The organism is Haloarcula sp. R1-2, from assembly GCF_011627385.1.
Taxonomy (GTDB): domain Archaea; phylum Halobacteriota; class Halobacteria; order Halobacteriales; family Haloarculaceae; genus Haloarcula; species Haloarcula marismortui.
Map to the genome: position 1 here is coordinate 333,035 of NZ_JAANTG010000002.1, position 54,535 is coordinate 387,569.

Annotated in this window: 60 protein-coding genes (2 of these 60 cut by a window edge); 35 read left to right on the forward strand and 25 right to left on the reverse strand. The window is 64.3% G+C overall.

The features are described 5' to 3' along the window. From G9C82_RS09775 to G9C82_RS09790, 4 genes are all read left to right on the forward strand, one after another. Positions 1-475, forward strand: partial view of a TRAP transporter fused permease subunit gene (locus G9C82_RS09775; protein ID WP_127013992.1) — the final stretch only. The gene continues 2,327 nt to the left of window position 1, outside the view; 475 of the gene's 2,802 nt are visible here — the last part of the coding sequence; its start codon lies beyond the left edge, outside the window; it ends in the stop codon at positions 473-475. Between the two features lie 40 nt (positions 476-515). Beyond that, positions 516-1,193, forward strand: a complete 678-nt coding sequence (gene upp / locus G9C82_RS09780) for a uracil phosphoribosyltransferase (RefSeq protein WP_004517702.1) — start codon at positions 516-518, stop codon at positions 1,191-1,193. Positions 1,194-1,457: 264 nt separating this feature from the next. Beyond that, the gene (locus G9C82_RS09785; protein ID WP_127013993.1) at positions 1,458-1,895 is read left to right on the forward strand and encodes a DUF2391 family protein; all 438 of its coding nucleotides are present in this window, start codon (positions 1,458-1,460) and stop codon (positions 1,893-1,895) included. Between the two features lie 46 nt (positions 1,896-1,941). Beyond that, positions 1,942-2,526 carry a hypothetical protein gene (locus G9C82_RS09790; RefSeq protein WP_007189494.1) on the forward strand — a complete coding sequence of 195 codons (585 nt, stop codon included), beginning with the start codon at positions 1,942-1,944 and terminating at the stop codon, positions 2,524-2,526. A gap of 472 nt (positions 2,527-2,998) precedes the next feature. On the opposite strand, the gene glmM (G9C82_RS09795) is transcribed toward G9C82_RS09790, so the two are convergent. After that, positions 2,999-4,315, reverse strand: coding sequence for a phosphoglucosamine mutase (gene glmM / locus G9C82_RS09795; RefSeq protein WP_127013994.1), 1,317 nt, complete (start codon positions 4,313-4,315; stop codon positions 2,999-3,001). Between the two features lie 118 nt (positions 4,316-4,433). Continuing rightward, positions 4,434-4,610, reverse strand: coding sequence for a hypothetical protein (locus tag G9C82_RS09800; RefSeq protein ID WP_394343576.1), 177 nt, complete (start codon positions 4,608-4,610; stop codon positions 4,434-4,436). A 58-nt stretch (positions 4,611-4,668) separates the two neighbouring features. Here G9C82_RS09800 and rpiA point away from each other — a divergent pair, with 58 nt between their 5' ends. Beyond that, on the forward strand, positions 4,669-5,355 hold the full coding sequence (gene rpiA, locus G9C82_RS09805) for a ribose-5-phosphate isomerase RpiA (protein ID WP_004959615.1): 687 nt from the start codon (positions 4,669-4,671) through the stop codon (positions 5,353-5,355). Positions 5,356-5,403: 48 nt separating this feature from the next. On the opposite strand, the gene G9C82_RS09810 is transcribed toward rpiA, so the two are convergent. After that, positions 5,404-5,571, reverse strand: coding sequence for a hypothetical protein (locus G9C82_RS09810; protein WP_004517708.1), 168 nt, complete (start codon positions 5,569-5,571; stop codon positions 5,404-5,406). 289 nt (positions 5,572-5,860) lie between these two features. On the opposite strand from G9C82_RS09810, the gene larB reads away from it, so the two are divergent. The 4 genes from larB to G9C82_RS09830 all read left to right on the forward strand — a co-directional run bounded on the left by larB (position 5,861) and on the right by G9C82_RS09830 (position 9,156). Then, positions 5,861-6,625, forward strand: coding sequence for a nickel pincer cofactor biosynthesis protein LarB (gene larB, locus G9C82_RS09815; protein ID WP_004959610.1), 765 nt, complete (start codon positions 5,861-5,863; stop codon positions 6,623-6,625). Between the two features lie 279 nt (positions 6,626-6,904). After that, positions 6,905-7,189, forward strand: a complete 285-nt coding sequence (locus G9C82_RS09820) for a GIY-YIG nuclease family protein (protein WP_174789919.1) — start codon at positions 6,905-6,907, stop codon at positions 7,187-7,189. Positions 7,190-7,281: 92 nt separating this feature from the next. Beyond that, the gene (locus G9C82_RS09825; RefSeq protein WP_127013996.1) at positions 7,282-8,679 is read left to right on the forward strand and encodes a phosphoglucomutase/phosphomannomutase family protein; all 1,398 of its coding nucleotides are present in this window, start codon (positions 7,282-7,284) and stop codon (positions 8,677-8,679) included. Between the two features lie 24 nt (positions 8,680-8,703). Further along, entirely contained in the window at positions 8,704-9,156 is a 453-nt protein-coding gene (locus tag G9C82_RS09830; protein WP_007189489.1) for a pyridoxamine 5'-phosphate oxidase family protein, read from the forward strand. Between the two features lie 14 nt (positions 9,157-9,170). On the opposite strand, the gene G9C82_RS09835 is transcribed toward G9C82_RS09830, so the two are convergent. Together G9C82_RS09835 and G9C82_RS09840 are read right to left on the reverse strand one after the other, a co-directional pair. After that, positions 9,171-9,569, reverse strand: a complete 399-nt coding sequence (locus tag G9C82_RS09835) for a GNAT family N-acetyltransferase (protein ID WP_127013997.1) — start codon at positions 9,567-9,569, stop codon at positions 9,171-9,173. Positions 9,570-9,576: 7 nt separating this feature from the next. Continuing rightward, entirely contained in the window at positions 9,577-9,777 is a 201-nt protein-coding gene (locus G9C82_RS09840; RefSeq protein WP_004959591.1) for a ubiquitin-like small modifier protein 2, read from the reverse strand. Positions 9,778-9,856: 79 nt separating this feature from the next. On the opposite strand from G9C82_RS09840, the gene G9C82_RS09845 reads away from it, so the two are divergent. From G9C82_RS09845 to G9C82_RS09855, 3 genes are all read left to right on the forward strand, one after another. Beyond that, complete coding sequence (locus G9C82_RS09845; protein WP_121302232.1) at positions 9,857-10,834, forward strand: replication factor C small subunit; 978 nt, start codon at positions 9,857-9,859, stop codon at positions 10,832-10,834. Between the two features lie 111 nt (positions 10,835-10,945). Then, on the forward strand, positions 10,946-13,729 hold the full coding sequence (alaS, locus tag G9C82_RS09850) for an alanine--tRNA ligase (RefSeq protein WP_127013998.1): 2,784 nt from the start codon (positions 10,946-10,948) through the stop codon (positions 13,727-13,729). 349 nt (positions 13,730-14,078) lie between these two features. Continuing rightward, on the forward strand, positions 14,079-14,270 hold the full coding sequence (locus G9C82_RS09855) for a hypothetical protein (RefSeq protein ID WP_007189487.1): 192 nt from the start codon (positions 14,079-14,081) through the stop codon (positions 14,268-14,270). An 18-nt stretch (positions 14,271-14,288) separates the two neighbouring features. Here the strand turns inward: G9C82_RS09855 and G9C82_RS09860 are convergent, their stop codons facing one another. Further along, entirely contained in the window at positions 14,289-16,151 is a 1,863-nt protein-coding gene (locus G9C82_RS09860; RefSeq protein ID WP_007189486.1) for a cation:proton antiporter, read from the reverse strand. Between the two features lie 82 nt (positions 16,152-16,233). On the opposite strand from G9C82_RS09860, the gene G9C82_RS09865 reads away from it, so the two are divergent. From G9C82_RS09865 to G9C82_RS09885, 5 genes are all read left to right on the forward strand, one after another. Beyond that, entirely contained in the window at positions 16,234-16,995 is a 762-nt protein-coding gene (locus G9C82_RS09865) for an alpha/beta fold hydrolase (RefSeq protein ID WP_127013999.1), read from the forward strand. A 58-nt stretch (positions 16,996-17,053) separates the two neighbouring features. Next, positions 17,054-17,641 carry an imidazoleglycerol-phosphate dehydratase HisB gene (hisB, locus tag G9C82_RS09870; protein ID WP_127014000.1) on the forward strand — a complete coding sequence of 196 codons (588 nt, stop codon included), beginning with the start codon at positions 17,054-17,056 and terminating at the stop codon, positions 17,639-17,641. A gap of 75 nt (positions 17,642-17,716) precedes the next feature. Further along, complete coding sequence (locus G9C82_RS09875) at positions 17,717-18,220, forward strand: ACT domain-containing protein (protein WP_004959564.1); 504 nt, start codon at positions 17,717-17,719, stop codon at positions 18,218-18,220. Further along, on the forward strand, positions 18,220-18,555 hold the full coding sequence (locus G9C82_RS09880) for a 2Fe-2S iron-sulfur cluster binding domain-containing protein (RefSeq protein ID WP_127014001.1): 336 nt from the start codon (positions 18,220-18,222) through the stop codon (positions 18,553-18,555). The genes G9C82_RS09875 and G9C82_RS09880 overlap by 1 nt, the downstream gene beginning before the upstream one ends. A gap of 63 nt (positions 18,556-18,618) precedes the next feature. Next, complete coding sequence (locus G9C82_RS09885) at positions 18,619-19,221, forward strand: YigZ family protein (protein ID WP_004959559.1); 603 nt, start codon at positions 18,619-18,621, stop codon at positions 19,219-19,221. Between the two features lie 6 nt (positions 19,222-19,227). On the opposite strand, the gene G9C82_RS09890 is transcribed toward G9C82_RS09885, so the two are convergent. From G9C82_RS09890 to mutL, 3 genes are all read right to left on the reverse strand, one after another. Continuing rightward, positions 19,228-20,313 (reverse strand): aminomethyltransferase family protein, encoded by a 1,086-nt coding sequence (locus G9C82_RS09890; protein ID WP_127014002.1) that lies wholly within the window; start codon positions 20,311-20,313, stop codon positions 19,228-19,230. 220 nt (positions 20,314-20,533) lie between these two features. Further along, a complete protein-coding gene (locus tag G9C82_RS09895) occupies positions 20,534-21,478 on the reverse strand; it encodes a PfkB family carbohydrate kinase (protein WP_127014003.1) in 945 nt (314 codons plus the stop codon). 80 nt (positions 21,479-21,558) lie between these two features. After that, a complete protein-coding gene (gene mutL / locus G9C82_RS09900; RefSeq protein ID WP_127014004.1) occupies positions 21,559-23,712 on the reverse strand; it encodes a DNA mismatch repair endonuclease MutL in 2,154 nt (717 codons plus the stop codon). Positions 23,713-23,847: 135 nt separating this feature from the next. On the opposite strand from mutL, the gene G9C82_RS09905 reads away from it, so the two are divergent. After that, positions 23,848-23,991 (forward strand): hypothetical protein, encoded by a 144-nt coding sequence (locus tag G9C82_RS09905; protein ID WP_004590504.1) that lies wholly within the window; start codon positions 23,848-23,850, stop codon positions 23,989-23,991. Between the two features lie 107 nt (positions 23,992-24,098). Further along, complete coding sequence (locus G9C82_RS09910; protein WP_127014005.1) at positions 24,099-25,367, forward strand: HAD family hydrolase; 1,269 nt, start codon at positions 24,099-24,101, stop codon at positions 25,365-25,367. 9 nt (positions 25,368-25,376) lie between these two features. Here the strand turns inward: G9C82_RS09910 and G9C82_RS09915 are convergent, their stop codons facing one another. Further along, positions 25,377-26,234, reverse strand: a complete 858-nt coding sequence (locus G9C82_RS09915) for a hypothetical protein (protein WP_127014006.1) — start codon at positions 26,232-26,234, stop codon at positions 25,377-25,379. A 214-nt stretch (positions 26,235-26,448) separates the two neighbouring features. Here G9C82_RS09915 and G9C82_RS09920 point away from each other — a divergent pair, with 214 nt between their 5' ends. Together G9C82_RS09920 and G9C82_RS09925 are read left to right on the forward strand one after the other, a co-directional pair. Next, positions 26,449-26,955, forward strand: a complete 507-nt coding sequence (locus tag G9C82_RS09920; RefSeq protein ID WP_127014007.1) for a hypothetical protein — start codon at positions 26,449-26,451, stop codon at positions 26,953-26,955. Positions 26,956-27,018: 63 nt separating this feature from the next. After that, positions 27,019-27,219, forward strand: coding sequence for a hypothetical protein (locus G9C82_RS09925; protein WP_004959541.1), 201 nt, complete (start codon positions 27,019-27,021; stop codon positions 27,217-27,219). Here G9C82_RS09925 and G9C82_RS09930 read toward each other — a convergent pair whose 3' ends face one another. The 9 genes from G9C82_RS09930 to mutS form a co-directional block, all read right to left on the reverse strand. Then, a complete protein-coding gene (locus tag G9C82_RS09930; RefSeq protein WP_121302246.1) occupies positions 27,220-27,669 on the reverse strand; it encodes a hypothetical protein in 450 nt (149 codons plus the stop codon). 78 nt (positions 27,670-27,747) lie between these two features. Further along, positions 27,748-28,059 carry a hypothetical protein gene (locus G9C82_RS09935; RefSeq protein WP_004959533.1) on the reverse strand — a complete coding sequence of 104 codons (312 nt, stop codon included), beginning with the start codon at positions 28,057-28,059 and terminating at the stop codon, positions 27,748-27,750. Position 28,060: 1 nt separating this feature from the next. Then, positions 28,061-28,432, reverse strand: coding sequence for a winged helix-turn-helix domain-containing protein (locus G9C82_RS09940; RefSeq protein ID WP_049919129.1), 372 nt, complete (start codon positions 28,430-28,432; stop codon positions 28,061-28,063). Positions 28,433-28,794: 362 nt separating this feature from the next. Further along, entirely contained in the window at positions 28,795-29,979 is a 1,185-nt protein-coding gene (locus G9C82_RS09945) for an outer membrane lipoprotein carrier protein LolA (RefSeq protein WP_127014008.1), read from the reverse strand. Positions 29,980-30,040: 61 nt separating this feature from the next. Then, positions 30,041-30,880, reverse strand: a complete 840-nt coding sequence (locus tag G9C82_RS09950) for an outer membrane lipoprotein carrier protein LolA (protein WP_127014009.1) — start codon at positions 30,878-30,880, stop codon at positions 30,041-30,043. A gap of 107 nt (positions 30,881-30,987) precedes the next feature. Further along, positions 30,988-31,833, reverse strand: a complete 846-nt coding sequence (locus tag G9C82_RS09955) for an ABC transporter permease (protein ID WP_127014010.1) — start codon at positions 31,831-31,833, stop codon at positions 30,988-30,990. A 19-nt stretch (positions 31,834-31,852) separates the two neighbouring features. Next, positions 31,853-32,869: an ABC transporter ATP-binding protein gene (locus G9C82_RS09960; RefSeq protein WP_127014011.1), complete on the reverse strand. Its 1,017-nt coding sequence runs from the start codon at positions 32,867-32,869 to the stop codon at positions 31,853-31,855. A gap of 94 nt (positions 32,870-32,963) precedes the next feature. Beyond that, a complete protein-coding gene (locus G9C82_RS09965) occupies positions 32,964-34,904 on the reverse strand; it encodes an ATP-binding protein (protein WP_121302249.1) in 1,941 nt (646 codons plus the stop codon). A 74-nt stretch (positions 34,905-34,978) separates the two neighbouring features. Beyond that, a complete protein-coding gene (gene mutS, locus G9C82_RS09970) occupies positions 34,979-37,744 on the reverse strand; it encodes a DNA mismatch repair protein MutS (RefSeq protein WP_127014012.1) in 2,766 nt (921 codons plus the stop codon). A gap of 105 nt (positions 37,745-37,849) precedes the next feature. On the opposite strand from mutS, the gene G9C82_RS09975 reads away from it, so the two are divergent. Beyond that, positions 37,850-38,242 (forward strand): nuclear transport factor 2 family protein, encoded by a 393-nt coding sequence (locus tag G9C82_RS09975; RefSeq protein ID WP_127014013.1) that lies wholly within the window; start codon positions 37,850-37,852, stop codon positions 38,240-38,242. A gap of 7 nt (positions 38,243-38,249) precedes the next feature. Here the strand turns inward: G9C82_RS09975 and G9C82_RS09980 are convergent, their stop codons facing one another. Together G9C82_RS09980 and hisA are read right to left on the reverse strand one after the other, a co-directional pair. Next, positions 38,250-38,852, reverse strand: a complete 603-nt coding sequence (locus G9C82_RS09980; protein WP_127014014.1) for a class I SAM-dependent methyltransferase — start codon at positions 38,850-38,852, stop codon at positions 38,250-38,252. A gap of 46 nt (positions 38,853-38,898) precedes the next feature. Then, complete coding sequence (gene hisA / locus G9C82_RS09985) at positions 38,899-39,639, reverse strand: 1-(5-phosphoribosyl)-5-[(5-phosphoribosylamino)methylideneamino]imidazole-4-carboxamide isomerase (RefSeq protein ID WP_007189468.1); 741 nt, start codon at positions 39,637-39,639, stop codon at positions 38,899-38,901. A 110-nt stretch (positions 39,640-39,749) separates the two neighbouring features. Between hisA and G9C82_RS09990 the strand changes: the two genes are divergently transcribed. The 7 genes from G9C82_RS09990 (at position 39,750) to G9C82_RS10020 (ending at position 46,512) form a co-directional block, all read left to right on the forward strand. Next, positions 39,750-40,622, forward strand: coding sequence for a hypothetical protein (locus G9C82_RS09990; protein WP_127014015.1), 873 nt, complete (start codon positions 39,750-39,752; stop codon positions 40,620-40,622). A gap of 152 nt (positions 40,623-40,774) precedes the next feature. Continuing rightward, positions 40,775-41,938, forward strand: a complete 1,164-nt coding sequence (locus G9C82_RS09995) for an inorganic phosphate transporter (protein ID WP_007189467.1) — start codon at positions 40,775-40,777, stop codon at positions 41,936-41,938. A gap of 162 nt (positions 41,939-42,100) precedes the next feature. Then, the gene (locus G9C82_RS10000; RefSeq protein WP_004959489.1) at positions 42,101-43,309 is read left to right on the forward strand and encodes an inorganic phosphate transporter; all 1,209 of its coding nucleotides are present in this window, start codon (positions 42,101-42,103) and stop codon (positions 43,307-43,309) included. A gap of 124 nt (positions 43,310-43,433) precedes the next feature. Then, positions 43,434-43,823, forward strand: a complete 390-nt coding sequence (gene fer1 / locus G9C82_RS10005; RefSeq protein WP_004959486.1) for a ferredoxin Fer1 — start codon at positions 43,434-43,436, stop codon at positions 43,821-43,823. Between the two features lie 102 nt (positions 43,824-43,925). Continuing rightward, a complete protein-coding gene (locus tag G9C82_RS10010) occupies positions 43,926-44,951 on the forward strand; it encodes an A24 family peptidase (protein WP_127014016.1) in 1,026 nt (341 codons plus the stop codon). 47 nt (positions 44,952-44,998) lie between these two features. After that, entirely contained in the window at positions 44,999-45,361 is a 363-nt protein-coding gene (gene hisI / locus G9C82_RS10015; protein ID WP_127014017.1) for a phosphoribosyl-AMP cyclohydrolase, read from the forward strand. Further along, positions 45,361-46,512 (forward strand): hypothetical protein, encoded by a 1,152-nt coding sequence (locus tag G9C82_RS10020; RefSeq protein ID WP_007189464.1) that lies wholly within the window; start codon positions 45,361-45,363, stop codon positions 46,510-46,512. Before hisI ends, G9C82_RS10020 begins: the two co-directional genes overlap by 1 nt. Here the strand turns inward: G9C82_RS10020 and glmM (G9C82_RS10025) are convergent. Beyond that, positions 46,497-47,876 carry a phosphoglucosamine mutase gene (gene glmM / locus G9C82_RS10025; protein ID WP_004959474.1) on the reverse strand — a complete coding sequence of 460 codons (1,380 nt, stop codon included), beginning with the start codon at positions 47,874-47,876 and terminating at the stop codon, positions 46,497-46,499. The two genes, G9C82_RS10020 and glmM (G9C82_RS10025), sit on opposite strands and share 16 nt — an antisense overlap. 86 nt (positions 47,877-47,962) lie before the next feature. Between glmM (G9C82_RS10025) and pyrE the strand changes: the two genes are divergently transcribed. Both pyrE and G9C82_RS10035 read left to right on the forward strand, forming a co-directional pair. Further along, on the forward strand, positions 47,963-48,514 hold the full coding sequence (pyrE, locus tag G9C82_RS10030; protein ID WP_127014018.1) for an orotate phosphoribosyltransferase: 552 nt from the start codon (positions 47,963-47,965) through the stop codon (positions 48,512-48,514). An 85-nt stretch (positions 48,515-48,599) separates the two neighbouring features. Continuing rightward, entirely contained in the window at positions 48,600-48,848 is a 249-nt protein-coding gene (locus G9C82_RS10035) for a glutathione S-transferase N-terminal domain-containing protein (RefSeq protein ID WP_127014019.1), read from the forward strand. Positions 48,849-48,905: 57 nt separating this feature from the next. Here the strand turns inward: G9C82_RS10035 and G9C82_RS10040 are convergent, their stop codons facing one another. After that, on the reverse strand, positions 48,906-49,874 hold the full coding sequence (locus G9C82_RS10040) for a transcriptional regulator (RefSeq protein ID WP_005537026.1): 969 nt from the start codon (positions 49,872-49,874) through the stop codon (positions 48,906-48,908). Positions 49,875-50,005: 131 nt separating this feature from the next. On the opposite strand from G9C82_RS10040, the gene G9C82_RS10045 reads away from it, so the two are divergent. The 3 genes from G9C82_RS10045 (at position 50,006) to G9C82_RS10055 (ending at position 51,997) form a co-directional block, all read left to right on the forward strand. Then, a complete protein-coding gene (locus G9C82_RS10045; RefSeq protein ID WP_127014020.1) occupies positions 50,006-51,271 on the forward strand; it encodes a tRNA(Ile)(2)-agmatinylcytidine synthase in 1,266 nt (421 codons plus the stop codon). A 259-nt stretch (positions 51,272-51,530) separates the two neighbouring features. After that, positions 51,531-51,737, forward strand: a complete 207-nt coding sequence (locus G9C82_RS10050) for a hypothetical protein (RefSeq protein WP_004959459.1) — start codon at positions 51,531-51,533, stop codon at positions 51,735-51,737. A gap of 56 nt (positions 51,738-51,793) precedes the next feature. Beyond that, on the forward strand, positions 51,794-51,997 hold the full coding sequence (locus G9C82_RS10055; RefSeq protein WP_004959455.1) for a hypothetical protein: 204 nt from the start codon (positions 51,794-51,796) through the stop codon (positions 51,995-51,997). On the opposite strand, the gene G9C82_RS10060 is transcribed toward G9C82_RS10055, so the two are convergent. After that, a complete protein-coding gene (locus tag G9C82_RS10060) occupies positions 51,994-53,064 on the reverse strand; it encodes a pyridoxal-phosphate dependent enzyme (RefSeq protein ID WP_127014021.1) in 1,071 nt (356 codons plus the stop codon). The two genes, G9C82_RS10055 and G9C82_RS10060, sit on opposite strands and share 4 nt — an antisense overlap. A gap of 253 nt (positions 53,065-53,317) precedes the next feature. Further along, the gene (locus G9C82_RS10065) at positions 53,318-54,274 is read right to left on the reverse strand and encodes a succinylglutamate desuccinylase/aspartoacylase family protein (RefSeq protein WP_004959449.1); all 957 of its coding nucleotides are present in this window, start codon (positions 54,272-54,274) and stop codon (positions 53,318-53,320) included. Positions 54,275-54,409: 135 nt separating this feature from the next. Here G9C82_RS10065 and G9C82_RS10070 point away from each other — a divergent pair, with 135 nt between their 5' ends. After that, a protein-coding gene (locus tag G9C82_RS10070) for a hypothetical protein (protein WP_004959447.1) crosses the window boundary here: on the forward strand, positions 54,410-54,535 show its 5' portion. The gene runs 90 nt beyond the window's last position; 126 of the gene's 216 nt are visible here — the first part of the coding sequence; the start codon lies at positions 54,410-54,412; its stop codon lies beyond the right edge, outside the window.

Genomic DNA, 54,535 nt, shown 5'->3' on the forward strand with positions numbered 1-54,535 from the left:
GCTCAACAAGGCAATTGTGCCGTTCGCGTTCATTGTCACGCCGGGCATCATTCTGCTTCGGCGCAACCCTGACGCTGCCAACCTTGATGTCGGGGACAAATATCGGGTTGTTGAGGCTGCAGACTTGCTGGATGTCGGCTACGCTATCCCTGAGATCCTGATACCTGTGATCGGCGTCTTCCTCGGCGTCGTCGCGCTGGCCGCGACGGTTATCGGGTTCGCGTACGCGCCGGTCTCCCGGGGCGAGCGGGCGGCGTTCGCGTTCAGTTCGCTGCTCCTGATGGCCCCCGGCCTCGCAGTGTCCGGCGTGTACGACATCCTCGGCCTCATCGGCCTCGGCGGCGGCGAGATGACGCTCTTGCTCGACGTTGTGCTCCGCGGCGTCGGTCTCGCGCTGTTCCTCTTCCTCATGGCAAAGAACCGCCAGCGCGGCGGTGACCCTGCGGTACGGTCAGGCACGGCCGAGCCGGCCTGAGTGAGAACCGTTTAAGCCATCGGGTGTCAACGGGCACGATATGCCAATCGAACAGCGCGGCGACGCCTCTGTCGTCACGCACGCGCTGGCGCGAGATGAACTGACTCGGATACGAAACGTCGAGACCGAACAGGTCGCGTTCCGGAAGGGACTGGTCCGCCTCGGCCGTATCTGTGGCTACGAAATCATTGACGGGCGGATGGAAACTGAGTACACGGAAATCCAGACGCCACTAACCACGACGATGGGGGAACGCGTCAAAGGACTCGACGATGTGGTCATCGTCAACGTCCTCCGCGCCGCGACGCCGTTTGTCGAAGGACTGCTCAAAGCGTTCCCCCGCGCCAGACAGGGCGTCATCTCCGCCAGCCGTGATGAGGAAGCCGGAATGAACGACGACGGCGAGTTCCCTATCTCCGTCGAATACGTCAAATTGCCCGAAATCACCGAAGACGACACCGTCATCATCGCGGACCCGATGCTCGCCACCGGGTCGACGATGGCCACGGTGCTCGATTACATCACCTCGGAGAAGACAGAGCCGGAGAACCTGCTTGTTCTGGCCGCAGTCTCCGCGCCAGAGGGTATCGTCCGTGTTTCGGAGGCGCAGCCGGACGCTGACATCATCAGCGTCGCTATCGACGACGAACTCGACGAGGACGGGTTCATCGTTCCGGGGCTCGGCGACGCCGGTGACCGGGCCTTCCGGACGACGTAAGCTGTCCCGGCCCGCTTGACCTGTCGGCTGAGGGACGAAACGCTTTTATTCACGGCCCGAATCAGCCGATGATGTCGCGATTTTCAGTCCCTTCACAGCCGCTGTACCCCCTTTCTTCACTTGGAAACCGAGGGACAGCGGCACATTTTCGGTCCAGTTGAAACGAGAAGGGAAGCTGTGAACCGCTCCGTAGCGACTGGACATTGGTCCTGTCGGACAGTGACAGACCGGGAGACTTTCGTGCTGACGGGACAGCAACCCGGTATGGGTCGACGCCGATACCGGGTCGCGGACACTGCCCAGCAACTCGTTGGGGGGTTCCTGCTCGCGGGGCCGTTCGTCGTGACAGAGGAGGTGTGGGTCCTTGCTGAGAATATGTCCTGGTATCACGCAGTGCTTGTCGTCGGTATCGTGTTCGCTATCGGCTACGGGGCGCTGTACAAAGCTGACGCCGACCGCGACGTGGACACTGAGGCGGAGGTGGCCGGTATTCCGGTCCGATTCGTCTCACTGATGTTCGTGGCGTTTGGCTCAGTCGCCATTCTCGCGATGGCGTTTACGGCCCCGGACACGTTCCTCGTCAACGGGGGGATTCTGCTGGACCCGACGCCGATGGCGGTCACCCTGACGACCCTGAAAGCCATCACTGTCGGTGCAATTTTCAGCGTCGTTGGAGCTGCGACGGCGGACAGCGTGTTCTAACCGGGACCCGCACACTTAATTGGGTTCCACTCTCCTTGATGTGCATATGGAATATACGCTGGCTATCGACAACGCACCGGAAACCGTTCCGGGTGGCACGGGGGTACTACTCCTGCATCCGAGTACCGGCGAGACGGACCGACTGGACACGGATTTCCTTGCGACCGACACCGACTCGATGCTCGTCATCTCGACCCGGACCACCGCCCGGGAGGTCAAACAGAAACTGGAGTACTACGAGGTCGACGAGTCCAAAGCGACCATCCTCGACACGCTGTCGGTCGAGCGCGGCTACACCCGTCGCCAGTCCGAAGGCGTCCGATACGTCTCCGCGCCGGACGACCTCTCCGGGATTGTCTCGGAGGCCGAGACCTTTCTGCAAGAACACGACGGGAAGCTCCGCGTGACCTTCGACTCGCTGACGGAACTCATCTACTACGCCGACGAGGACGGCGCGCTCTCGGCCGTCGAAGACATCCTCGACCTGCTAGACGAGTACGACGCTGTCGGGATGTTCCACCTCGCCGACGAGGTCCACGACGAGGAGACGGTCGCGGCGTTCCGGGAGCTCTTCGACGGTGTCATCGAACTGTCCGAGGACGGAACCATTACCAGTACCTTCGAGGCGTAACCGGACACGCTCCGTCCCGAATCTGGCGCTCCTTCGATGAGTTTGTGGCAACTGACCGACACTCCACTGGCCGGTGTGTCCGTCGGTGGCGTTTCCTTCTTTCGAACGAAATGGCGTTTTCACCCGGTAGCGCCGCCAACACCTCGTATGCGAACACTTACCAGACCAATAACAATTAAGAGGGTATAACCCACATACAGGGTTGTATGCCGGAATGCCAGAACTGCGGTAATTTTGTAACGGCTGACTACGCGCGTGTGTTCACGCCGAACGGGGTCGAAAAGCCCAGGGTCTGTCCGCAGTGCGAGGACAAGATTCGCGACGGGGCAGACGTCCGTGAGGCCCGGTCCACACGTCGCGGATAGAACCGATCAGGAACTGCCGCCCTGTGACCTGACGGTTGCGGGGACGTTTTCCTCGCCGGCTGCACTCGCTACCAACCGTTGTTTTGCCGGGACTCCTGTTTCAGGCTCTAGACTACTGCGTCTGTCAGGCGCGCCCGTGCCTCCTCGAACACCGCGTCAGCACGGTCTGGGTCGCGGGCCTCGGCGGTGATCCGAACGAGCGGCTGGGTTCCGCTGGCCCGCAAGAGGAACCACGCGTCGCCGAGGTCGACGCGGACACCGTCGAGCGTCGTCACGTCGTCGTAGGCGTCGGTCACTGTCTCTCGAACGCGGTCCATCACAGTCTCCTTCTGGTCGGTTTCGACGCTATCCCGGCGAATGGGGTACTCCGGCACGTCGGCGGCCCGGTCGCCCAGCGAGCGCTCGCTGTCCAGTGCCGCGGCGGTACAGGCCGCCAGCGGACCGTCCGGACACAGCGTCCGCTCGGGCCAGATCCACGCACCGCTTGGCTCGCCGCCGAAAGCGACCCCGTCCTCGCTCGCGGCCTCGGCGACATACACGTCCCCGACCGGGGTGTACTCGACGGCCACGTCGATATCGCTGAGGTGGTCCTCGACGGCGAGGCTCGTATCGACCGGGACGGCGACCCGCTCGCCCGGTGACGCCGCAGTACGGGCGAACACGGCCAGCAACACGTCGCCCGAGAGGAAGGTCCCGTCGGCCGAAACCGCCCGCATCCGGTCGGCGTCGCCGTCGTGTGCGATGCCGAGGTCGGCGTCGGATTCGGCCACTAGCGTCGCCAGTGACTCGCAGTTCTCGGCTTTCGGCTCCGAGGGCCGACCCGGGAACGCGCCGTCGGGCTGGCCGTTGAGCGTCTCGACGGAGCAGCCCAGCGCCGAAAGCGCGTCGACACTGACTCGACCCGCGCCGTTGCCCAGATCGACGACGACATGGCTATCGAGGTTTCGCTCACCGATTTCCGTGACCAGCGCGTCGACGTGGCGTTGGCTGGTATCCCGAGACACCAGGCCCCCGCTCTCGTCCCACGCCGCTGGCTGGAACGCATCCTCGTCCAGTCGCTGTTCGATCGTTGCTCGCAGGTCCGCATCGAAGGCCTGGCCGCTGGGTTGCCAGAGCTTGATACCGTTGTCTTCTGGCGGATTGTGACTCGCTGTCACTGCGACGCCGGCGTCGGCATCCTGCCACGCCACCGCCCGTCCGATAGTCGGCGTCGCCGCGCCGCCGAGGTCTATCACGTCGACGCCGCTCTCCCGAAGCCCGGCCACCAGCGCCGTCTGGAGGTACTCGCCGCTCGCTCGCGGGTCCCGGCCCACGACCACCCGCTCGCAGTCGATGCCAAGCGCTCGCCCCACCGAGAGCGCCAACTCGGCTGTGACCGTCTCGCCGACGGGACCCCGAATCCCGCTCGTTCCGAACTGTGTCATTACTGCTCTCTGGGTCGGGCCGCCCCTAAAATCCATCCGGCATCGGACAGGTACTGTGGACCGATGGTGCTGACGCTCGCTCCGTCGCTGTGTCGGTGACCACCCACAGACCGCGCCGCTACTGCGTCGGTGACCACTCACAGGTCGTGCCGGTTGTCAGGTCTGCCTCGTCGATGTGAGCAGACAGGCAGCCGTAGTTGCAAAACTGCGTCGTCGACTTCCCGTCGGGCGCCTCGCTGACGTAGACGGGGTCGTGGTTCTCGACGGGACAGCCACAGTACGTGCAGTCGACCATTCGAACGCTTGCGGCCGGGAGAACAAACGTTTTGTCCACGTCTGTCGACCCACCGCACATGAAACAGGGCGGCTCCGACGCGGCGAAACAGGCAGCGGGGGAATCAGCGGCCGAAGCGGTCGAGGACGGCACAGTTGTTGGCCTCGGCACGGGGTCAACGGCAGCCTACGCTATCCGCGCTATCGGCCAGGCGGTCGACGCCGGCCTCGATGTCGTCGGCGTCCCCACGTCGTTTCAGTCCCGCCAGCTGGCCCGTGACTGTGGCATCCCGCTGGCGGACCTCGACGACGTGTCGGTCGACCTCGCCATCGACGGGGCCGACGAGGTGGCCAGCGGCAACCTGATCAAAGGCGGTGGCGCGGCGCACGCCCGGGAGAAGATAGTCGACGCGAGCGCCGACCGCTTCCTCGTCGTCGCTGATCCGACGAAAGAGGCGGACGTACTCTCACATCCTGTCCCCGTCGAGGTACTCCCGATGGCCCGCTCGACAGTCGTTACGGCAGTCGAAGAATTGGGTGGTGACCCAACACTCCGCCGTGCAGAACGCAAGGACGGCCCCGTCGTCACCGACAACGGAAATCTCGTGCTCGACTGCGACTTCAATTCCATCCACGACCCCGCCGCACTCGCCAGCGACCTCGCCGCGCTGCCCGGTGTTGTCGAGCACGGGCTGTTCGTCGGTATGGCTGACGAGATTCACGTCGGCACTGCTGATGGCGTCACCGTCCGAACGCTTTCGAAATAGCTGTCGCTGGTCGGCTTGCGTCAAAAAAATACGCTGCTTGAAACGACCTTACAGGTCGCGCGGCTGGACCGTCTTCCGGTCGTTCTCGTCGGCTCGTCGGGCTGCGTCCTGAAGCAGCTCCTCGACTTCCTCGTCGAGTGCGTCGTAGAAGTCGGACGCTACGTTCATGTCGTTGAGCTCTTCTTTAACGGCGGCTTTGACGATTAGGTCTGCCATACAGACGAGGTATCGACGGGGGTTACTTATATACTTTCTCCAATTAGTTCGCTCTCGACCCTATTACCGGCAGTTTGAGGCATTATACGACACATAACCCGTTATAAATCCGGGATTGTGTCCGCGAGAATCCATCAGAATCCCGCTTTTTGTCTGCCCCAGACGGCTATTGTCGCGTTACTCCGGCCGAGCGTCGCTCACGCGCGCTCCCACGGATCCGACCCTGATGTGAGCAACACGCCTGTTTCGGACCGACGGATAGGAGTGGCCGTACCACTGAATGGGTTCTATGCGCGATATACTCGATTCGGTTGCGGCGGGTGACCTCTCCCCGACGGAAGCCGAGGCGGCGCTCTCCGGCTACGCGACCAGCGGGGCCGGTCGGTTCGACGCCGCCCGGGAGGACCGTGCCGGCGTTCCTGAAGCCGTCCTCGCGGACGGGAAGACACCGGGAGAAGTGGCGGATCTGGCAGCAACAGCTATTGAGACGACGGACCGGGCTATCGTGACACGACTCGATACGTCCACTGCAACGGCCGTTCGGGAGCGGCTGGACGAAGCCGCCCCCGATGCGACAGTTCGCTGGGACGACCGCTCGAACTGGCTGGTCGCGACGACCCCCGCGTTCGAGCGCCCGTCGCTGGACGCGTCAGTGGGTATCGTCACCGCCGGAACATCCGACGCCGTTCCGGCCGGTGAGGCCGCGCTTATCGCCGAGGAGATGGGTGCCACCGTGACCCGTATCGACGATGTCGGGGTTGCGAGCCTTGCCCGGACGATAGATGCGGTCGACGGCTTCCGGGACCAGGATGTGCTCATCGTCGCGGCGGGCCGCGAAGGTGCGCTCCCGACGGTTGTCGCCGGTCTCGTCGACGTACCGGTCATCGGCCTGCCCGTCTCGACCGGCTACGGCCACGGCGGCGAGGGTGAGGCCGCTCTCTCGGGACTGCTCCAGTCCTGCACTGCACTCTCTGTCGTGAACATCGACGCCGGCTTCACCGCCGGGACACAGGCCGGCCTAATCGCCAGACAGCTCGACAATGCGCGGGAATAACCACCCTCGCCAGCCACGGGTATACCCAAGTATTTGGGTAAAGAGCTATGGGAACAACGCGCGTACGCGTATACGTCGGCGGTGGTGTCGCCGACGAACACGATGCCTGAATGTGATCATTGCGGCGCGCACGTCTCAGACCAGTTCGCCCGAGTGTTCGCGGATGAACGTGGACACATCCGGGCGTGTCCCAACTGCTCGGCAAACGCTGGCATTGCCGAGGTATCGAGAGAGCGCGCCCAACAAGTGTGAGGCCCACTGGGCCACCAGCATCGTGCGATGACTACCGCGCGGAGCCCTTACCACGTGTACGTCCTCCGTTGTAGCGACAACACGTTTTACACCGGTTACACGACCGATGTGGAACGCCGCGTCCGAGAGCACGACGCCGGCGATGGCGCGAAGTACACGCGCGGCAGAACCCCGGTCGAACTGATTCACGTCGAATCATTTGACTCACAGTCCGACGCGATGAGCCGTGAGTACGAGATTAAGCAGTACTCCAGAGCGGAGAAGGAACGACTCGTCGAATCCAGCGACGCCGAAGTAGCGTTCGATATCTGACCCGCCGCTCACTTCTCACTGTCAATAACAGGAAAAGTGACAGCTCACCGATGAGGCGTGACTTTTTGTCTGGGGGCCGAGAACCGCGGGATATGGACAACGACGCGGATGTCGACGCAGGCGCAATCGCTTTCGGGACGGACGGCTGGCGGGCGACGCTGGACGTGTTCACGAAACCGCGAGTCCGGATGGTTGGTCAGGCTGTCGCCACGACGCTCGCCGAGCGCGGGGCGAGCGGGACCGTCGCCATCGGGTACGACGCCCGTGAGACCTCGCCCGGTTTTGCCGACGAGCTCGCACACGTCCTGCGTGCGAACGGCTTCGACGTGCTCTTGCCGGACCGGGACACGCCGACGCCGATCCTCGCCTGGACGGTGAAAGACCGCGGTCTGGCCGGGGCGCTCCAGATCACGGCCAGCCACAATCCGCCGGAGTACAACGGCGTGAAGTTCATCCCTGGCGACGGGTCGCCGGCGCTCCCCGACTGGACGGCCGCCTTCGAGGAAAACCTCGCCGTCCTCGACCCGCTCCCCGAAGACGAGTGGGGCGAGCGAACGGAAGAAGACCTTATTGGCCCGTTCCACGACCACGCGCTGGACTTCGTCGACACTGACCTCGATGACCTGTCAGTCGCCTACGACGCGCTATACGGCAGTGGCCGTGGCGTCACCGACGCCCTGCTCGAAGCGGCCGGGGCCGATGTGACTCGTCTCAACTGCGAACAGGACCCGGAGTTCGGCGGCGGGTCGCCCGAGCCGTCGGCGGAGAACGCTGAGGGACTCGTCGGCGAAGTCAGCGAGGGCGACGCCGCGCTGGGGATTATCAACGACGGCGACGCCGACCGCATCGGCGTCGTTACGCCCGACCGCGGCTATCTGGACCCCAACCTGTTTTTCGCCGCGATGTACGACTTTTTGCTTGAGGACGGGACGGGCGATGTCGTTCGGACAGTCTCGACCTCCAGCATCGTCGACCGCGTCGCCGAGGCCCACGGCCAAGACGTCCACGAGGTCGCCGTCGGCTTCAAGTGGGTCGCCGAGGCGATGGCTGACCACGACGCGTTGTTCGGCGGCGAAGAATCCGGTGGCTTCGGCCTGCCGGACCACCTGCGGAACAAGGACGGCGTGCTGGTGGCGCTGGCCGCCGCCGCCGCCGAGCGCGAGGAACCGCTTGATGCTCGTGTCGACAGATTGCTGGACGAACACGGCGAAATCCATCAGGACCGGATCAGCGTCGACTGCCCGGACGACCGCAAGGAGCCAGTTCTCGAAGACCTCGAAACCGCACTGCCCGACACGCTGGCGGGGGTCGCCGTCGACGGTATCAACACGGTCGACGGGTTCAAAATCCGACTCGAAGACGGGACGTGGGTGCTCGTCCGCCCGTCCGGGACGGAACCGAAGCTCCGCGTCTACGCCGAGGCCGGCAGCGATGCCCGGGTCGGCGAACTGCTCGATGCCGGTCAGGAACTGGTCGAACCCCTCGTTTAAGCCCGCGGCACGCGTCGTCGACGCATGGACACCGACATCGCGTTCGCCTACACAGAGGGGATGCCTGACGACATCGTCCGCGACCGCCTTGGCGAGAGCGAGAGCGGCGTGCTCGCGCTGGCTGACGGCGACGACGCGTATGCTTTCCCGGTGTTTCACCACTACGAGGACGGGTCGCTGTACTTCCGCCTTGGCGAGACAAGCGGGAGCAAGAAGTCGGCGTACCTCGACGCCACCGAGACGGCGACGTATGTCGTCACGGAGACGGAGCAGACGCCGGACGCGGAGGCGTGGACCGGCTGGAGCATCGTCGCCAAGGGACCGATAGCGGCTGTCCCCGACGGTGACCCGGCCTACGAAGCCGTCGAAATAAACGAGCGCTACGCGCCCATTCGGGTGTTCGACGAGCCGACCGATGAGATGGATATAACGCTGTATGAACTGTCCATCGAGGAACTGACCGGTCGTCAGAACTGACTCCGACGGGACGATTACTTGCGAATCCCGCGAAACCGGCCGCCCTCGTCGTCGAGAAGCTCCACGTCGAACCCGAGTTGCTCATAGAACGGCCGCACGTCCGCATCAAACTCGGCCGTGAGTCGGTCCCGCCGGTCGAGTGCGGCCTCGACGAGCGCCGTCCCGATGCCCTGTCCCCGGCGACGGCGACGGACAGCGACGGCGTCGATGTGAGTGTCATCGAGTACGAGTGCGCCGAGTATTCGGTCGCTTTCGGGCGGTGCGTCTGCCCCGGAACCACCCGAAACCGAGATGAGCGTTCCGTCGCCGGCGATTCCTGTACGGACCGTTGGCACACCGATTTCGAGCGCCGCGCCGTCGAGAACGTTCATCACTGCCGGCAGGTCGGCCTCGGTCGCTTCGCGGACACGCATCGGCGACTCACCCGCCTTTGATGAGCCTGACAACCCGAACGTGGTCGTGCTCGACGGGCTGGTCCGTCGGCACGTGCTCGCCGTCGACGAGGACTGACACCTCGTGGGGGCTCAGGTCGACCGGTGCGAGCAGGTCGCCATACGTCGCGTCCGCGTCCACCTCCAGTTCGTGGGTGTCTTCGCCGGCGATTTCGACGGTGACGTGCATACCCGGCCGTACTCCGCCGATGCACCTGAGACTGTCGACTCTCGCGGGGTTTAAGACCGGCCCACGCTTCCAATCGTCCATGAGTGAGGCCGAGTCCGAGTCGCGGGCGGGACGCGAGGAGGTCTGGATCGAGAAGTACCGCCCGCAGACGCTCGACGACGTGATGGGGCACGAGAATATCGTCGGGCGGCTCAAGAGCTACGTCTCGCGCAACGACCTGAGCCACATGCTGTTTTCCGGGCCGGCAGGGACGGGGAAGACGACGTGCGCGACGGCTATCGCCCGTGAACTGTACGGCGACGACTGGCGCGAGCACTTCCTCGAACTGAACGCCTCCGACGAGCGTGGTATCGATGTGGTCCGGGACCGTATCAAGAACTTCGCCCGGACGAGCTTCGGGGGCGTCGAGTACCGTATCATCTTCCTCGACGAGGCCGACGCGCTGACTAGCGACGCCCAGTCGGCGCTGCGCCGGACGATGGAGCAGTTCTCGAACAACGTCCGCTTTATTCTCTCGTGTAACTACTCCAGCCAGATCATCGACCCGATCCAATCGCGCTGTGCGGTCTTCCGGTTCTCGCCGCTTGCAGACGACGCCGTTGCCGAGGAAATCCGAACCATCGCTGCCGAAGAAGACATTGAACTGACCGAAGACGGACTCGACGCACTCGTCTACGCCGCCGACGGGGATATGCGGAAAGCCATCAACGGCCTGCAAGCTGCATCGGTCAGCGGCGACACGGTCGACGAGTCGGCAGTGTACGCTATCACTTCGACGGCCCGCCCGGAAGAGATCCGGACGATGGTCCAGTCGGCGCTGGACGGCGACTTCACCGCCTCGCGGGCGACCCTCGATAGACTCCTGACCGAAGAGGGCATTGCGGGCGGCGACATCATCGACCAACTGCATCGCTCCATCTGGGAGTTCGATATTGACGACGACGCAGCCGTCCGAGTGCTCGAACGCATCGGCGAAACCGATTATCGGATCACCCGCGGCGCGAACGAGCGTGTGCAACTCGAAGCGATGCTGGCCTCGCTCGCACAGGGCAAGTAAGGGCGCCTTTCGGTTGTAGTCCGACTGCATCTACCTGACAACAGTGACTCCCGGCTCAATACTCGGCCCCTTCGGAACAGTTTTAGGCGAACGTGGGCCAACTGAACACCAATGAGCGACCTCGACGAGGCCTACCAACTCGACTACTTCGAAGAGGAAGGCTTCCACAGACAGGAGTGTGTCTCCTGTGGCGACATGTTCTGGTCCCGTGTCAAGCGCGAGACCTGTGGCGAACCGCCGTGTGCGGAGTACGACTTCATCGACAACCCCGGCTTCGACGAGTCCCACTCGCTGACGGAGATGCGCGAGGCGTTCCTCTCCTTTTTCGAGGACCGTGACCACGAGCGCATCGACCCGTATCCGGTGGCAGCGAACCGCTGGCGCGACGATGTCCTCCTCACGCAGGCGTCGATTTACGACTTCCAACCGCTGGTCACCTCGGGGACGACGCCGCCGCCGGCGAACCCGCTGTGTATCAGCCAGCCCTGTATCCGGATGCAGGACATCGACAACGTCGGGAAGACGGGCCGGCACACGATGGCCTTCGAGATGATGGCCCACCACGCGTTCAACGCCCGCGAGGACATCGAAGACCCCGAGCAGTACGCCTACGAGGGCGAGGTGTACTGGAAGAACGAAACCGTCCAGTACTGCGACGAACTGTTCGAGGAGATGGGGGCGAATCTGGACGAGATCGTCTACATCGAGGACCCGTGGGTCGGTGGCGGCAACGCCGGTCCGGCTATCGAGGTTATCTACCGCGGGGCCGAACTCGCCACGCTCGTCTTCATGTCCATGGAGCAGGACTCCGACGGCGAGTACGAGATGAAGGACGGCAACCGGTACTCGCCGATGGACACCTACATCGTCGACACCGGCTATGGACTCGAACGCTGGACCTGGATGAGCCAGGGGACGCCGACGGTGTACGAGGCCGTCTACCCCGACATGATCGCCTTCCTCAAGGACAACGCCGGCATCGAACTCACTGACGAGGAAGAGCGCATCGTCCACGAGGCCGCGAAGCTCGCGGGCCGGATGGACATCGACGAGGCCGAAGACATCGAAGCCGAACGCGACACCATCGCCGCCGAGGTCGGCGTCGAGGTCGAGGAGATGCGGGACCTGATGGCACCGCTTGAGGACATCTACGCCATCGCCGACCACTGCCGGACGCTCGCGTACATGCTCGGCGACGGCATCGTCCCGTCGAACGTCGGGACAGGGTATCTGGCACGGATGGTCCTGCGCCGGACGAAGCGGCTGGTCGACGGCGTCGGCGTCGACGCGCCGCTCGACGAACTTGTCGACATGCAGGCCGAACGCCTCGACTACGAGAACCGCGACACCATCCGTGACATCGTCCGCACCGAGGTCGAGAAGTACCGCGAGACGCTTGACCGCGGTGGCCGGCGTGTCCGCCAGCTGGCCGACGAGTACGCCGAAAAGGGCGAGCCGATTCCGACGTCGGAACTGGTCGAACTGTACGATTCCCACGGGATTCAGCCGGACATGGTCGAGGAGATCGCCGCCGAAAAAGGCGTCGCGGTCGACGTGCCCGACGACTTCTACGCGGTCGTCGCCCAGCGCCACGGCGGCGACGATACCGCCACCGAGGAGTCACAGACGCCCTACGAGGACCGACTCGAAGAACTGCCCGAGACCGACCGGCTCTACTACGAGGACCAGCAGCGGACCGAGTTCGAAGCCGTTGTCCTTGAGGTGTTTGACCGCGACGACGACACCTACGACGTGGTGCTCGACCAGACGATGTTTTACCCGGAGGGCGGTGGCCAGCCCCCGGACAAGGGGACGCTGTCGACCGACGACGTCTCCGCCGAGGTGACCGACGTCCAGCAGTACGGCGATGTCATCGTCCACACCTGCGACGACGACCCCGGCAAGGGTGAGTTCGTCCGTGGGCAGGTCGACGCCACCCGTCGCCAGCGCCTGATGCAACACCACACGGCGACCCACATCGTCATCCACAGCGCCCGGCAGGTACTCGGCGAGCACGTCAGGCAGGCCGGGGCCCAGAAGGGCACCGACTCAGCCCGCATCGACATCCGCCACTACGAGTCGGTGAGCCGCGAGGAAGTCAAAGAGATTGAACGCCTCGCAAACGACATCATTCAGGACAACATCACCGTCTCACAGGAGTGGCCCGACCGCAACGATGCCGAGGAACGGTACGGCTTCGACCTCTATCAGGGCGGCATCCCGGCCGGCGAGCAGATCCGCCTCATCACTGTCGGCGACGACGTGCAGGCCTGTGGTGGCACTCACGTCGCCCGAACCGGCGACATCGGGGCTGTCAAGCTCCTGAACACCGAGCGGATTCAGGACGGGGTCATCCGCCTGACGTTTGCGGCGGGCAACGCGGCCATTGAGGCCACCCAGCGCACCGAAGACGCGCTCACCGAAGCCGCGGATATCCTTGACGTTGCGCCCGATGCCGTCCCGGAGACTGCCGAGCGGTTCTTCGACGAGTGGAAGGCCCGTGGCAAAGAAATCGAACAGCTCAAAGAGCAACTCGCCGAGGCCCGCGCGAGCGGCGGTGGCGACAACGAAGAAGTTGAGGTCGGCGATGCGACCGCCGTTGTCGGGCGCATCGACGCCGACATGGACGAACTCCGCGCGCAGGCGAACGCTATCGTCGAGCAAGGCAACATCGCGGTGCTTGGCTCGGGACTCGACGGCGCGCAGTTCGTCGTCTCAGTGCCCGACGGCGTCGATGTCGACGCCGGTGAAGTCGTCGGCGAACTCGCCGGTCGCGTCGGCGGCGGCGGTGGCGGCCCGCCGGACTTTGCACAGGGCGGCGGTCCCGATGCGGACGCGCTTGACGACGCGCTTGACGACGCGCCGGAGATCCTGCGAACTGTCGCAAACGCCTGAACCGTCTCTGGTTTTCTCGCCGTTAGTGCTGCTTTCCACTCCGTTGCTTCGGACAGTTGTCCGATTGTGGAGGAATATTCTGCTCGAACGATTCGAATACATCCAAGGGATACAATTACATTTACTTGTATTAGGTATATCTGGATGAGTTTCCAAAAGTATTTTTAGTAACTGCCCATCTATAGCAGATATGAGCGGAGAACGTGACATCGTACACATTCGGACTCACACCGAGTACGTTCGGTCACAACGGACGTGTCGGCGCTGTGGGACCAGTGTGCCCGCTGCCAGCGGCCGTGCTCCCGACGAACTGTGTACAAACTGCAGTGCTACCCACGCTACCTGAACAATGAGTGCTACCACGACGCCCCCGTCGGACACCGATTTGAACGAAGCGCCGGAATTCGAACTGGATTACCTGTACGACGACCCCGAGAACCCTTCGGAGCTGACTATCTTCCCCTCGGATCGCCAGCAGTCCGTGACAGAGTGGGTTACCGCGGACCGTTCGGCGACCGTCTCGCTCGACGAACTGCGCTGAGCGGTACGTGCTGTCCGGCTAGCCGCCCTGACACAGTCTTCTGGCGTCCTGCATCGCTTCGTTGGTCTCGCAGACGAGCGTCAGGTGATCGCCGCTGGCGAGGCGGAAATCGCTGTCGGGGACTCTGTCTGTGCCGTTGCGACTCACCATTGCCACCAGACAGCCGTTCGGAAGCTTCTCCGCGGTTTCCTCTATGGTCCGGTCGACCAGTGAGTCGTTGCTGAGTTCGACTTCCAGTACGTCCCCTGTTCGGCCGGAGTCCGACAGCCAGTGGGCCAGCGCTGGTCGCTCGACCGCGTCGTCGATTGCGTCGGCGACGGCGAAGCCGGCGGAGATGGTCTCGACGTCGAGATCCTCGAAGGCCCCGACATTGTCCGGCTGGTTCGCTCTGGCGACCACGGTGTCGACGTCGAACCGGGTCGTCGCCAGCTGTGCCACGAGCAAGTTCACGTCGTCGTCTGCAGTCGCAGCGACGACGACGGATGCCCGATTCGCCCCTGCTTCTTCGAGGACGGTCGCGTTCGTCGCGTCCCCGTGAACGACGCGGTGGCCGTCGGCCCGGGTCCGCTCGACGGTGTCCTTGTCGCTGTCGATGAGGACGACCTCTTCGCCGCGTGATTCATACCGTACTGCCAGCTCCCGGCCGACACGACCGCCACCGACGATGAGTGTTTGCATAGGAAGGATGTCAAGCGCTTGCGCGAAGTGACGGGCCAGCCCGCCTTGAAACATGACGGTCGCGAAGATGACGAGAAAGACGGTCCCGACGAGAACCGTCGCGGCTTCGGGGTTCTCGGGACGCAGTTCGATGGCAAACAGCGTGGCGACGCTGGCCGGGACGATACCGCGCGGCCCCATCCCGCCGACGAACATCCGCTCTCGAACTGTCAGTCGGCCACCTAGCGTCGAGAGGAACACGCCAAGCGGGCGGACGAGCGCAGCGACGACGATGACGACGACGAGCCCGCCGACCCCGAGCGCACGCAGGTCGCCGAGTGAGAGCTGTGCCGCCAGCACGATGAACACGAACGAGAGCACAAACAGCGTAATACCGCCCTTGAACCCGGCAACCTCCTCTTTGTGGGGGATCTCGGCGTTCCCCAGTACGATACCGGCAATGGCGGCGGCTGCGATACCGGCTTCAGAGAGCCACATACTCCCGAGCGCGTACGCCAGCAGTGCCGCGGTCAGGACCACGACCCGGGCGTTCTGAAGGGCATTGTCCGCCGACAGGTGCCACCGCTTAAGCAGGAGTGCGGTGCCGCCACCGACGGCGATGCCGACGACGTGGCCGACGGCCAATCGGGCGACGAACGCCTCGATGACGACCACCGGCGAGGACTGGCTCGCGATGACGAACTCGAAGGTCGCCACCGCGAGGATAGCGGCGGTCACGTCGTTGATGATACCTTCAGTCTCCAGCGCCGCGGCGACCCGGTCCCGCACTGGAACCACCTGCATGATCGGCGTGATGACCGTCGGCCCGGTGGCGATAAGCAGGCTTCCGACGAGGACGGCGACCGGCCATGTCGTCCCGAACACGACCTTGACGGCGACGGCGGTTCCGACAAGCGAGACGAACGCGCCGATTGTCACCAGTCCAAGCGCCTCTCTGGACGCTTCACGGACGCGCTCAACAGTGAGGTGGAATGCCCCCTCGAAGACGATGATGCCGACGCTGAGGCCGACGATAGCCTGCAGTCCGGCCTGCCCGAATATCGCGGGGTCGACCAGCCCGAGCGCCTGCGGGCCGACGAGGACGCCGGCGACTAGCAGGAACGCGACGCTCGGGATCTGGAGCCAGTCGGCAACCAGTTGCGCGGCGACACCTAGGCTCACGACCAACACGACGGCGCCGATAAGTGATTCTGCACCGGACACGGGATTGGCGGTCCTTCGATAGCCAGTGTGAAAGAGCTACCTACCGAAAGAGACACACTGCCGGCGCGGGAATTGACGGCCAATGCCGACCGCACGCAACCGCGACGTGTCTCTCTACTACGAAGCCGACGGCGACGGCCCGACCGTCGTGTTCATCAACGACGTGGGGTACGGCGCGTGGCTCTGGGGCTGGCACTACGACGCCGTCGCCGGCCCCTACGAGACGGTAGTGTGGGACCTCCGCGGGACCGGCCGGTCGGACGCGCCCGCGGGACCGTACGATGTGGGAACGCTGGCGGCCGACCTTGAAGCCGTGCTGGCCGACCACGGCGTCGGGAGCGCCCACCTCGTTGGAGCCGGGCTTGGTGGGATGGTCGCGCTCCAGTATGCCCACCAGTACAGCCGCGCCCGCTCGCTGACGCTGTACTGTACGGTGGGGTCTGGCGATGCGATTGACCGGGACGCACTCGACGCGCTTGCGCTCAATGCCCCGTCGTCGCTCGACGGCGCGTTCTCGCCGGCGTTCCGCGAACACGACCCTGACCTCATGGAGCAGATCGCAGGCTGGCGCGCCGAGGAGGACGCGACCGGCGCGGCTCGTGACGCGCAGGCCAACGCAATGACGGCCTTCGATGCACCACCGCTGTACGAAATCACCCAGCCTGCCGAGGTGTACTACGGGCTGGACGACCCCGTTGTGTCGCCGGAGGCCGCACAGTCGCTTTCAGCCGACCTCCCCCGCGGCACTGTGGAGGCTGTCGAGGGTCGCCACTGCTGTTTCATCGAACATGCGCCGGCGGTGACCGACCGATTGCTGGCGCTGCTTGACGAGCAGACAGAGTAACTATTGGACCGGGTGGCCGGACGCAATCCACAAATACACGGCCTGATACGTGATACGTATGACTGACCGGACAGCAGCCGTCACCCGGACCACGGCCGAGACGGATATCGAGGTCACGCTCGACGTCGACGGCGACGGCGACAGCACCATCGACACCGGCATCGGCTTCTTCGACCACATGCTCGACTCCTTTTCCACCCACGGGCTGTTCGACCTGACCGTGCAGTGTGACGGCGATCTGGACATCGACGACCACCACACCGTCGAGGATGTCGCCATCACGCTTGGCGAGGCGTTCACCGAGGCGCTGGACGACAAGCGCGGCATCCGCCGCTTCGCCGACCGCAAGGTCCCGCTTGACGAGGCCGTTGCGAGCGTCGTCGTCGATATCTCCGGCCGGCCGTACTTCGAGTTCGACGGCGAGTTCTCACAGGCCTCGGTCGGTGGGATGACCAGCCACATGGCCAAGCACTTCTGTCGCTCGCTGTCGATGAACGCCGGACTGACACTGCACTGTGGCGTCAACGGCGAGAACGCCCACCACGAGATCGAGGCGCTGTTCAAGAGCCTGGCCCGGTCGCTCGATGACGCGACCCGGATTGACGAGCGCCGGTCCGACGTGGCGAGTACGAAAGGCGAGCTATAGTCGACTGCAGCGTGAGACCGCGCCTGTTTCAACTGCTGCCGGCAGCGATTAGTGGCCCCACGTCCACCACTCCGTATGTTCGACGAGATTATGCAGAAATTCGAGGACTCTCCCGGCCAGCAGGACGTCATCCGCTTGCTGCTGGAACGGGGGTTCTCCGTCAACGAGGACGGCCGCGTCGTCTCCGGCGGTATCGAGATTCCGAACACGGGTATCGCCCGCGAGGCCAACGTCGACCGCCGGGTGGTCAACGCGACGACGGACGCGATTCTCGACGATGACGACCTGCGGCGCATCTTCCGCAACATCTCTTCTGTGCCGAGCCTGCTCGACCTCGCCCCAGTGCTCGACCTGCACGCAGTGACTGTCACCGTCCGGGCCGCCGACGAGTCCGGCATCGTCTCGACGGTCACGTCGGCTATCGCCGACCACGGTATCTCCATCCGGCAGGTCCTGAGCGAAGACCCCGAGTTCACCGACGAACCGAAACTGTACGTCATCACCGACGAGGAACTCCCCGGCGACCTCATCAACGAAATCCGCCGGCTGGCGTTCGTTCGGACTATCGAACTGGCGTAATGCCAGCAACGCTCACCGTCGAGACGCCCGCGGGTGAAACCCACGAACTCACCGCCGAACGTGGGGCCGTCCTCCGGGACGTACTCCTCGATGCCGACCTCTCGCCACACGGCCGCTACGCCACGCGAGTCAACTGCGGCGGCCGCGGCATCTGTGCCACCTGCGGCGTCCGCCTTGCCGAACCGCCCGACCCCGACCACTGGCACGACGACCTTGCCGACCGGTTTGGCTATCCCCGACTCTCCTGTCAGTTGCAGGTTCGGGACGGAATGCAGGTCAAGCTGCTGGACAAGCGGGTCTGGGGGTCGCGACAGGCCGGCGACGAGACGGACTGACTTGATGCCACACGCAGGGAGCGAACGACAAACGCTATTCCGCCGCCGGGCGTACCCCAGCCCGTGACGGACAGCTATCGGACCGTTCCGGGCCGCGGCGAGGCGCGCTTCGAGGTGCGGGGTTCGGAGTTCATCGGCCACGTCGCCCCAGCGACAACCGTCGAAGACGCCGAGGCGTTCGTCGACGCCGTCGGAGAGGAGTACGCCGACGCGACCCACAACGTCCCCGCCTATCGCGTCCGATCCGATCCCTTTCGGGAGTATTCCAGTGACGATGGCGAACCAAGCGGCAGCGCCGGCGACCCCGCGCTGAACGTCCTCCAGCAGCGTGACATTGAGAACATTGTCGCCGTCGTCACGCGGTACTACGGCGGGACGAACCTCGGCGTCGGCGGCCTCGCCAGTGCGTACTCCCGAGCGGTGAAGGACGGCGTTGACGACGCCGGCGTCGTCGAGGAAGTACCCCACGAGCAGTTCACCGTGACCGTCGCCTACGACGACTCGGGCAGTGTTCGGAGCCTGCTTGAATCAGCAGGTGTCGAGTTCGAGGCCGACTACGAAGCCGAAGTCGTCTTCGACGTTCGAGTCCCTACTGTGGAGGCTAGTGAACTGCGAGACCGGGTCCGGAGTGCGACCAGCGGGCGGGCCGTTATTGAACTAGAGTGACCGACGCTACTCGTAGGTCGGCAACCGTGCCGACTGTGCCGAGCCATCAATAAAGGGCAGGTCGACCTGTTGGGCGCTGACCGGTTCACCGTCGATGCGGATTTTCAACGCTTCTTCGGGCCGTTCCCAGCTGAGGTTTGCCAGCGCGATAGGGGCTTCCCGCATCGGACTCTGTGCGGCGCGGGTCACGTCGCCGACGTGCTCGTCGCCGGCGAACACCGCAGCGCCGGGGTCCGGGCACGCCTCGACGGCGAGGCCGACCAGCCGTTGTGTTGGGTGGCCGCGGTTCTCGATACGCGAGACGACCTCCTGACCGACGTAACAGCCCTTCTCGAAGTCCAGGGCGTTCCGCAGGCCAAGGTCGTTCGGGAGCGCGCCCTCGATTTCGGTGTCGAACAGCGGTGTCCCGGCCTCAAGCGTCAGCGTCTCCCAGGTCTGGTAGCCGAAGGGGACGGCGTTGAGCCCGCGGTTGACCAGCGTGTCGAAGACGGCCTCGGCGTCGTCGGCGCTACAGACCACGTCGTAGCTCTCCTCCCCAGCGAGGTCGTCTGTCCGGATGACGGAGACGCCGGCGTCACCGAGTTCGCCCCGCTCGAAGGTCAGCGGCGCTGGTGGGGTACCGGTCTGGTGGAGGACGCTGGCGATTTTCTCTGTCGCTTTCGGCCCGTGGACGCCGAAGACGGCGAAGTCGTCAGTCGCTTCCTCGAACTCGACGTCCTGAATGAACGTTTTATCCGCCCACTCCGCGGCCAGTTCCTCGGCCTTCTGGGGCGGCGTGAACACGAGCAGGCGCTCGCCGGCGTTGTACACATACATGTCCGTGTCGACGCGGCCGTCGGGGTCGAGCAAGAGCGCGTAACAGCCCGCGCCGTCCTCGTCCGGGACGCGATTCGAGACGGCGTTGTCGACGTAGTCGACGCGGTCCTCGCCGGTGACGACGATGACGCCGTAGCCGTACTCCATCGCGCCGACGACGTTCCGAACCGCGCGGTGGGTCCGCTCCGGTCGCCCGTAGTTGTCGACGACCTGCCGACCACCGACCTCCCTGAACGTCGCTCCGTGGGCCTCGTGAACGGACTCGAGAACAGTCATTGTACGGGTATGCGGCCCTCGTGGGGAAAAACGTCCCGTTAGCGCCGTCGGTGTGTGCGGGAAGGGGCTACAAGCCGTGCGGCCATCGTCACGGCGGCGGTGACGCGCTGACCGCTGCCGTCTGTCGCGTCCACGGTCTAATTGTCACCGCGCCACGGCGGACGTCCCTGGCTAATAGCGGAGTAAACAGAGATCGGTACGGCCGGCCGGTACGTGCCACCTACGGCCGTCTGGACTGCTGTGAATCGACGAGACGCTCAACCTCGGACGGTTCGAGCGGCGTCAGCGGCCCGGACAGTGTTCGAGACAGCGCTGCTGCCGCGACACCATGGAGCAGCGCTTCGTCCGTGTCAGCACCGGCGGCAAGTTGCTGGAGCGTTGCGCCGATGAAAGCCTCGTGTTGTCCTGCTTCGTCTACTGCGGACGTTTCGATGGCATCTTGCTCGTGAATGACGCCGTCGTGGTAGGCAACCGCACCGTACTCGCTCCGTGTGAGAATCACGCGGGTGAGGTCGTACTCCGTTGCGAGCGTGTGCACGACCTCGCGCGGACTCCCTGTCGTATCAAACACCGCGGAAACCTGCTCTTCGGCGGCAAAGAGGGTATCGACGGCTGGTAACAGGTCTGCAAGGGCGTCGAGAGCATCTTCGGCGTCCCACAATCCGGGGTGGAAACCGAGGCCGAACGCCCGCATTCCTGCGGCCGCTCTGAGCAATGCCCCCGTCGTGTCGGCGGCTGTCTCAGAGAGCGAGAGAGTTGCGCCCGAAGTAAACACCACGTCCGCGTTCTGTATCTCGCCCATCGGCAACTCGCCGGGCGTCAGCGTCGCCATCGCGGTGTCGCCGCGGTCCTGCAGTAGCCGTTCGGCACGGGGTGGGTCGGCGTCTTCGTGGAACGTGAGTCCCTGGCGGCCGGTGTCTGGGTCGGCCCAGACAACCTCTGTCTCCAGACCGAACTCATGGAGCTCCGCGACGACACGCCGCCCGAGCGGCGTGTCCGGGACCTTCGAGAGCCACTGTGCGTCAGCCCCGAGTCGACCGGCTGTCGCCGCAACGCTGCTCGCGGTCCCGTCGACGCGAATTGACGCTTCGCGGGCCGTCTCGAATCGCTGTCCGTCTGGGGGGGAAAATCTGAGAGCGGTCTCGCCGAACGTTACAAGTGACATACCGCGTGCATCGGGAGACGAAGGTTTAGTTTAATCGGCTGTATCGACTGCTGTGCCGGGGGACGGGCCGTCCTCCCTCGCTATCGCCGGCGACCGCCGTGCCCGGGGTAATCACGCTCGAACCTGTCTTCGAGTTCCTGCCGGTCGATGTGAATGACCGTCGGTCGCCCATGGGGACACGCGTAGGGGTTCTCACAGTCGTCCAGTGCGGCGAGTAGCTCCCGGACGGAGCCCTCGGTCAGCGACGTGTTCCCGGTCACCGAGGGGTAACACGCCAGGTCGCCGAGCAGTTCGTCGGCCGCCGCTTCGACCGTTGCCGCCGCTTCGTCGTCGCCGGCGACGAACGCACCGAGTACGTCCCTGACGATGTCCGGCCCGGCCGCGTCGGCGATGACGCCCGGGAGGGTCCGGACTTCGACGCTGCGCTCACCTGTGCGCGCCGTGTGGAACCCCAGACTCGCCAGCGCGTCGCTACGTCGGTCGAATACCTCGGCTTCGCGCGCAGTCAGTTCGAGTTCGACCGGGTTAGCAAGTGCCTGCGTCGTCGTTTCGCCTTCGAACTTAGCCTTGAGCCGCTCGTAGTTGACCCGCTCATCGGCCGCGTGCTGGTCGACCAGCACGAGGCCGTCATCTGTCTCCGCGACGACGTAGGTGTCGGCTAACTGTCCGAGAATCCGCATCGAAGGCAGCGATTCGTGGGTCGCCTCCGGGTCGTCGCCGAGACGTGCCTGCTCCTGACCGCCGGTAAACTTCCGTTCCCCGCGCTCCGCCGCTGTCTGGCCCGCCGCGGACGCGCCGGGGCGTTCACCGTCACTATCTCCACCCGAAACGCTACCCCCTGTCTGACCAGTCCCGGATTCGCCCGACGTACCGTCCGTCCTCCCGGTTTCAGAGGATGGCTTCGTGTCGGCTGATTGAATTGATGGGGCTGTGTCGGATGACTCGCGGTTCCCTGTCTCCGTCTGGGTACCGTCCGGTCGGGCTGTGGGCGCAGTATCTGGCTCCTGTGCTGGTGCCTCAGCACTGCTTTCCGTTGCGGTGGTGTCCGTCTGTCCCGACGTTGTTGCGTCGTCTATGGCATCCCGGCCGTTCGGGGCTGCCCGCTCGCCTCCGCTATCGGTCGCTCCGTCCGATTCCGGCGTTATCTCTGTCTGCTCCGGTGCTGACCGGCCACGCGGTGCTGTCGAGCGTAGTAGCCCCTCACGCAACAGCGCGTCCTCGACTGCAGTCCGGACCTGTTCGCGAACGCCTTCGTCGTCAGCGAAGCGGACCTCCATTTTCCGGGGATGGACATTCACGTCCACGTCGCCCGCGGGAACGTCCAGAAAGAGGACGGCGAAGGGGTAGCGGTCCGGCGCGATCTGGGTACCGTAGGCGTCGATAACGGCGTCCCGGACAGTTCCGGCCCTGACGTAGCGACCGTTGACGTACGTCGAGAGGTACTCGCGGCCAGCGCGGTTCGTCTCGGGGTGGGAGACGAGGCCGTGGACGCCGTCGAGCGGTCCATCTGGGAAACTGTCCATCTCGTCGCCGCTCCCTGTTGCCTCCGAGCCTGCACCGACCGAAATCATCGACTCGGCGACTTCCCGGCCGTAGACCGACATCACTGTCTCGCGCAAATCGCCCTGGCCGGTCGTCGAGAACGTCTCGCGGTCGCCGTGGGTCAGCGAGACGGCCACGTCCGGGTTAGCCAGCGCGTAGCTGGCGACGACGGTGTTGACGTGTGCGAACTCCGTCGACTCTTGTTTGAGGTACTTCCGGCGGGCTGGGACGTTATAGAAGAGGTCTTCTACCGCCATCGTTGTCCCCTCCGGACAGCCGGCGGGGCTGACTGACGTGACGTCACCGCCTTCGAGCACCAGTTCGGTTCCCACGTCGCCGCCGCGGGGTCTGGTCCGGATCGTCAGCCGTGAGACAGCCCCGATTGCGTGCAGGGCCTCGCCGCGGAACCCGAGTGTGCCCACGCCACCCTCCAGATCTGCAATGTCGCGGATTTTCGACGTGGTGTGTTCCTCGACGGCCGTTTCGACGGCTTCTCGGTCCATCCCGATGCCGTCGTCCGTGACGCGAATCCCGTCGGTTCCGCCAGCTTCCACAACCACGTCGACCCGGCTCGCGTCGGCGTCGATGGCGTTCTCGACCAGTTCCTTGACGACGGAGGCCGGCCGCTCGACCACCTCACCGGCCGCGATGCGTTCGACGGTCTGGTCGTCGAGTCGCTGGATGTCGGTCATACGTGCCTCCGCATGTGATTGCGACCAGCTAACGGGCGGAGCGACTTGATACTGTCTGCCCTCGCCTGCGTGTATCAGCCAACTCATGAAAATAGTTAACACAACACAGTCCTGAGCCTCGCATGGTGACGACCCATGTGCCACCACAGAGAACGCTCCTGGACCGAAGCGACGGCGGACGACGAGGCAACTGACGAGGACGAGGAGGAGCTGCCATCCTTCCTCAACGAGGAGGCGACCGAAACCGAGGTGCTGACGGACGGCGGCGACGAGGCGTAGGCAGCGGCGCATCCGTCGCGGTGTTGGCAAACCAGCCGTTTTTTGTCGTGTGTGAGGACCACAAACCCGATAGCTAAAGTACGCTCGCCGTCAGTCGCCACTATCCTGTGGACCTCGACATGGAACAATACGACCAACTTTACCGTCTCTACAAGAGCGTAGACACGACGACGCTGCGTGGCTATCAGGAGTTCGTCGACCTGTTTCCCCCGCTCCGCTCGACCGTTGCGCTGGAACAGTGGGAAACCGCCAGTGACCGCCTCAACGCCCTCAAATCGGATATCACTGACGAGTTTCCCGGAACCGGCGAGACCTACGCGGAAATCGCGGCCCGGCTGACCCGCGACGAGGCTTTCACCGCACTCGACCTCTACTCGAAGTACGACCGGTCGGTGAACGTGCTCGTGCTGGATGTCGATGAGACGCTCCGGTCGGCTGGCGACACCGACAACGAAATCCCCCGCGATACGCTGTATCTCCTGACGCAGTTTCACGAAGCAGGAATCCCTATCGTCGTCTGTACCGGCCAGACCTTGGAGAACGTCAAGGGGTTCATGATTCAGGGGCTGGGCAACGACCTCGTCTCCTCCGGGCAGATGAGCATCGTTTACGAGTCTGGTAACGGCGTGTTCACACCCAAACACGGCGAGGACACGAAGCGACTCCTGTACGAACGCCTCGACGGCGCGGTCGTGGATGTGTTCGAAACGGTCCGTCGGCGGGTCCTCTCGGAGGCCCCTGACGCCGTTGGCAAGCGCTGTCATCTTCAGGGCAACGAGTTCAACGTCACGCTGAAACCCAACGCCGAAGTCGGCAGCGACAACGCCGTCGAAATAATCGACGAATCGCTGTGCTACCTCTGTGGCCTCGTCGGCGACGCCATCGCCGCACAGGTTGACGCCGAGGTTGACGACCCTGCAGGCTACGCACGGGCCTACTTCAGCCGCGACCCGGAGATTCTGGACGTGCTGGCGGCGGGCGGTCTATCGACCGACGCCGACATCGAGGACGCGCCCGAGGCGTTCCGCGACATCCTCGAACGCGTCGACCTGGGCTACTACGAGGGCGATGCGGCCGAACTCGTCAGCCTCGAACTGGACAAGTCAGCCGGCGTTGAGGAGGCCTTCGACGTGCTGGGAATCGACGACCCGTTCGCGCTCGTGATGGGCGACAGCAAGAGCGACCTGCGGGTGATGCGCTGGACCGACGAGAACGACGCCGGTATCGCCGCCGCCCCCGCGCATTCCTCGCCCGACGTGCTCGACCACGTCAGCGCCAGGGATAATCTGGTGTACGAGGCCGGCGACGCCAGCACGGTGCTGCGGACTATCTACGGTATCAGCCTCGTCGAGCAACTGGACGAGCAGGGCGAGTGAGCCACCTCCCTACGTATTGACCACACTGTCGCCGCTGCGGTGCTGCTCGGGCCACTCGCCGGCAGTGGGGCACTGCGGGTCGATGTCAGCGACGAACCGCATCGTCGTGATATTGAGTACGAGCCCTAGAAACCCGCCGCCCACGATTCCGATGAGGAGGCCGACCGCAGAGACGTTGACGACAACGGCGGTCGCCACCGCTGAGACGAGCAAAACGAGTCCCAGATAGCCGACTGTGTAGGAGAGATACGGCCCGCCGTCGACAGCCAGTTGGTACGAGCCTCTGGCCGCTGCCACAAACCCAGTCCGGCGCAGGACAACCAGATACGGCGTGGCCCAGAACAGATACCCGGCAGCTACGAACGCTGGAATCAAAAGGAACACAGCGCCGACTATCGCGCCCCCCTCACCGAGGCTCCCGAAGCCAAGCAGCCCCAGTGCCAGTGGGACGAGAATAACATATGGGAGGGCAGTTATCACCAGAAACGGGACAAAGTATGCTAGCACGCTCATCGCGAAGCCCTCGTGGCGACCGAGGAGTTCTGCCGCGATAGTTCCGAAGTAACCCGCACTCAGACCGGCACGTAGCACTAGTACTCCCGGTATGACAACCACCGCAAGCGGGGCCGACAGTGGGAGGCCAACATTTGCCGTGACACCGCTACCGGGCAGACTCACAAACTGCCAGATGGTCACAACGGACGCAGGGACGCCGAACTTAATGCCGATGTGCGCCCCGTCGTAGGTGAGTACTTGCCGGATACTATCCGTCTGCATGACCGCCAGCAGTATCGGGACCAGGATTAGCGATATGTGGTCGCCCGCTTTCTTCCAGCCATCGGCAAGTCGAGCGGTGAACGTCGGCATCAGTTGCGTTCCCCCGCTAGCGTCGGGTGTTCGCTTGGCACTGATCGTGACACATGACGTGCCACCGATTCGAGGCGTCGCTGTGCGGTTGTCGTGCGATTGGTGGAGGGCATCGGCTCAGATGTCTGTACACGATATAATATGCGTTCTGGTGGGGCCGCTCTGGCGTCTCGCGCCACCCAACAGTTAGGCCGCCGCCGACCGAACTGCCCCCATGAGTCTCGATACCGTGTTCGGGCAGGTGCCGGACCCGCAGTCGTACTCCTTCCCGGATTACGCGCTCCCGCAGGGTGACCCTGTCAAACCCATCGCGCTGACCGACGACGAACTGACGGCGCTGCTCGACCTGTACGACGCGTTCAGTGGGGTGGACCCGACGGGGATGGACTCGAACCCGTTCCTGCGGGCGACGAGCGAGTTCCTCCAGCAGACGCTCGGTGCGCCGCTCACTCGGCCCGACGAGCAACTGAACGACGATATTGCCGGTCTGCTCAACGACTTTTCGGACGATCTGGGCGGGCAATCGATGGGTGTCGTCGACGCGACGCCGGCCCACCACCGGACGCTGTACTTCTTCCTGACCAGTTGCAAGGCGTACCACACCGCGCCGCACCTGCAGTTCGACCCCGACCCGGCCGCCGTCGAGACGCTGTATGCCGTCTACGAGCGCGTCACCGAGCAGGCGTTCTACCTCAAGCGGCCCAAGAGCGTCCTGGAGTGACTGCCAGGTGCGCCCGGCTGACGCTCCGGTCCGTTTATCGGGGAGCGAGCTAAACTGCCGCCAATGACAACCGACCAGCCCGAAATCCCGGTCGTGTGTGAGGCCTGTGGGACGCGGACATCGGTCGCGTTCGAGGATGTCGAGGACGCCGTCGCGCGCCACAACGAGCAACTTCACGACGGTGATCCGGTCGCTGAGGTCGACCCCGACGTACTGGAAGAACTTGCTGACCGCCTCGCGAAGGATATCGGCTTGCTGGAATAATCAGTCGTCCAGCGGGAGTCGCTCGTAGGCCTCTCGATCAGCGCTGGCAGCAAGCGTCCGCGGCCGCAGTCGGCAGACGTTCTTCACGGTTCGCGGGCCGAGCACGCGGGGCGAGACGAACCGCGGTCGCCCCGGTGCAGTTCCGGGGCCGTCGCCCAGTGCGAGTACTGCGCCGTTGAGGTCAGCGAGCGGGATACACGCCAGGTCGCCGTTCACTGATTCAAACTGGACGTGGGTCGTGTCGCCGGGCATCGCCGCCGCCTCCAGTAGGTCGAACACAGCGACGCCGGTGTACTCCCGTTCGATCCGGTCGCCGGAGGCACACTCGAACGCGACTGGGCCGCGGACGACCTCGAACGAGAGCCGTTCGGCTGCCACGTCCCAGGGGAGCAGCAGTGGGTCAGCCCCGTCGATACGGACCGTCGGCCGCCCCTCCGGCGTTTGCGCCATAATTATGCCTTCCGACCGGATGGACTTGAGATATTCGGCGTTAGATTGCGTGGCACACCAAGCGGCCCAGCGGGGCACTCACTCCCGGGAGTGGAGCGAGTACGCGATAAAGAGGACGCCGACGAACTGGAAGGCGCGCGTGACGAGTGTCAGCGGTTGCTGGAACTGACTGGAGAGCAGGCCCTGGCGAAGGAGGACTGAGCCGGTGAACGCGACGACGAAGGCTACCGCCGTGAGACAGAACAGTCCGACCGAGAGGTACTGCATCGTGCGGCTGTTGTGCCGGCGATACCCCCGATAGGCTTGGTAGCCGACGTACCCACCCAGTACAGTCGAGCCAAACGCCAGGGCAGTGATGAGCCAGTTCATGAGCGTCTCTATGGCGACCATGTCAGAGATTCTCCCACATTTTTGTGAATCGGTCCGCGGTGTCCTGTTCGTCCTGTCCCGGGAACGCCGGCGGTTCGGTCCGCTCGATTTCGGTTTCGAAGTCACCCTCAGCAAGCGCCAGCGAGAACTCCGAGAGCGTGGCAGCGAACACGCTGTAGTCGTTGCCGCCCGTCTCTATCTGGGTCTGCTCCTCGATGAGGCCGTACTCCTGAAGCCACTCGACCCGTCTGTACACGGTCGGTTGTGACATCTCACACTGGTCGGCGAGCTGTTTCGCGGACATGGGTTTGACACTCGCTGCTGCGAGGATATCCCGGGCGTACTCGTCACTGAGCAGGTCGAGGATGTCGCCCACGGCCGGGTCCTCACTCACGTACTTGACCAACGTCCCGTCCCCGAATAAAAGGTCCTGTCAGTTTCCGAGTCAGAAGTCAGTCACGGTAGAGAAGGGCGCAGTGTCAGCGGGGACCGGGGCAATCAGGGCATTCCTTCGGGCGAAGGTGGGGCGAGGAGGGGGACCAGTTTGCAGGCGGCCCGGCCCACATTCCTTCCCGGGGTGGCAGCCCGGGGAACCATAGGGCGGTGTGGCGGACAGACAGCGGCCGTCGCCGGAGGGCGCTGGTGGCACGGTGTTGTCAGGGCCGCTGCACTCGAAGTAAGGAGGGGTTCCATCATATAACGTGCAGTCGAACTTCTGACCCAGAAAACGGCGGCTTGATATGCCAGTGTGGCTGTTCACTCGCCGCTGGGACAGCCGACTGACTGACCGATTGTGATGAGTCGGTCCGCGGACACGCCCTCACCGCGAATCGTGTACCGGTAGCGTTCGCAACTCCACGACACTGATGTTGTCAGCCCGTAGCTGACCTGTGCTGGCTGTCCGTCGATTGTTACCCCTTCGCTGGCGTTGTCCCCGACACCCGGCCGGTCGTACTTGGCAACAGTGATCAGACTGGTCCGGTTCATGTAGCGGAGGCCGACGCTGTGGACCCGTCCCCGTGTCTGGGTCGCATAGGTCAGTTCGTATCCCGGCGGAATGTCGGGCTCCGGAACCTGGACCTCGGTGTCGGCTTTGAGCGCACCGACCGACTCGTAGGTCTGTCGTTCCGGCGTCTCCGGGACCTCGACAGTCGTATTGTCCGGGAAGCTGGGGGTAAACACGTCTTCAGACACACCGGTGTCGTAGGTGACGTCCGTGTACGTCGTTGTCACGACTGTGCGCTCACCGTCGGCTGTCCACGTAGTGCGCTTTTTGACCGGGAAAAACTGTTCCGTGTCTACCCATATGGTCTGCTCGTAGGTCGCTGTGTCGTCTTTCGGTGCCACGTGGATGACGTACACTTCACGCCCATCGAGTGATTCAGTACCGCGGTAGCTGACGGTCATTGACCTGGCAGATTCGGTCGGCCGTTGCTCGCCGCGGGGAACGACGGGTAGCGGCTCAACTGACTGTGAGTCGGTCGCCGCGTCGGCCGCCGTGGCCATGTTGAGGCTCGCAAACAGGCGCTGGAGCCGCTTCCCTCGGTCTGACCCGGGGCTGCTGAGAGAGATACGTGTCGCCTTCGCGCGGCGCTGGTCGTACAGCCACAGTGCCGACCCGTTCGACACCCGGAGGTCGTATCGCTCAACGGTGCTGTTGACGACTGCCAGCCGTTTCTTTTCGGTCCCCGGCTGGAGCACGGTGTCGTAGGTCGTCCGACTTGCGACCGTCCCATTCCGGGTAATCGTCGTCGTCTGTGTCGCGTTGACGCCATCTATCGACTCGTAGCGTTGCTGCACGTCCGCATCGATCTGCGGCTGATCGGCGGTCCCGGTACTCGCGAATGCGAGCGACCATATCGAAACAGCAAGCACACCAACGATGACCACTGTCGCAATGGTGAGCACCAGTCGTTCCGATGTGAGGTGTCGAGTGACCATATCTCGGGTTACCAGGCGCAGGGGACTGTTCGGCGGCGTTCAATCTGTCTGAGCGACAATATTATGTAGCACATAACTGGCAGCGCAAGTAAAACCTCCTATCTGTTGGTTCTGGAACGCTGACAGTTGTGTCGTCCGGGACGTCGGGGGAAAACACGTCACTGGACACACCAGTGTCGTACGTGACGTTCGCGTACCTTGTTGTCACAACTGTGTACTTTCCATCTGCTGTCCAGACAGTCCGCTTTTTTGTCGGGAAGAACCGCTGTGTTTCGACCCAGACTGTTTGCTCGTATGCTTTTGTCTCATTTCTCGGCGTCACATGAATGACATACGCCTCACGTCCGTCAACTGGTTCCGTGCCCCGGTAGCTGACGGTCATCTCCTCGGTTGAGTTGACCGGCCGCTGTTCGCCTCGGGGGACAACAGGCAGTGGTTCAACCGGCCGCGGGTCTGTTGTCGCCCCGTCAAGTTTCGTGAACAGACGCTGTAGCCGCTCACCTCTGACAGACTCAGGCTCGGAGAGAGGAACTCGTGTCGCACTCTCACGACTGTCGTTATACAGCCATAGCGTTGACCCGTCCGATATCCGTACGGTACCCGCCTGTGACGTACTATTGACAGGGACGAGCCGTTTTTTCTGCGTGCCCGGTTGGAGCGTAGCGTGGTAGGTCGTCCGACTCGCGACCGTCCCGTTCTGTGAGACGATCGTCGTCTGTGTCGCGTTGACGCCATCTATCGACTCGTAGCGTTGCTGCACGTTTGCATCGATCTGGAGTTGGTCGGCGGTATCGCCGCTCGTGAGCATAAGCGACCACGCCGAAATAGTTAGGACACCAATAACGAGGACTGTCGCGATGGCAGGGACAAGTTGCTCCGTTGAGAAGTGTCGAGTGACCATAGCTGGAGTACGAGGCAGGGACTTTCTGGCGCTGTATGTACAGTCTGAGCGACAGTGTTACGTATCAAATTAGTGGCAACATAAGTAAAACCACCTGTCTCCTTCAGTCAGTAGTCACCGAGTACACCGAGCTGTCTGGCCCGTCGAGTCGTGTACTGAAACACGACATACCCCAGCAGTACATAGCCGGCCGGGACACCGATGAGGAGGCCTAGATCGGTAGCGGAGAACTGCCAGACCCGGGTCCCGTCGACCATCGCTCGCTGGAGGAGCGCGCTCCCGTGGGCCAGCGGCAGGACCCGCGTCCAGCCGAGTTCGAACACGGGCGCGGAGATGAGAATAATGAATCCGAACTGGAGCAGATTGAGCCAGTTCCCGATGCGCTTGTACAGCACCGCGACGCCGCCGGCAGCGAACCCCAGACCCAGTACCGACGCGATGGTCAGCGACGCGACGACGACCACAGTCAGGACGTTCAACTGGAGTGTCGTCCCGGTAATCGCAAGCATCACCGCCAGCACCACGGTCGAGGTAATGAACGTCCGTACGACTTTCGCGACGCCCTTGCAGAACGCAACCGGCGCGAAGCCAAACGGCGTCATGACGTGCCGTTCGAGCGTTCCCCACTGGGCCTCGCTCCCGATGTCGTTCGAGATTGACTGGTACGCGCCGACGGAAAGCGACCACAGGAAGTAGCCGACGATGATGCCCTCGATAGAATCCGTTACCGCCTGCCCGGCAAGCATCCGACCGCCGTAGAACAGCAGACCGAAAAAGAACACCGAGATGACGATGCCGCCGACGGCGTTAGCCGGATAGCGGACGAAGATGAGGTACTCGCGGTACAGCACCGCTCGCGCGAGGTCAAGATAGCCCGCCTGCATGGCGGCACTGATAGTCTGGGCACTGGCACCGTCACTGTCGTCCGCGTGCGTGTCGGCGCTTGCAGTCATCGTCCTGGCCCCGCCTCTCTCATCGTCCTTGACCCGTGATTTCGACGAACACGTCTTCCAGATCCGGTTCAACCGTACCGACGGCTGAAAGCGTCACGTCATGGTTCCGGCACAGGGCCAGCAGGCGATAGAACCCGTCGCTGTCGGTCGCTACCTCGACGCGCCGGCCCCGCTCGGTGCTCGTCACCTCGACCACCTCGAAGCGCTCCCGGATGATCGCAAGCAGACCATCGGTGATGTCGGGACTGGTGACGGCGAACGCGTTCGCGGTGAACTGGTCGAGCACGGCCGGCACGCTGTCGTCGGCGATAATCTCTCCTTCGTTCATGATGATGACCCGGTCACAGACGTCTTCGATGACATCCATGTCGTGGCTGCTAACGACAGCCGTGAGGTCGCGCTCGTCGACAATTCGGCGCAGTTCCCGTCGCAGCGTCAGCGAGCTTTCGACGTCGAGTCCCAGCGTCGGTTCGTCGAGAAACACCAGGTCGGACTCGCTGGCCAGCACACTTGCCAGCGACACCTTCTGTTTCATCCCGCGGGAGAGGTCTCGAACCGGCACGTCGGCCTTTTCGAGGAGGTCGAGTTTCGCCAGCAGTCGCTCGTGCCGGTCGGCGACGGCATCCGGCTTGACGCCCTTGATGGTCGAAAAATAGCGCAGGTTCTCCCGGACAGTCAGCCGCCAGTAGTCGTTTCGCGCCCCTTCGAGCATCCCGTCGACGTGGCGGTAGGCTGCCCGCGGGTGCTCGCTCATGTCGATACCCTGGACCCGAACGCGCCCCGAATCTGGCAACACCAGCCCGAGAATCGATTTTATCGTCGTCGTCTTGCCCGCACCGTTGGGGCCCAGCAGGCCGACGACCGTCCCCTGCTCGATGCGAAACGACACGTCGTTGACGGCCGTCACCGCGTCCGCACCGCTACCGAACTGCTTTGACAACCCCTCGACGGCGAGTGCGGGCGTCGCTCCGTCCTTCGCTGTGGACGGTTGCTCGGCGGCCCGCGAGCCCTGCCGCGGAGGGCGCTGGGATGACATAACCCATACTGAGGGCTTCAGAACCAAAAGGCCAGCCACGCCCCGCGGTGGTCTGTCGATGTCGCTGTCCCGTACCGGTGTCTTTCTGGCCTGTTCAGGCAGGTTCGAGGCCTGTCACCTCAAACCGCGCGCCGCCGGCCTCGCTCTCGGTGGCTGTGACCGTCCACCCGTGGACCTCGGCGAGCCGCTGAACGATTTTGAGTCCGAACCCGGTCCCGTTCTCGCCGGTCGAGTAGCCCTCTTCGAACACCTGCTCGCGGTCGTCCTCCGGGATGCCCGGTCCGTCGTCGGCGACGTAGAACCCGTTTCGGTCCGTGTCTTTGATGACACCGACTCGCACAGTTGCGCTCCCGTCACTGTGGTCGGTGTCGTCGTCAGCCGGCGCCTGAGCGCCTGTAGACCCATGTTCAACACTGTTCCGAAGGAGGTTCGCTAACAGCCGCCGGAGTTTTGCCGTATCTGCCTGAACCTGACGGTCGCCTTCGACGACGAGCGTCGCCTGATCACTCTCGACGCTTTGCCAGCACTCTTCAACGATGCCGGTAAGCGCAACGGATTCGAGGTCAGTCGCCGTTTCGCCGGCGCGTGCAAACGCCAAGAGGTCGTCTATCAGCGCTCGCATTCGCTCATGGGCACGCGACACCTTGTCGAGTGCGTCGCTGTCGTATTCTGCTCTGGCCAGTTCCAGATTCCCCTCCGCGACAGTCAGTGGGTTTCGGAGGTCGTGGCTGACGATGCTTGTGAACTCGTCGAGGCGCTCGTTCTGGCGTTCCAACTGCTGTTCGTACGCCTTGCGCTGGGAGATATCCCGGCCGATACCCACGGTCCCGACGGGCGCCCCATCAGCATCAGTCAGCTGTGTTCCGGCAAACTCGTACGGAATCCGCTCTCCATCGGCAGTCAGAATCTCCGCTTCGACAGTTACCCGGCCGCTGGCCCGCGTTTTCTCTACCGCCGCGGCGACCGTCTCGTGCTCGTCGGCGGGGAAGAATTCAGAGACGGACATCTCGTCGATCTCGTCGTCGCTGTATCCCGTGACTTCGGGGATGCGCTCGTTCCATCGCTGAAGACTGCCGTCCGTGCCGATAACATAGAACAGGTCATACAGGGTATTCAGCGCCTGATCGATGAAATCGCGCTCCTCGCGAAGCTGACGGTCACGGTCGAGACGGTTAAGCGCCGCCGTCGCGTGGACTGAGAGCGTCCGCGCGAGCGTGACATCTGTGTCATCGAATGCACCTATCTCGCATGATCCGATGAGGAGGACACCATGGTCACCGAGCGGAAGGATGAGTTCGCTCTGGATGTCCGTGTCCGGATTATACCGGTCCGGACTTGACGCGACATCGTTGTGAACCCGCGTTTCGCCGGTTTCGAAGGCCTGCCATGCGAGGCCATCTCCGGGCTCGAAGACCGGCGGCATCCCGATGAGCTCTTCTACCTGATTGGTCCATGCGGCCGGATACAGACCGTCGCCGTCGGCGAAGTGAACCGCGTTGGCCGGCATATTGAGGATCGTCCGAGCCGCGTCCACGGTGACCTGCGCAACCGCATCAGCAGTCGTGGCTCGCATGAACGCCCTGGCGGTGGAGTGTAGCTCCTCGATAGCACGCTCTCGGCGTGTACTCTGTGTGGGTTCGATATCGTCGGCTGTCCGTTCGACGGCGTTGACGACGGTGTGTGCGAGTCGTGCGTACGGTTCCGCGCCGCCGTCAGCCCGGAGGTACTCGGTGACACCGGCGGAAATCGCGTCACTGGCGGCTGCTTCATTTCCCTCGGTGGTGAACAGAACGAACGGCATGTCCGGCGATTGCTTGCGGACCGCATCGAGGAACTCGACGCCGGTCTGTCCCGGCAGGTCGTAGCCGGCGATGACACAGTCGAACGTACCCTCATCGAGTCGCTTGAGGCCGTCGGCAACGTTCGTCTCCGTCTCGACCGTGATACCACAGTGCGCCTGTTTCAGCGCACCTGTGGCCGCTTCGACGACAGCCGGGTCGTCGTCGACGTGGAGAACGTAAATCCGGTCGCTCATTGCCTTCTAGCAGTGACAACTCCCGTATACACCTTCCGCCGTGAATATCTTCGCTGAAAATCGGGCGCTGTCTGCTACTCGTCGTCCAGTTCGGCCTGCCACTCCTGTACTTTCGCCATCAGTTCGACCGGCGGCGTCTCGTTGACATCCAGTTCTGTTAGTTCCGAGAGGACGGCCTCGGTCTCAGAATCGAGCGACGCTGCCCTCTCGTCGCCTTCGGGGCCTTCAGCCGCGGCCTCGCCGGGCGCGTGTTCGGGGTCGCCGTCGGTCGCAACCGGCTCAGCCGTGGAACCGGCTGCTGCGCCCCCGGACTGGGCCGCGCCGTCCCTGAACTGCCCCGAATCTAGGTCGAAGACGGCCTGTGTCGTTCCGCTGTCGCTCTGCTCGCTGCCGCGAATCTCGATAGCCTTGTCGTCGCGCAGTCGGTCGAGCACCGCCTGTGAGCGGTCGACGACTGGCTCTGGGACGCCGGCGAGGTCGGCGACGTGGACGCCGTAGGAGCGGTCGGTCGGGCCGTCCCGGACCGTTCGGAGGAACGTCACGTCGCCGTCGCTGCCCGCAGACCGGGGCTCGCCGTCGACCGCGACGTGGACGTTTTCGACAGTCGGCAGTTCCTCGCCCAGCGCCGTCAGCTCGTGGTAGTGAGTCGCAAACAGCGTCTTCGACTGAATGGAGTTAACGATGTACTCCGTCGCCGCCCAGGCGATTGAAATACCGTCGAAGGTAGCGGTCCCGCGGCCGACCTCGTCCAGAATCACGAGTGATTCTTCGGTGGCCGAGTGGAGGATGTTCGATAGCTCCTGCATCTCGACCATGAACGTCGAACGGCCCTGTGCAAGTTCGTCAAGCGCGCCGACACGGGTGAAGATGCCGTCCACCAGTCCAACCGTCGCCGACCGCGCCGGTACGAAACTGCCCACCTGCGCGAGCAGCGTGATGAGCGCAGCCTGGCGCATGTACGTCGACTTCCCGCTCATGTTCGGCCCGGTGACGATGAGGAACTGCCGGTCGTCGTCCATGTAGAGGTCGTTCGGCACGAACTCGGTGGTCTGCTCGACGACCGGGTGGCGGCCGGCCTCGATGGACAGTTCGTTGCCGTCGACGACCGCTGGTCGGGTCCAGTCGTTCTCGACGGCGTGGACCGCCAGTGACGCAAAGGCGTCGAGTTCCGCCAGCGTCCGGCCCACGTCCTGCAGTAGCGTCGCGCGCTGGGCCACGCGCTCCCGAAGTTCCTGGAAGCGCTCATACTCCATGTCGTGGCGGCGCTCCTCCAAGCGTAACACGTCCCGTTCTTTCTCGTCGAGTTCGGGCGTCGTGTAGCGTTTGGAGTTTTTCAGCGTCTTGATGTGCTGGTACTTGTCCGGGACGGCGTCGGTCTCGCTCTTCCCGACCTGGATGTAGTAGCCGTCGGTCTTGTTCCGGTCGACCGAGAGATGGGTGATGCCGGTCCGCTCCTTCTCGCGGTCCGGCAGCGTTTCCAGCCACTCCAGCGCGGCCTCGTGCTCGTCGATGATTTTGTCGAGGTCGTCGTCGTGTCCTCGCTTGAACAGGCCGCCCTGGCGGACTGTCCCCGGCGGGTCCGCGACCAGTGCGCTGTCCAACTCGGCGGCTAGCGAATCGGCAGCCTCGCGGTCAGCTCCGTCGAGCGCGTCGGCAAGCGGCGACTCGGCCAGCCGCTCGGTCTCGGTCACGGCGTCGGCGACCTGCCCCAACAGTGCCAGCGTTTCCTGAACTGCTCGCAGGTCCCGCGCGTCGGCGCTCCCCGACGTGGCCCGTGCGGCCAGCCGTTCGAGGTCGTAGGCGTCCGACAGCGTCTCTCGAATCCGCTCGCGGGCCATCGCCGCCTCCGACAGCGCCGCCACGCAGGACTGCCGGCGCTGGAGTTCGGTCCGGTTTCGTCGGGGCCGCTGGAGCCACTGCTGGAGCAGCCGCCCGCCGGCGGCCGTGACCGTGTGGTCGATTGTGTCGAACAGCGACCCAGAGCTATCGCCCTGCATGGTCTCTGTGAGTTCGAGGTTGCGCTGGGTCGTCGCGTCGAGGTCGACGTGGTCGCGCTCGCCGTACGCTTGCAGGCGCGTGACCGCCGCCAGCGTCCCGACGCCGGTGTCCTCGACGTAGGACAGCACTGCGCCGGCGGCCCGGACTGCTACGTTCTGGTCACCGATGCCGACGCTGTCGACCGTCTCGCTCCCGAACTGCTCGCGGACAGTGTGGCTCGCCCGCCCCGGCTCGAACGATGCTGAATCGTGGAGCGTCAGCGCCGCGTCCGTCCGCTCGCGCAGGCGGTCAAGAAATTCGTCGTCGTTCCGGAGCTCCGGGCCGGGGAGAATCTCGGCCGGCCCGAACGTGTACAGTTCCGTCAGCGCCTCGCCCGCGTCGGCGTCGTCGAGCTGTGTGACCTGAAACTGGCCCGTGGTCACGTCCGTCGCGGCGATACCGTAGGTGTCACCGCCGTCTCGGCTGGCCTCCCGAACCACCGCGGCGAGGTACTGCGCCGACTCGTCGCCGGTCTCCAGATGCGTTCCGGGCGTAACGACCCGCGTTATTTCGCGAGCGTGGCCGTTCTCGGTCTCGTGCTGGTCGGCGATGGCGACCCGGTAGCCCCGCTCGACCAGCGCGGAGACGTACGGCGTCAGGTCGTCGACTGGAACCCCCGCCATCGGGTACGACGAGCCATGCGAGGACTTCTGGCTCACCTTCAGGTCGAGTTCGTCGGCGACGATTTCGGCGTCTTCGGCGAAAAACTCGTAGAAGTCGCCACACTGCATCGCCAGCAGGTCCGCGTCGGTCCCCTCCTTGAGCGTGAGGAACTCCCCGACGATTCCCGTCGCCTCTGTCATACACGTCCGTGTGGCCGTCCGCGGCGTAAGGATTGCGGGTCGGGAGAGCGTGGTCGCGGCCGCCGGGCGTGGCCAGTGAAGGGGCCACAGGCCGTAGGGCCGAGTATGAACGCAGCAGAGACTATCGCGGCCTACTACGCCGCGCTCCGGGCCGGCGAGCCGCTCGGCCCCTTTTTCGCCGATGACGCAGACCGCTCGGTGGTCAAGTTCGGAATCTCCGAACAATTGGTCGGGACCGACGCCATTAGAACGGGACTGCAGGACCAGACCGAGACGACGGCCGACTGGACTGTCGAGAGCCATGCGCTCCGGGTGACAGAACGCCAGGGCTACGCGTGGTTCAGCGACGACGTGGAACTGTGCTGGACTGACACGGAGACGGGAACGCGACACGCGTACGAGACCCGCTGGAACGGGACGCTGGTGGCCACAGACGGGGCCCGCCCGTGGCAGTTCGTCGGGATGCACGTCAGCACTGCCGACGAGTTGGGGGAGTAGTGAGTTGCTACGCGTTGGCGAGCGTGGCGAAGACGAACTCGCTATCGCTCCCGAGGGGGTCCGTCGCAGTGACGGTCTCCGTGTCGGTGAAGCCGGCGTCGGCCAACTGGTCGAGCGTCGCCCGCCGACCCGGCGCTGAGAAGAACATCGACCCGCCCATCCAGCCGCGACGGACGGTCTCGAACTGGCCGCTCGGCAGCGTCATCAACACAGTGCCGCCCGGCCGGAGGACGCGGGCGAACTCCCGGTAGACTTCCGGGTGCTGGTCTCGCTGGACGTGAAAGACGGCGTGGTAGGCCGTGACGGCGTCCACGCTGTCGGTCGCAACCGGAAGCGCCGTCATGTCACCCTGCACGAGCCGGCTGTCCGGCACTGTCTCGGCGGCGAGGTTCAGACCCGCACGCGAGAAGTCCAGACCGACGCTGTTCGGCGGGAGGTTCGCAAGCGTCCGCGCGCCGTCACCACAGCCTACGTCGAGAACTGTCGGCGCTTCGGGGAGCCGTTCGAGCAAGTCCTCAAGCAGGGCTGCGTCCGACCCGGTCGGGTCGCGCCGTTCGGCGTAGGTCTCGGAGACACTGTCCCACGCGCGGCGAACCTCATTGCGGTCCATACGTCTTGTGAGGGCGCCACACGGTTATGCGTTCAGCCGGCCCGGGTTATTCCGATGACTCGCCGAGCGCGTCAATCGCCGCATCGAGCGTGAACTGTCCCTCGTAGAGGGCGCTGCCGACGACGACGGCGGCGGCCCCCGCTGACCGGAGCGCCAGCACGTCATCGATGGTCGCGACGCCGCCGCTGGCGATGACGGGGATATCGACGCTATCGACCAGACGACGAACTGGGTCCGTTCGCACCCCGTCGAGCTGTCCCTCCACGTCCACGTCGGTAAACAGGATGCCGCCGGCCCCCAGGTCGGCGTACCGCTCGGCGGCGTCGGCGGGGTCCAGACCGGTCCCCTCGGTCCAGCCCGACACCACGACCTCACCGTCCTTCGCGTCGAGGCTCACGAGGACACTGCCGGGGTGTTCGTCGCTGATTTCGCCGACGATTTCCGGCGTCTCGACGGCCGCTGTGCCGAGGATGACGCGGTCCAGCCCGCGGTCAAGCAGCGACACGGCGTCCTCGGCGGTCCGGATACCGCCACCGAGTTGCACGTCCACGTCGGCTCCCACCGCGTCGAGGACGGCGTCGATGGCTGCCGCGTTCTGTCGCTCGCCCTCGAACGCGCCGTCGAGGTCGACGAGATGGAGCGTCCGCGCCCCGGCGTCCACCCACCGCTGTGCGGCCTCGACCGGGTCGCCGTAGGTTTTCTCGGTGCCGCGTTCGCCGCCGACCAACTGGACCACCTGTCCGTCCTGCATGTCGACCGCGGGAACGACCTCGAACTCGGGGTACATGGCCGGTGGTCCGGTGGCAGCCGTCGAAAGCGTGTCGGTCCGAGACGTACGGGCGGCTGTCTGACCCAGTGTACCCCCATGCTTTTACGCTGTGATAGGAAAGGTCAGCTATGGTTATGGCAACATTCGTCCTCACACCGCTCGCCCGTCGGCTCGAAGCAGTCATGTTCGGGCGATACGAGCGCGAGTACCGACTGTTTGAACAGGCCGTGCTGGTCGTCGCTGTCGGGCTGGCGCTGGCCTGGGGACTGGCCGCGTTCGGTGTTCTACCGCTCAGTGCCGGGACGGAATCAATGCTTGCGACCGCTGCGAGCATCGCCATTTCGGCGTTCGTCGTTGTTGGTCTGTTACAGTTCCTCGTCCTTGCAAACGTCCTCGAGCGGACAAACGAGGATGTCGCTACCAAGGCCGCTGAACTCGAAGAGGCAGCCGAGCAACTGGAGACGACCGCCGAAGAACTGGAAACGACCGCTGACGAGGTCGAAAACGCCGCTGAAACGGTCGACGAGGCAGCCGAAGACGTCGAGCAGACAGCGGACGAAGTCGAGCAGACGGCCGACGAGGTGGAACAGACTGCGGGCGAAGTGGAAGAAACCGTCGACGAAGTCGAACAGACAGCCGAAGAGGTCGAGCAGACGGCCGACGAAGTCGAACAGACTGCGACCGAGACCGGCGACGAGGACGCCGCCGAGAAGGTGACCGAAGTCAAAGACAAGACGACCGAGGTCAAGGACAAGACAACGGAAGTCAAAGACAAGACGACTGAGGTCAAGGACAAGGCGACGGAAGCGAAAGACAAGACGACTGAAGTGAAAGACAAGACGACCGAGGTCAAGGACAAGACCAGCGACGCGAAACAGACCGCTGAATCAGTCACCGACGAGGTCGAAGCGGCCAAGGAGACGGCGAGCGAGGTCGAGGAGACAGCGTCGGAAGTCGAAGAGACGGTGCCGGCTGACAACGGCGATGACGACCGCGACTGAGCGGCTGTGACGGCAGGCCATCGACTGGATGGTGGATGGTCGTACGGGATGCTCTGCGGTCTGTGATGACGAACCATTCCGACTCGAACCGTCTGACTCCGAGAGCGGTCACGAACGGTATTATTTAGACCCGTCAGGGTTTGCTGTTGGACATGGTCTCGATTCTCTTTGCTATCGGGCTTCTGGTTGCCATTTTCGTCGGTTTCAATATCGGTGGGTCATCGACCGGTGTCGCCTTTGGTCCGGCAGTGGGGTCGGACACGCTCTCGAAGGAGTGGGCCGCCGTCCTGATGTCGGCGTTCGCACTCCTCGGCGGGGCAACCATCGGAACGGAGGTCATCGATACGATGGGCGGTCGCATCGTCCCGAGCGGACAGTTTACTCTCATCGCGAGCGTTACCATTCTCTTTTTTGTTGGGCTCGCCCTGCTGGTCTCGAACCTCTTCGGGGTGCCGGCCTCGACCTCGATGACTGCCGTCGGTGCTATTGCCGGCCTCGGCGTTGCGACCGGCACTATCGACTGGACCGTGATGGGGCGTATCGTCTCGTGGTGGCTCGTCGCGCCTATCACTGCGTTCTGGCTGTCAGCAGTCGTTGGACGCTATCTCTACCCACATCTCGAAGTCAGGATAGCCTTCGAGAGCAAGGGGCCGGGAACGACGCGGCGTGAGCGGGTCGGGCAGTTTCTGGTCGTCGCTATCGGCTGTTATATGGCGTTTGCGGCGGGGGCGTCGAACGTCGCGAACGCCGTTGCACCCCTTGTCGGGAGCGGTGAGCTGGGCCTCTACCCGGGCGTTGCGCTCGCCGGTGGCGCTATCAGCATCGGTGCGTTCACTATCGCTCGCCGGACGCTCGATACGGTCGGGAATGACCTCACCGAACTTCCGATTCTTGCGGCGCTCATCGTCGAGACGGTGAGTGCGACAATCATCGGGTTGCTATCCTGGGCTGGCATCCCGGCGAGTCTGGCGGTCTCAGCGACGATGTGCGTCGTCGGCCTGGGGTGGGGTCGGGCTACCCGAACGACGTCACTGGCTGACGCAGCGGGCGCGGCCGTCACCGGTGCCGCCGCTGGCGGTGGAGGCGGGACCGTCACCGTCGACGCGCTGACGACCGACCGCGATGAAGCCGCGTGGTCGCCCCCGGGAGAGCGCGAAGTCCAACCGATCGGCCAGGAAGACCCGGAGTCAGTAACCTCGGCGGCAGACCTCTTCGACCCGGCGGCGACTGGCCGGGTTGTCATGCTCTGGATACTGACACCGTCGATTTCTGCCGTTTCGTCGTTTCTGGTGTTCCAGTACGTTCTCGCCTACTGACTGTCGGCTGTCCCGAGCTCAGGATATTCACTCCCGGGGGTATCGACAGTTGTTACTGACGGACTACCGACAGTATGTGGCACCACTGGGTCACGTGACCCCGGTCGTATGATGTGCTGGCGAAGGCGGTACCCTTTACCTGACGACGACAGTTGGTAGCGTATGGTCGAAGTTCTCTTTGCCCTCGGTGTTCTGGTGGCTATCTTCGTCGGCTTCAATATCGGGGGGTCGTCCACGGGTGTCGCGTTCGGGCCTGCGGTCGGGTCGAACACGCTTTCAAAACTCTCGGCGGCGGCCCTGATGACGATATTTGCGATGGCCGGCGGGCTCATCGTCGGCCCAGCTGTCGTCCAGAGCCTGGGCAGTGACCTTGTCGCCACGCAGTTCTCGCCGCTGATCAGCATCGTTGTCCTGTTTTTCATCGGCGTCGCGCTGTTCCTCTCGAACGTGGTCGGGGTTCCGGCGTCGACATCGATGACGGCCGTTGGCGCTATCGCCGGGCTAGGCCTCGCCCGCGGGACATTGAACGCCGCCCTGATGCTCGAAATCGTCTCGTGGTGGCTTGTCTCGCCGATTATCGCCTTCTGGGTCAGCGGCGTCATCGGGCGGTACTTCTACCCGACACTCGTCGAGTGGTTCGCCGTCTCACAGAGCGAAGGAGCGCTGCTGGATTTCGATCGGTCCGGTTCGATTCCGCGGCCGGGGCTCGGCGAGAATACGACGCAACGTGAGTTCGTCGGGACCGTCGTCGTCATCGGTATCGGCTGTTACATGGGCTTCTCGGCGGGGGCGTCGAACGTCGCCAACGCTGTTGCGCCCCTCGTCGGCAACGGCTCACTGGAGTTGTACCCGGCTATTCTGCTCGGCGGCGGCGCTATCGGTCTCGGTGCGTTCACCATCGCTCGCCGGACGATGGACACGGTCGGCAACGACCTGACCGACCTCCCGCTGGTCGCTGCCATCGTCGTCGCGGCAGTCGCATCGACCATCGTCACCTTCCTCTCCGCGCTGGGTATCCCAGCGAGCTTCGTCATCATCGCCACGATGAGCATCGTCGGGCTCGGGTGGGGCCGTGCGACGCGAACGACGAGCCTCTCTGACACTGTGCAGGGCGAGGCACCCGTCGCATCCGTCGGTGCGCTGACCACCGACGCGGACGCCGCGGATGCGCCGACTGTCGGCGGCAAGAAAGGGACGCCGAAGCCGGCCGAGACCGAGCCCATCGGCGAGGAATCGCGCGAGGACATCCCGTCGGCGTCGGACCTGTTCGAGCCCGGCACGACTGCCAGAGTGATCTTCCTCCAGAACGTCGTCCCCTCGATTGCGACGCTCGCGGCGTATCTGGTGTTCCGGTTTCTGCCCATCGCCTGAGGGGTAATCGGCCCCGAACAGCCGTCGTAAATTCTCGATGAATCCCCGCGCCGTCCCTCATTATTTTGCACGGCCTAAAACGGAAGGGCAAAGTCTAACAGGGCGGGGTTCAAACAATCAGGTGATGCCCACGGTAGAGTACCTTAACTACGAAGTAGTGGACGATAACGGCTGGGACATGTACGACGACGACGTCTTCGGAGAGGCGTCGGATATGGACCTCGACGACGAGGACTACGGGTCCCTCGAGGTGAACGAAGGCGAGTACATCCTGGAAGCCGCCGAGGCACAGGGCTACGACTGGCCCTTCTCGTGCCGCGCCGGTGCCTGTGCGAACTGTGCCGCCATCGTTCTCGAAGGCGACATCGACATGGACATGCAGCAGATCCTCAGCGACGAGGAAGTCGAAGACAAGAACGTTCGCCTGACCTGTATCGGCAGCCCGGACGCCGACGAGGTCAAGATCGTCTACAACGCCAAGCATCTCGACTACCTGCAGAACCGCGTCATCTAACGCGGCTCCTGTAGCGCACTACGCTTTCTTCTCCCGGTAGCAACTGCTCAGGAGAACCGTCGTATCGGAACCATTAGGGGCACCCCTGTACTGCGTATAGCCGTGCTCGGGTCGATACCGGACCTGCTTCGACTGGTCGCCGTCCCGGTGTTCGGGTGGGCGGCCTACCGCGACGTGAAAACTCGCCGGGTGCCCAACCGGACCTGGACCCCACTTGCCGCGCTGGCGGTCGTCCTCCTGCTGTGGGACGCCTACACCGTCTGGACCGGCCCGACAGCGGTCGGCCAGCGGCTGTTTCTTATCAGGGTTGCAATCAGTCTCGGCTTCGTTATTCCGCTGTCGTACGGCTTCTGGCTCATCGGCGGCTTCGGCGGGGCCGATGCGAAGGCGTTCATGCTCATCGCCGTCCTCTTTCCCATCTATCCGGTGTACTACCTGCCCATGCCAAGCGTCGCGCTCCCGCTTCAGCAGACTGCTATCGGCGTCTTTTCGCTGACGGTACTTTCGAACACCGTGCTTGCCGGCGTCGTCTACCCGCTGGCTGTCGCCGCCGGAAACCTCGCCCGGGGGCGATTTTCGCTGGCGATGTTCATCGGGCGGCCCGTCGCCGTCCCCGATGTCACCGAAGAGTACGGCCGACTGCTCGAATCGCCCGACGGGTTCGACCGTGGCGGCCTCGACCTCGACGCGCTCCGGATGTACCTCCAGTGGCGCGGCTGCTCGCTCGCTGATATCCGTGCCGACCCAGCGCAGCATCGGCTTCCGACCTCCCTTCCGGCAGTCCCGAACGACCCCGGCGACGGGTCTCTGGCGACCGATGGCGGCGACTCGGCGTCCGGCGATGTGGCCGAACCGTCAGCGAACGACATCGGGGCCGATGGGATGGACTACCCCGACCAAATCGACGACCCATGGGGTGCCGAGCGGTTCCTTGACGATATCGACCACTCGGCCTACGGCACCTCACCCCAGCAGCTCCGTGATGGGCTGGACGTGCTGGTCGAACAGGACGAGGTGTGGATTTCGCCCGGGATTCCGTTCCTCGTCCCGATGTTCGCGGGGCTGGTCGTTTCACTCACTTACGGCGACGTGCTGTTCTCGCTGTTGCAGGCGGTCGGGCTGGCCTGACCGCTGACAGCAGAAGACCTATTTTGCGGACACACCTCGGCCCGAGTATGATCGACGTCGACCTCGCGTTCGACGAGCAGGAGTACATCCCGGCAGTCGCGCAGGACGCAGACTCCGGTGACGTGCTCATGCTTGCCTACGTCACCGAGGAAGCGCTCCGGAAGACCTGCGAGACGGGGGAGGCCCACTACTACTCGCGGAGCCGGGACGAACTCTGGCACAAGGGCGGGACGAGCGGCCACACGCAGGCCGTCAAAGAGGTGCGGGTCGACTGCGACGGGGACGCGCTGCTGTACATCGTCGAACAGACCGGCGGAGCCTGCCACACCGGCTACGAGTCCTGCTTCCACCGGACTGTCGACGGCGAGACGGTCGGTGAGCAAGTGTTCGAACCTGACGACGTGTACTGATGGCGCGATCCGATACTGAGATCGAAAGCGGTGCGGGACCCCCCGACGCCGTGGAACGCCTCGAACAGGCCGCCGACGCGTACGCCCGGGCACACGAACGCGTTGATTCGGTTGGCGCAGACGCGCTCCGTGACTGCCGTGACATCTACCGCGAACTGTGGAACCTGCTCGAAAGCTACGACGGCCGGGCAACCGGTGGTGGCGACTTCGAGGCGTTCATGGAGTTTCAGGGCCGGGTCGGGACGCTGACCGACGACCTCTCCGAAGACCTGCCCGAACGGGATACCTTCGAAGAAATCGACGACTTCCTCCAGCAGCGGCGGCTCACCGAAAGCGACTTCGAGCAGGCCCGGGAGATGCTGTCTCCCATCGGCGACCTCGTCGGGCGACTTGACGAACTTGACGACGCACGCGAGCAGTACAAAAAAGCCCGAACGGACGCCGGCCGTCGACGCGACGAACTGAGCGACCGTATCGACGAGCTGGAACGCCTCCAGCGGCTCGGCGATGCCGATCTTGACGCGCCGGTCGAGCACCTTCGTGAGCCAATCGAGCGCTACAACGACGCCGTTACCGAGGCATTCACCGATTTTCGGCGCAACACGCCCGCTAGAGACGCGCTGGCGGTTATCGAGCGAGCGGACGCGTATCCGCTGGTCGAGTTCCGGTCCCCACCCGCGGAACTGCTGACGTACGTTCGCGAGCACGACGCCGGGACCGAGCCGATTCCGAAACTGCTGGAGTACGCCGACTACTCCGCCTCGAAACTGGACCACTACGTCGACGACGCCGCAGCGCTCCGCAGTGCTGTCGCCACCCGGCAGACGTATCTCCGGCGGCTTGACGCCGAGCCGGTGCGGGTCGACTGGCCGCCGCCATCGGCGACCGCTCTGCCATGGCTCTGCCGAGCGTACCGCTCGGTTGTTGCTCGCTTCGCGGATGAGTCGGTCGTCGCCGCGCTCCGGGAGGTGCGTGGACTCGCGGAGCGAGACGACTACGAGCGGCTCCGGGAGAGCGCTCTCGCTCGCTCGGAACTCACAGAAGCTGAGCGCGAACGGCTGGCAAGCGGTGCTGTCGAACAAGAACTGTCAGCTGCCCGCGAGGCCAGAGCGGCTATCGACGACGCGCTGGACACCTATTCGCCGCTGTAAGTATTCGTTTGCTGGGTCGCGCGGCTGACCATCGTTTCGGCGAGTTCCTCGGCGCGGTCAAGTGTGCGCGCTTCGGCGTAGACCCGGACGACGGGCTCCGTGCCAGACGGTCGAGCAAGTACCCAGCCGTCGCCGTAGTCGAGGCGGTAGCCGTCTGTCGTATCGAGGTCGGCCGTCGCCTCGTTCGCATGGGCCTCGATACCTTCGAGCATTGATTCGCGCTCTTCCTCGGTCTCGTATTCGAGGTTCCGACGGACGTTGTAGTAGTCGTCGTAGTCCGCGGCGACCTCGCTTGCAGGCCGGTCAGCGACGAGTTCGAGGAACTTCGCGGCGGTGAACGCGCCGTCTCTGGCGATGCGGTAGTCGGGAAAGAGGATGCCGCCGTTGCCTTCGCCGGCAATCGCGACGTGGGTTCCCTCGTCTTGCAGTTTGCGGATACGGCTGACGATGTACGTCGAGCCGATAGGAGTCAGTGAGAGGGTCGCGCCGGCGTCCTCGACCACGTCGACTAGGCGCTGAGAGGCGTTGACCGCCGAGACGACGCCGTCGCCGGACTCGATTTTCGCCGCCGCGAGCGCGGCCAGCGCGGCGTCACCTTCGATGTGTGTTCCGGTCTCGTCGACGAACATCCCGCGGTCGGCGTCGCCGTCGTGGGCAAAGCCGAGGTCGGCGTCAGTCGCGCGGACGAACGCCCGCAGGTCTTCGAGGTTCTCGGCGACGGGTTCGGGGTCACGGCCGGGGAAGTGGCCGTCGGGCTGGGTGTTGACGGTGTGGACTTCACAGCCGAGTTCGCGGAACAGGTCGGGGCTTGTAAGAGAGCCAGCTCCGTGGCCGGAGTCGACGACGATAGTGAGGTCGGCGTCGGCGATTCGGTCGCGGTCAACGGCAGCAAGCACCTGCTCGCGGTATCGGCGGCGGGCGCTCTCGATGGCGGTGTCCGACCCGACTGTCTCCCAGTCTGCGTAGTTTGGAGTGTCGTCCCGGAGCGACTGCTCGACGCGGTCGAGCGTGCTCCGTGTCAGTTCAACCCCGTCGGCGCCGATGAGCTTCACGCCGTTGTACGCGGCCGGATTGTGGCTCGCAGTAATCATTACGCCCGGGACCGCCTCACGCTCGCAGTAGGCCTGCAGTCCCGGCGTCGGCACGACGCCGAGGCGGTCGACATCGAACCCAACGGTCGTTAGGCCGCTGGTCGCGGCGTTGATGAACGTCCGCCCGGTCGTCCGCGTGTCCCGGGCGATCGCCACGCGGTCGTGGTCGTCACGCCAGACGTCCCCGGCGGCCTGTGCAACCCGAAGGACGTACCGCGGTGTCAGCTCATCGCCCGCGACACCTCGGACGCCGCTCGACCCGAACACTTGCATTCGAGCGAGTGTCTGAGGCGGAAGGGCTTAGGAATGTCGCTGTCTGAATCCAACAGTCATTAGCCCCGTGACCGTTCAGTGAGCGTATGGCAAACGACGAACTCATCGCGGCGCTGCGAGACGCTGACGCCGTCAAATTCGGAGAGTTCGAGCTCTCCCACGGCGGCACGTCGAACTACTACGTCGACAAGTACGTCTTCGAGACAAATCCCGACTGTCTGGACCTCATCGCCGGGGCCTTCGCCGAGCGTATCGCCGAGTGGGACACGGACGCCACGCTCGCCGGCGTCGCCCTCGGCGCGGTCCCGCTGGTCGCGGTCACCAGTGTCGAAACCGACATTCCATACGTCATCGCCCGCAAGCAGGCCAAGGAGTACGGGACGGGCAACCGAATCGAGGGCGACCTGACCGACGGCGAGGAGGTCATCATCCTCGAAGACATCGCCACGACCGGCCAGAGCGCGGTCGATGCCGCCGAGGCGCTCCGCGAGGCCGGTGCGGTCGTCAACCGCGTGCTCGTCGTCGTCGACCGCGAGGAAGGAGCCAGCGAGAACCTCGTCGACCACGACCTCGAACTCTCCTCGCTCGTGACCGCCTCTGACCTGCTTGCCGACGCGCCCGACGACATCGACGTGTAGCGCTGGCCGGAACGCTTTCGCCCCTGCACAGCCGAGACACACCACCGATGTGTTCTTGACGCTGGCTCGCCTACGCGTGTGTGCAATGGCCAATCTCGAACTCTACGAACTCGAAGGCTGTCCGTACTGCGCGAAGGTAACGAAGAAACTCGACGAACTCGGGCTCGACTACGAATCCCACATGGTCCCACGGCCCCACGGCGAGCGGACCGAAGTCAAGGAGGTTTCTGGCCAGACCGGTGTTCCGGTCCTCATCGACGAGGACAACGGCGTCGACGGAATGCCTGAGTCCGACGACATCGTCGAGTATCTCGAAGAAACGTACGGCCAGTAGACTCGGCGCTTGCGGTGGTTCTCGTTTTACGTGACAGCGAAGACTGAGAGCGCCCGCTCAGGCGACTTCTTCGCGGTCTTCGCCGCGCTCCATAATCAGGTCGCGCAGGTCGATGGCGTCCTCGATGTTCTCCATCTCTTCCTTTTCGATGAGCGCGGTCCCCTCGACGGACTCCCGTCGGAGCTCGTCGACGACGTACACCGACCGGGTCCGGGTCACTTCACCGACAGAGGACATGATTCGGGCCCGTTTCTCGGCCGTTTCGGTGAACGCCGAGTGGCCGGCAAGGACCTGCCCGTGCTCGTCGTCGCTCTCGTTGACGCTCTTGAACGGCGCGCGGTCCGTCGGGTGGACCTCGAAGCCGATACGGGTGAACACCGTCACAATCGGCTCGTCCTCCGGTGCGACATCGGGGTCGTCCGGTGTCGGCTCATCATCACGGACTTCCTCGGCGCCTTCGAGGACGCTCACCGGCGATGTCAGCGGGGCGTCGAACAGGTCTTCGAGTTCGGCGGCTACCTCGACGGAGGCGTCCATCCCGTCCTCGTATTTTGAGACCGTCCGCCGGGAGACGCCCAGTTCCTTCGCCAAGCGGCCCAGCGACCAGTCGCGGTCCTCGCGCACGTCGGCGAGAATTTCGGAGTCGATGTTGACGTAGAGTCCGCCCGGGGCGGCGTAGATGAGTGGCGGGACCTCCTCGACGAACAGGTCCATTGCGGTGTCGGGTGACAGCACGGGAACGCCGTGCCGGAAGTAGACGACACCGGGTTTCAGTTCCTCGTCGCGCGTTCGGAGGCCGATCACGATCGGGGTGGCATTCAGATACGTGCCCAGTCGCCGCATCTCGCCCCCGGTCTGTGCATCGAAGGCGTCGATGTTGCCCAGTATCTTCAGGAGCAACACGTCCTCACCGCGACGGGCAGCGATGTCGAAACTCTTCGGACGAATCGCACAGCGGTCGCTGACGAGGAAGCCAGCGTCTTCGAGCATCGCCATGACGTTTTCCACCAGCGCCGACCGTGACATAGTACTCTGTACCTCTACTGAGTCTAGCCCGCTCACCCATTATATGTATTGCGCCGTCCGCTCTCTCTCAGGCCGAATCGAGGGCCGGGCGTGACGAAAGGCGTTTGACCGCTTCGGGGCTACAGCGTAGCGTGACCGTCATCGGCCTCGATGATACGGACTCGCGCGAACGGGGAATGTGTACGACCTACGCCGCCGCCACGCTCGCCGAGTCGATCCGGAACGCCGGAGGGACCGTCGAGCGACTGCTCCTCGTCCGGCTGAACCCCGCTGTCGAACACAAGACCCGCGGGAACGCGGCGCTGGCGGTGCATACGGACCTCGATGCCGACACAGCGCTTGGACTGGCCGAGGACGTGCTCGACATGGCTGAAACCGATGACCCACGGACCAATCCCGGCGCTATCGTCGCTGACTGCGACCCTGAAGACGTCCCGCCGCAGGTCGCAACGTTCGCCCGCGAGACCATCCGGTCGATACAGGACCCGATGGCCGCGACGACGCTAGCTGACGTGGTCGGGTTCGCTCGCTGCCAGCGGGGCAACGGCCGCGGACTCGTCGGTGCGCTCGCGGCGGTTGGTGCCTGGGCCGCGCTATCGGACTGGACGTACGAACATATCGCCTACCGGGAGCAAGACCGGTGGGGCACTGAGCGAGCGGTCGACAGCGAGAGCGTCCGCGCGGCGGCTGAGGAGCACTACCCCGACGTGTGGGATACCGTCGACCGCGAGTCGGCCTATCCGGTCTGTGTGCCGCGGACACCCTGCCCGATTCTCTACGGGATTCGCGGCGACGACCCGACCGCCTGTCGCGCCGTCGCCGACGCAATCGACAGCGAACCCATCGCTCGCCGAGCGACGTTCGTGACGAATCAGGGAACCGACGTACATCTACAGGACGCGACTCTCGACGCGGTCACGGCCGACAGCGCCTACCGCGTCACCGGCACCGTGGTTGAGGCTTCTGAAACTCGAGCGGGGGGACACGTGTTTCTCACGCTCGAAGGCGACGGCGCGACCCTCGACTGTGCGGCCTTCGAGCCAACAAAGGGCTTTCGCAATCGGGTCCGCTCGCTCAAAGCCGGCGACCGAATCACTGCCTGTGGTGAAGTGACTGATGGCACACTCAAACTGGAGAAGTTCGCGGTCCGTGACCTCGTTCGGACGGAAGCCGTTACGCCGGACTGCCCGGACTGTGGCCGGTCGATGAAATCCGCCGGCCGGAACCAGGGCTATCGGTGTCGGGACTGCGGGACCAGTGCTGACGGCAAGACTGCGCAGTCCATCGAGCGGGGACTGGAACGCGGATGGTACGAAGTCCCGCCGGTCGCCCGCCGTCACATCGCGAAGCCGCTGGTCCGTGGCGGATTCGACGCGCCCACGCACCCGTCTCGCTGAGACAGAATGCTGTCTGGAAGTACCGATCTGAATCGACCCCGGGGTCGACACTATCCCGAGATAGGCTCCAACAATTCGCACGCGCCGTGACCTCGTCGTGTACACTTCTCACCCAGCGACCGAGCGCGGCTCTGTTTCTCTCTGCTATCTGGTTCGGACTGGCTACCGGTCAGTAAGCACCACGAATATTCCAGTAATAGGGGGATATATCCCGATTTAGACTACGGATAACAATATTGCAATACTGTTATCTGCGGCTATGTGCCCTGAGCGGTCAGATGCCCAGCAGCAAAATACGACGGATGGCGACGCCGCCGAGAAACTATTGACTGTCGAACACGAGCCGGCTGCGGGTGGCGGCCAGCGTTCAATCCTGTATCCGCCCAATAGCACGGGCTCCGAACTGGAAGCAAACTGGCTGGCCGTTTCGTCTGACCTTCTCGTTTCTCTCGACGACGTTCAGTAGCCCTTACACCCGATAACCGACAGGTAACAATAATAACACCTGTCGTGAATCGGAACATGGACTCCGATACCCGGTCGACGAGCGAGGTGACGGCGGCGACTGACGCTGACGATGGCACGCTGCCTGCCGTGGTACGCTCCCGTCCCGACGGCAGCGAGCGACTCATCTGCTACGCGCCAGATGTCGACACGACAGACGTAGAGAAGCAGTGGCTTTCTGTCGATGCCGACTTCGCGGTATCGACACTGCTGATGCGTTAATCGTTTCGCCCGGTCAACGCTACAACGACGTCGTCACCGTCCTGGAGTTCTCCTCGCTCTCTGAACTCGGGTAGCGCCGCTGTCGCCGTCGCACACGTCGGCTCGACGTGAAACCCTGCTGCACCGAGCCGGTCGCGTTCGCGCTCCGTTGCCGCCGCGGAGACGGCGACGGCGGCACCATCGGTATCGTCGATAGCGTGCCGTATCTGCCGGCCGCGTGGTGGGTCTCGGATGTGGATCCCGTCGGCGAGGTCGTTGGCGGCAGCGTCGTCCGGCACAGTCCCGCCCTCGTCATCGTCGGCGATGGGACTGTACCCGACCGCTTGCGTTCCCAGTATGCGCGGGATAGCGTCTGTCCATCCAGCTTGCTCCAACGCCTGAAATCCACGGTAGAGACCGAGAAACAGCGTCCCGTGACCAAGCGGCGTGACGACGGCGTCCGGAACGCTCCAGTCACGCTGGGCGGCGATTTCGTAGGCAGCCGTCGCTGTCCCGGCGAAGAAAGCGGGATTCCAGGCGTGGCTGGCATACCACCCTGCCCCGTCCTCCACAGCGTCGATACAGGCTTCGGTTACGGACTCTCTACTCCCCTCAACCCGGACGACATCGGCCCCGGTTCGTTCGATGCGGCGAACCTTCGCATCCTTCGCGCTCGCGGGGACGTATATCTCCGCGTCCAGCCCCGCTCGCGCCGCGTAGGATGCGACCGCCAACCCGGCGTTGCCCGAGGAGTCTTCGAGCACGCGGTCGGCCCCAACTTCGAGCGCTTCGGCGATAACCGTCGCCGCGCCGCGGTCCTTGAAACTCCCCGTCGGGTGGAGTGATTCCAGTTTGAACGTGGCGTCCCACCCGGGCGCGTCGACCAGCGGTGTCCAGCCTTCGCCGAGACTGACTCGCTCGTCCATCGGGAGGAACTCGGCGAAGTCCCAGACGCCGCTGGTCCGTGAGAACTGCCCCGGTTGGCTGTCGGGCAGCGGCTGCATGGCGTAGTCAAGCGGTGCTCCGCAAGAACACCGCCAGGGTTCCGCACGCGGATACTCCCGGTCGCAGACGCTACAGGTGCGCATAGGGGTACTGGGGCACTGCCCGTTCAAAAACTGGCGGCATCTTCGGTCGAAGTCGTCGGTGTCTGTGGCCGCGGCGGAGTGCGCAGAGCGGCGGAGCGAACACAGCGGTGGCCGGGCGGCCGCTCCGTCGGCCGCCACGGGGAAAGGCAGGTTTGCGGGCGGACATACGCGGCGTTCTGTGCCAGTGAGCAGCGGGCGGTGCCCACAGCGGCCCGTTGCGCCGCAAGGACACCCCTGCAATAGAAAGTGGTTCTCAGTAGGTATCGATGTTCGTCCCGACCGAGCAGACGTACTCGCCCGTTGCGACCTGTGGGAGCCGGCGCGCACGCCAGAATACGCCACTGGAGTCGGCAGTGATTTCGGCCTTCGGATCGCCGAACACGTCGGTCACTTCAAACAGCGTCTCGCCACGGGCGACGCGGTCACCGAGGTCGGGCTTGAAATCGATGAGGCCGCCGACTGGAGAGCCATACTGTTCGAACCCGGTAGCGCGGGTCTGCGGGCGCGTGTCGTAGTGGCCATCGAGGAAGCCGTAGTGGTGCAGGACGTTGAAGACGCCGTCGACGCCCCGTTGGATGGAGTCCTCGTCCCAGCCGACACAGCCGCCGAGTTCGGGGTCGATTGTTGGCACGCCCTCGTCCGGGGCAGCGCGGGCCAGCTGTCCGTCGGGGCCTTTCTGGTCGAGGATGTAGCCACAGCCGAACACTTTGGCGAGTTCGAGACACTCCTCGTGGAGGCGGTGGCGGGTGCCACACCGGACCCGCACCTCGTCGATCATCTGCGAGGTTGAGCCCTGATGCAGGTCGAGCACGTAATCTGCGCTGATGGCGGCGTTGAACGTCGCCGCAGCGATGCGCTCGCTCGAGGTCCCTGTCTTGTCGCCCGGATACGCCCGATTCATCTTCGTGTCGTCGACCGGGTTGCGGTGCTCGGCGACCTGAAACGCGTGGTAGTTGACGACGCCACAGACCAGAATCGTCCCCGATAGCTCCATCGGGTCGAGCTGTGGGAGCGTCCGCTGGATGACGCCGACACCGTTCAGTTCGTCACCGTCGCTGGCCGCCTGGATGTAGAGCGTCCGTCCGTCGTCGATACCGTTGACGACGGCGACCGGTAGCCCGAACGTCGACCCGTCGCGGGTCTCACCGACCTCCAGCCGCCCCGTGTCTTTTTCACCGGGGGCGGCGGTCGCCGTACCGAAAGTAACCATTGTTCTCACGTTTGCCTTGGGAGCCTTTACTGGTTCGGATTTCGCCAACAGTTGCGCCGGACCGACGGCATCTTGGGGCCGCCGACCCTACCAGTCGGTGTGTCCCAGTCCGAGCCACAGAGCGGCAAAGCGGCGATGGTCGCGGCGCTGAACGTACCACGCAACGCGAAAATCGGCTTCGTGCTCGCTGGCCTGTTCACGGCGGGGCTGTTCGCCCTGTTCGTCCTGCCGGGAGCCCAGCGACCGATTGGATTCTACGTG

What these genes read in the sequence shown, in the direction of transcription:
- glmM (WP_127013994.1), bottom strand. Translation starts at nt 4,315, where the DNA reads ATGACACAGTTCGGAACGAGCGGGATTCGGGGTCCCGTCGGCGAGACG.
- alaS (WP_127013998.1), top strand. Translation starts at nt 10,946, where the DNA reads ATGAGCGACCTCGACGAGGCCTACCAACTCGACTACTTCGAAGAGGAA.
- G9C82_RS09980 (WP_127014014.1), bottom strand. Translation starts at nt 38,852, where the DNA reads ATGGACCGCAATGAGGTTCGCCGCGCGTGGGACAGTGTCTCCGAGACC.
- fer1 (WP_004959486.1), top strand. Translation starts at nt 43,434, where the DNA reads ATGCCCACGGTAGAGTACCTTAACTACGAAGTAGTGGACGATAACGGC.
- upp (WP_004517702.1), top strand. Translation starts at nt 516, where the DNA reads ATGCCAATCGAACAGCGCGGCGACGCCTCTGTCGTCACGCACGCGCTG.
- G9C82_RS09800 (WP_394343576.1), bottom strand. Translation starts at nt 4,610, where the DNA reads ATGGTCGACTGCACGTACTGTGGCTGTCCCGTCGAGAACCACGACCCC.
- G9C82_RS10040 (WP_005537026.1), bottom strand. Translation starts at nt 49,874, where the DNA reads ATGTCACGGTCGGCGCTGGTGGAAAACGTCATGGCGATGCTCGAAGAC.
- G9C82_RS09955 (WP_127014010.1), bottom strand. Translation starts at nt 31,833, where the DNA reads ATGACTGCAAGCGCCGACACGCACGCGGACGACAGTGACGGTGCCAGT.
- G9C82_RS09830 (WP_007189489.1), top strand. Translation starts at nt 8,704, where the DNA reads ATGGACACCGACATCGCGTTCGCCTACACAGAGGGGATGCCTGACGAC.
- pyrE (WP_127014018.1), top strand. Translation starts at nt 47,963, where the DNA reads ATGGCAAACGACGAACTCATCGCGGCGCTGCGAGACGCTGACGCCGTC.
- G9C82_RS09925 (WP_004959541.1), top strand. Translation starts at nt 27,019, where the DNA reads ATGACAACCGACCAGCCCGAAATCCCGGTCGTGTGTGAGGCCTGTGGG.
- G9C82_RS09835 (WP_127013997.1), bottom strand. Translation starts at nt 9,569, where the DNA reads ATGCGTGTCCGCGAAGCGACCGAGGCCGACCTGCCGGCAGTGATGAAC.
- G9C82_RS09785 (WP_127013993.1), top strand. Translation starts at nt 1,458, where the DNA reads ATGGGTCGACGCCGATACCGGGTCGCGGACACTGCCCAGCAACTCGTT.
- mutL (WP_127014004.1), bottom strand. Translation starts at nt 23,712, where the DNA reads ATGACCGACATCCAGCGACTCGACGACCAGACCGTCGAACGCATCGCG.
- G9C82_RS09840 (WP_004959591.1), bottom strand. Translation starts at nt 9,777, where the DNA reads ATGCACGTCACCGTCGAAATCGCCGGCGAAGACACCCACGAACTGGAG.
- hisB (WP_127014000.1), top strand. Translation starts at nt 17,054, where the DNA reads ATGACTGACCGGACAGCAGCCGTCACCCGGACCACGGCCGAGACGGAT.
- G9C82_RS10020 (WP_007189464.1), top strand. Translation starts at nt 45,361, where the DNA reads ATGGCGCGATCCGATACTGAGATCGAAAGCGGTGCGGGACCCCCCGAC.
- G9C82_RS09905 (WP_004590504.1), top strand. Translation starts at nt 23,848, where the DNA reads ATGTGCCACCACAGAGAACGCTCCTGGACCGAAGCGACGGCGGACGAC.
- G9C82_RS09930 (WP_121302246.1), bottom strand. Translation starts at nt 27,669, where the DNA reads ATGGCGCAAACGCCGGAGGGGCGGCCGACGGTCCGTATCGACGGGGCT.
- mutS (WP_127014012.1), bottom strand. Translation starts at nt 37,744, where the DNA reads ATGACAGAGGCGACGGGAATCGTCGGGGAGTTCCTCACGCTCAAGGAG.
- hisA (WP_007189468.1), bottom strand. Translation starts at nt 39,639, where the DNA reads ATGTACCCCGAGTTCGAGGTCGTTCCCGCGGTCGACATGCAGGACGGA.
- larB (WP_004959610.1), top strand. Translation starts at nt 5,861, where the DNA reads ATGCGCGATATACTCGATTCGGTTGCGGCGGGTGACCTCTCCCCGACG.
- G9C82_RS09845 (WP_121302232.1), top strand. Translation starts at nt 9,857, where the DNA reads ATGAGTGAGGCCGAGTCCGAGTCGCGGGCGGGACGCGAGGAGGTCTGG.
- G9C82_RS10065 (WP_004959449.1), bottom strand. Translation starts at nt 54,274, where the DNA reads ATGGTTACTTTCGGTACGGCGACCGCCGCCCCCGGTGAAAAAGACACG.
- G9C82_RS09965 (WP_121302249.1), bottom strand. Translation starts at nt 34,904, where the DNA reads ATGAGCGACCGGATTTACGTTCTCCACGTCGACGACGACCCGGCTGTC.
- G9C82_RS09950 (WP_127014009.1), bottom strand. Translation starts at nt 30,880, where the DNA reads ATGGTCACTCGACACTTCTCAACGGAGCAACTTGTCCCTGCCATCGCG.
- G9C82_RS10050 (WP_004959459.1), top strand. Translation starts at nt 51,531, where the DNA reads ATGTGCCCTGAGCGGTCAGATGCCCAGCAGCAAAATACGACGGATGGC.
- G9C82_RS09890 (WP_127014002.1), bottom strand. Translation starts at nt 20,313, where the DNA reads ATGACTGTTCTCGAGTCCGTTCACGAGGCCCACGGAGCGACGTTCAGG.
- rpiA (WP_004959615.1), top strand. Translation starts at nt 4,669, where the DNA reads ATGAAACAGGGCGGCTCCGACGCGGCGAAACAGGCAGCGGGGGAATCA.
- G9C82_RS09825 (WP_127013996.1), top strand. Translation starts at nt 7,282, where the DNA reads ATGGACAACGACGCGGATGTCGACGCAGGCGCAATCGCTTTCGGGACG.
- G9C82_RS09855 (WP_007189487.1), top strand. Translation starts at nt 14,079, where the DNA reads ATGAGTGCTACCACGACGCCCCCGTCGGACACCGATTTGAACGAAGCG.
- G9C82_RS09960 (WP_127014011.1), bottom strand. Translation starts at nt 32,869, where the DNA reads ATGTCATCCCAGCGCCCTCCGCGGCAGGGCTCGCGGGCCGCCGAGCAA.
- G9C82_RS09990 (WP_127014015.1), top strand. Translation starts at nt 39,750, where the DNA reads ATGGTTATGGCAACATTCGTCCTCACACCGCTCGCCCGTCGGCTCGAA.
- hisI (WP_127014017.1), top strand. Translation starts at nt 44,999, where the DNA reads ATGATCGACGTCGACCTCGCGTTCGACGAGCAGGAGTACATCCCGGCA.
- G9C82_RS09790 (WP_007189494.1), top strand. Translation starts at nt 1,942, where the DNA reads ATGGAATATACGCTGGCTATCGACAACGCACCGGAAACCGTTCCGGGT.
- G9C82_RS09975 (WP_127014013.1), top strand. Translation starts at nt 37,850, where the DNA reads ATGAACGCAGCAGAGACTATCGCGGCCTACTACGCCGCGCTCCGGGCC.
- G9C82_RS09895 (WP_127014003.1), bottom strand. Translation starts at nt 21,478, where the DNA reads ATGTCACTTGTAACGTTCGGCGAGACCGCTCTCAGATTTTCCCCCCCA.
- G9C82_RS09880 (WP_127014001.1), top strand. Translation starts at nt 18,220, where the DNA reads ATGCCAGCAACGCTCACCGTCGAGACGCCCGCGGGTGAAACCCACGAA.
- G9C82_RS09875 (WP_004959564.1), top strand. Translation starts at nt 17,717, where the DNA reads ATGTTCGACGAGATTATGCAGAAATTCGAGGACTCTCCCGGCCAGCAG.
- G9C82_RS09995 (WP_007189467.1), top strand. Translation starts at nt 40,775, where the DNA reads ATGGTCTCGATTCTCTTTGCTATCGGGCTTCTGGTTGCCATTTTCGTC.
- G9C82_RS10060 (WP_127014021.1), bottom strand. Translation starts at nt 53,064, where the DNA reads ATGCGCACCTGTAGCGTCTGCGACCGGGAGTATCCGCGTGCGGAACCC.
- G9C82_RS10035 (WP_127014019.1), top strand. Translation starts at nt 48,600, where the DNA reads ATGGCCAATCTCGAACTCTACGAACTCGAAGGCTGTCCGTACTGCGCG.
- G9C82_RS10055 (WP_004959455.1), top strand. Translation starts at nt 51,794, where the DNA reads ATGGACTCCGATACCCGGTCGACGAGCGAGGTGACGGCGGCGACTGAC.
- G9C82_RS09915 (WP_127014006.1), bottom strand. Translation starts at nt 26,234, where the DNA reads ATGCCGACGTTCACCGCTCGACTTGCCGATGGCTGGAAGAAAGCGGGC.
- G9C82_RS09865 (WP_127013999.1), top strand. Translation starts at nt 16,234, where the DNA reads ATGCCGACCGCACGCAACCGCGACGTGTCTCTCTACTACGAAGCCGAC.
- glmM (WP_004959474.1), bottom strand. Translation starts at nt 47,876, where the DNA reads ATGCAAGTGTTCGGGTCGAGCGGCGTCCGAGGTGTCGCGGGCGATGAG.
- G9C82_RS09920 (WP_127014007.1), top strand. Translation starts at nt 26,449, where the DNA reads ATGAGTCTCGATACCGTGTTCGGGCAGGTGCCGGACCCGCAGTCGTAC.
- G9C82_RS09935 (WP_004959533.1), bottom strand. Translation starts at nt 28,059, where the DNA reads ATGGTCGCCATAGAGACGCTCATGAACTGGCTCATCACTGCCCTGGCG.
- G9C82_RS09820 (WP_174789919.1), top strand. Translation starts at nt 6,905, where the DNA reads ATGACTACCGCGCGGAGCCCTTACCACGTGTACGTCCTCCGTTGTAGC.
- G9C82_RS09945 (WP_127014008.1), bottom strand. Translation starts at nt 29,979, where the DNA reads ATGGTCACTCGACACCTCACATCGGAACGACTGGTGCTCACCATTGCG.
- G9C82_RS09810 (WP_004517708.1), bottom strand. Translation starts at nt 5,571, where the DNA reads ATGGCAGACCTAATCGTCAAAGCCGCCGTTAAAGAAGAGCTCAACGAC.
- G9C82_RS10000 (WP_004959489.1), top strand. Translation starts at nt 42,101, where the DNA reads ATGGTCGAAGTTCTCTTTGCCCTCGGTGTTCTGGTGGCTATCTTCGTC.